This is a genomic window from Burkholderia mycopellens (assembly GCF_964265025.1).
Classification (GTDB): Bacteria; Pseudomonadota; Gammaproteobacteria; order Burkholderiales; family Burkholderiaceae; genus Burkholderia.
Map to the genome: position 1 here is coordinate 735,137 of NZ_OZ183802.1, position 55,218 is coordinate 790,354.

Sequence of the window (55,218 nt, forward strand, 5' to 3'; positions counted from 1 at the left end):
CGGCATTGTAGCCCGCTGCGCAACGGTCGGCTGATGCGCCGCACGACGCGCAATGCCGGCGCCTCGCGCGTGGCGCGCCGGACGGCCAATTCCCTCTCGCATTTAGGGGTTTTGCTCTAGAAAAGGGCGGTTGCTGAACCTGATGGGTTGGATCAAGCGATTGATTTTAAATAGGAAAACGCATTTTTCAAACGCGCCACGAGAAATTCCGCATTATGGTGTTTGATTTCGTAATGCAAATTTTCTTGTGAAGTCGGCGGCGCGTTCGTATAATGAGCCTCATTGGTTGTCGCGCTGCGGCAACCTCCGAATGTCTCCTCCACCCTCCTCCTATGGTGGATTAAGCCCGAACCAGCCGTTCGGGCTTTTTTTCGTCCCATGCAAGCATCGGCGCGCGGCTTGCGCGCCTCGGCATCGTTACACCGGCTGCTTTGCGGCCGGCTGAGATGTCGCGCCGCGCGGCGTGCCGGGCGAGCGTGCTTCAGGTGCCGGCGCGTGGACGGCCGACGCATGGCCCCCGCGTGCGCAGAAGTGGCGGACGCGTTCGCGCACTGCGCGCAGGCGGGCGACGCGATCCTCGGCATGGGCGGCGCGGGCTTCGGCAATGCGCGTATCGAGTGCGTCGAGCTTGGCTTCGCAGTCGGCGCGGGCGGCGACGGCAGGCGCCGCGGCGGCCAGCAGTGCGGCCGCAAGGAAGGGCGTAAATCGTTGATTCATCATGCTTGTTTGTTGTTTTCCGTATTCGGCCGGTCTGGCGCGGGAAGGTCATGTGCCGCGCGTCGATGGGTGCCTCCCCGGGCGCTCGGTTCGCCTGGCTTGTCGGGGCACGAACGGATTTTGGCCCATTTCGGCCGCCTTGGGCACGGGGAGCGGATTCCCTTTGACCGCGTTGCCGTATTTCCTTTATAATTCAGGGCTTTTCCGCATTCATGCCCACGGAAAAAGAACAGGGAGAGCCTGCACCGCGCCTCGAAGCGCACACAGACAAGCAGGAAGAACACATCGGGCAAAGCAATTTTTTTGGATCGATCATGAAGACGTTTTCCGCAAAAGCCCATGAGGTGACGCGCGAATGGTACGTGATTGACGCGACGGATAAGGTTCTCGGCCGTGTTGCCAGCGAAGTGGCACGCCGTCTGCGCGGCAAGCACAAGCCTGAGTTCACCCCGCACGTCGACACTGGTGATTTCATCATCATCATCAACGCAAGCAAGTTGAAGGTCACGGGCAACAAGACTCTGGACAAGAAGTACTACCGTCACTCGGGTTACCCGGGCGGTATCTATGAAACGACGTTCGGCAAGATGCAAGAACGCTTCCCGGGCCGCGCGCTCGAGAAAGCGGTCAAGGGCATGCTGCCGAAGGGTCCGCTCGGCTACGCAATGATCAAGAAGCTGAAGGTCTACGCTGAAGCGACGCATCCGCACTCGGCTCAACAGCCGAAAGCGCTCGAGATCTAAGGGGAGCCCACATGATCGGTAACTGGAACTACGGTACGGGCCGCCGCAAGAGCGCAGTCGCACGTGTCTTCATCAAGGCTGGCAAGGGCGACATCATCGTCAACGGCAAGCCCATCGCTGACTACTTCTCGCGCGAAACGTCGCTGATGATCGTGCGTCAACCGCTGGAACTCACGAACCACGGCCAGACGTTCGACATCAAGGTCAACGTCAACGGCGGCGGCGAAACGGGTCAGGCAGGTGCAGTGCGTCACGGCATCACCCGTGCACTGATCGACTACGATGCGACGCTGAAGCCGTCGCTGTCGAACGCAGGCTTCGTCACGCGCGATGCACGTGAAGTCGAGCGTAAGAAGGTCGGTCTGCGCAAGGCACGCCGCGCCAAGCAGTTCTCGAAGCGTTAATTCCGCTTCATGGCCTCGCCGCTCCCGGGCGGCGTCCGCCGGAAAAACCGCCAGCGTTCGCGCTGGCGGTTTTTTTATGTCCGTTTTCAGGCGCGTGCCGCCGCGGCTCGCGCGGGTGCGTTTGATGAAATCGACAAGAACCTATTGATTTCATGGACATCAGCACGATCTTCTGATCGGCCCTACAATAGCGGCTAAAGCTTTTTGGAGAGTTCGCAATGAACGCTGTTACCGAATCCGCAGCAACGACGGCCGAAATGCCGGTTCCGTTCGTCTTCACCGACGCCGCGGCCGACAAGGTCAAGCAACTGATCGACGAAGAGGGCAATCCCGACCTGAAGCTGCGCGTGTTCGTGCAGGGCGGCGGCTGCTCCGGCTTCCAGTATGGCTTCACGTTCGACGAGGAAGTCAACGAGGACGACACCGTGATGAACAAGAACGGCGTCCAGCTCCTGATCGACTCGATGAGCTACCAGTACCTGGTCGGCGCCGAGATCGACTACAAGGACGACCTCAACGGCGCCCAGTTCGTGATCAAGAACCCGAACGCGAGCACCACCTGCGGGTGCGGCTCGTCGTTCTCGGTCTGAGCGCACGGCAGATCCGCGCCGGTTCGCCGGAATGAAAAACGGGGCTTCATGCCCCGTTTTTTAATGCCCGCGCGCAATGGCGATGCGGCGCCCGCCGTGCGGCAGGCGTCGCGTCAGCGTGGATAGAGCGCGCCGAGCACGCGATTGCCGGCCGCCCCGGTGACCGTCGCGAGATTGCCGGGCTGGCGTGCGGTGAAGCGGTACGCGAGCCACGCGAATGCGAGCGCTTCGACCTGCTGCGGCGGCACGCCGAGTGCGGCCGTCGTATCGACCGTGGCCGGCACGCCGGCCGCGTCCAGCGCATGCCGGAGCGCGTCGAGCAGCACCGGATTGCGTGCGCCGCCGCCGCATACGAACACGGCCTTGCAGCCCGCCGCGTGCTGCGCGATCTCGCGTGCGACCGACACGGCGGTGAGCGCGGCGAGGGTCGCCTGCACGTCCTCTGGCGCGACCTGTGCGAACGCGGCGAGCTTCGCGTCGAGCCATGCGGGATTGAACAGGTCGCGCCCGGTGCTTTTCGGCGGTGGTGCAGCGAAATACGGCTCGTCGAGCAGCGCGTCGAGCAGCGGCGCATGGACGGTGCCGCGCGCGGCGAACTTGCCGCCGTCGTCGTATGGCTTGCCGAGATGGCGGGTCGCCCATTCGTCGAGCAGCGCATTCGCGGGGCCGCAGTCGAAGCCGCGCACGTCGCCGCCTTCGCCGGGCAGGATCGTGATGTTGCTGATCCCGCCGAGATTGCAGACGACGCGCGTCTCGCCCGGTGCGCCGAACACCGTGGCATGGAAGGCCGGCGCGAGCGGCGCGCCATGGCCGCCTGCCGCGACGTCGCGGCTGCGGAAATCGGCGATCACGTCCACCTGGGTCAGCTCGGCGAGCAGAGCCGGGTTGTTGATCTGGCGTGTATAGCCGCGCTCGGGGCGATGGCGCACGGTCTGGCCGTGCACGCCGATCGCGCGGATCTCGTCGCGCGACAGGCCGGCCGTGCGCTGCAATTCGTGGCAGCACACCGCATAGCGCGTGACCAGCGCGTTCGCCGCGAGCGACTCGCGGTCGATTTCGTCATCGCCGGGTTGCTGCAGTGCGAACAGCGCGTCGCGCAGCGATTGCGCGAAGCCGACGAACGCTTCCGCGAGCACGATCGGCGCCTTGCCGGCCTCGAAACGGACGGCGACGCCATCGACGCCGTCCATGCTGGTTCCCGACATCAGCCCGAAGTAGATGCCGTCGGCCGGATGGGCGTGTTGCGGCTGTCGTTGCGGCACGTTGGGTTCTCCTGGATCGTGCGGCGCGGGCCGGTGCCGCGCGCCTTGCGCCCGATTATCCGCGCAACGTGACGCGCCGTTAAGCGATGGGCGCGCAAGTTATGGGAAAATCCCTGTCTTTGCGACATTCTTCCTGGCACCGATGAGCACCGAACCCAGTTCCAAGCCCGTTTTCCCGATCACCGACGAAGTCCGGCATGCGCTCGCCGTCACGAAGCGCGGCGTCGACGAACTGCTGGTCGAGGAAGAGTTCGCGCAGAAGCTCGCGCGCAGCGCGGCGACGGGCACGCCGCTTCGCATCAAGCTCGGCCTCGACCCGACCGCGCCTGACATCCACATCGGCCATACGGTCGTGCTGAACAAGATGCGTCAGCTGCAGGACCTCGGCCACACGGTGATCTTCCTGATCGGCGATTTCACGTCGCTGATCGGCGACCCGTCGGGCCGCAACGCGACGCGCCCGCCGCTCACGCGCGAGCAGATCGAATCGAACGCGAAGACCTACTTCGAGCAGGCCGCGCTCGTGCTCGACCGCGACAAGACCGAAATCCGCTACAACAGCGAATGGTCGATGCCGCTCGGCGCGGACGGGATGATCAAGCTCGCGTCGCGCTACACGGTCGCGCGGATCCTCGAGCGCGAGGATTTCACGAAGCGCTTCCAGGGCGGCGTGCCGATCTCGATCCACGAATTCCTGTACCCGCTGATGCAGGGCTACGACTCGGTCGCGCTGAACGCCGATCTCGAGCTCGGCGGTACCGACCAGAAGTTCAACCTGCTGGTCGGCCGCGAGCTGCAGAAGCAGTACGGCCAGGAACAGCAGTGCATTCTCACGATGCCGCTGCTGGAAGGCCTCGACGGCGTCGAGAAGATGTCGAAGTCGAAGGGCAACTACGTCGGCATCAGCGAGCATCCGAACGACATGTTCGGCAAGCTGATGAGCATCTCGGACACGCTGATGTGGCGTTACTTCGAGCTGCTGTCGTTCCGCCCGATGGACGAGATCGCGGGCTTCAAGCGCGAGATCGAAGGCGGCCGCAACCCGCGCGACTTCAAGGTGCTGCTCGCGCAGGAAATCGTCGCACGCTTCCACTCGCAGGCCGACGCCGAGCGTGCGCTCGAGGACTTCAACCACCGCGCGAAGGGCGGCGTGCCGGACGACATTCCGTCGGTCACGCTCGCGGGCGCGCCGCTGGCGATCGGCCAGCTGTTGAAGCAGGCCGGCCTCGTGCCGTCGACGAGCGAGGCACTGCGCAACATCGAGCAGGGCGGCGTGAAGATCGATGGCGCGACCGTGTCGGACAAGGGTCTGAAGGTCGAAGCCGGCGAGTTCGTCGTACAGGTCGGCAAGCGCCGCTTCGCACGCGTCACGCTGACCGCATGATCGCGCTGATCCAGCGCGTGAAGCGCGCCGACGTGCGCGTCGGCGACCGCACGACCGGCGAGATCGGCGAGGGCCTGCTCGCGCTGGTCTGCGCGGAGCGCGGCGACACCGACGCAGCGGCCGACAAGCTGCTCGCGAAGATGCTCGGCTATCGCGTGTTCAGCGACGCCGCCGGCAAGATGAACCTGCCGGTGTCGAATATCGACGGTGAGGGCCGCGCAGGCGGCCTGCTGCTCGTGTCGCAGTTCACGCTGGCGGCCGATACCAACAGCGGGCTGCGTCCGAGCTTCACGCCGGCCGCGCCGCCCGACGAAGGCGCGCGGCTGTTCGACTATTTCGTCGCGGCCGCGCGTGCGCGCCATCCGGTCGTCGAGACGGGCGAGTTCGGCGCCGACATGCAGGTGTCGCTCGTCAACGATGGCCCCGTGACATTCTGGCTGCAAGTGCGGCCCTGATTCTTCCCCGGAGACGCACCGCGATGGCCACCACGCAGATTCTTTTCATCCGCCATGGCGAGACGGCCTGGAATCGCATCAAGCGCATCCAGGGTCATATCGACATCCCGCTGGCCGAAACGGGCCTCGAGCAGGCGCAGCGGCTTGCCGTGCGGCTCGCGCGTGAGGCGCGTGAAGGCGCACGGCTCGACGCGATCTATTCGAGCGACCTGATGCGCGCGCAGCAGACCGCGCAGCCGTTCGCCGACGCGCTCGGGCTTTCGCCGCGGCTGCGAGAAGGGCTGCGCGAACGTTCGTACGGCCAGTTTCAGGGGCACGACAGCGCCGAGATCGAGACGTTGTTCCCCGACGCCTACGCGGCCTGGCAGACGCGCGACCCCGGCTTCGCGCCGGAAGGCGGCGAGTCGCAGCGCGAGTTCTACCACCGCGTGCTGCATGCGCTCGAACCGATCGTGGCCGAGCATCCGGGCGGCCGGATCGCGTGCGTCGCACATGGCGGCGTGCTCGACAGTGTGTACCGGTTTGCGAACGGCATCGAGCTGTCGGCACCGCGCAACTATCCGCTGCTCAATACGAGCATCAACGTCGTCGATTACGTCGATGGCCGCGCGCAGATCGTGCGGTGGGCCGACGTGTCGCACCTGGACGCCGCAAGCGACGACGACGGGTATCGCAAGGTGCTCTGAGCCCGCAGCCCCGTCCGGCGTCGCCGGCCGGGGCTTTCTTCCTGCGCGGCGCTGGCGGCTTATTGCGGCAGTGCGTGGCGCGTCTTGTAGTCGAGCGCGTACGCGATCTTGCCGGGCTTGTCCGCCGTGATCGGCTGGCGCAGCTTGTCGAATTCTCCCTTGTTGTACTTCTTCCCGCCGTTGATCGCGTCCGCGCGCCCGAGGTCGGCGCCCGTCTTGCCGCCGATCACCGGGTCCGTGGCCGCGACCATGCGCGTCGACGCATTCCAGATCGCGTTCAGGTAGCCCGTGTCGGCCTTCGCCGGATCCGGGTCGGTCGTGCCGGCGCGCGTCAGGTCATAGCCGGCGAGCGCAAACGTGCCCGGTTGCGCGCGCAGCCAGTCGGCCCAGTAGAACTCGAGGTAGTCGGTGGCTTGTGCGGGCTTGCTGTAACCGATGTCGCGCGTGAAATAGACGAGCGAGCGGTAGCGGTCGTTCGTCATCCCGAGCTTCAGGCCGAGCCCGGTCGGCAGTTGCGCGGTCGTGATTGCGTTGCCTTCGCCGTTCTTGAGGCGCAGATAGCCTCGGCTCTGCATCTGCTGCCAGAACGCGTCGCCCGAGTAGTCGCTGAGGTTGTCCTTGACGACGACGTGCACGTGCAGCGTCGGGCCGCCGTCGGGCGTCTCGTAGTAGGTCGACAGGCCGTGGTGGCCGTCGGTCAAGTACAGCGCATCGCCGTTCGGGCCGATCACGACCGGGTTCAGCACCGAGCGGTCGCGGGCGTTCGCGTCGGTCGTCGCGCATGTGTAGCTCGCGGGCTCGCGCAGCGTCGACCTGGCTGTGTAGCCGCCCGAAGCGACGCCGCCGAGCCCTTCGTCCGCGCAGAAGTCGTCGAATTTCTTGTCGGGCTGCAGTTCGTAGCGGCCGAGCTTGTAGTAGATCTGGTCGTAACCGATTGCGCCCTGCGTCGGGTGGAGGTCGCCGAGCGTCACGTCGATCAGGTCGCCCGCGCGAGCGGCCTTCCACTTGCCCGGTTGCGGCGTGACGGTGGCGGGCGGCGTCGGGGCCGGCGTGGTCGGGGTGCCGCCGGAAGGCGTTTGTGCGTCCGAACGCGCGACGGCGGCGACATCGTCGCCTCCGCAGGCGGTGAGGGCGAAGACGGTGAACAGGCTGGCGGCAAGGGCGAAACGGATCGGCAGGCGTGGCATCGCTGGCATCGGGTGTCGGTCGGGTTGGCGGGACACCGCGCGGGTCACGGACAGGCGGGACGTACGGCACGTGCAACCGTGCGCGGGTGCAAGCCCGTCAGCTTGTCACAGGTATTTGACAGTAAATTGAAATGGTAGGAGGAAGCGGATCGTCAGGCGGGCGGGGTGCCGTCGGGCGGTGTCGCAGTGGCGCGGCGGCGCGCACGTTTTGACGCGCCGTTCACGAGCGCCCAGCGGAGCACGGGTGCGACGACCCGGATGCCGGGCCGGACCACCGCGCGTCGCAGCGGTGCGAACGCCGATACGCCGAGCATGCGCTGCGCCCACGGCGGCAGCAGGTCGATTCCCGCATGCATCACCAGCGACGCGGCCGGCCGCAGCGCGGGCTTCGCGACCGGCACGTTCAGCAGGATGGACATCACGTCGAACGTGCGCGGCCCGGCCTCGAGCGCGGGCTGCATGCGCGCGAGATAGGCGGCCACCTCGGCACGCGAACGGGGCACCTCATGTGCGCCGAGCAATTCGGCGATCAATGCCGTTTCGGCGTAGTAGCGGTCCTGCAACTCGCCCGGCAGCGCCGGATTCACGTAGCGCAGATGCGCGGCGAGGAAACTCGACACTTCCGCGACATGCACCCAGGTCAGCAGCGCCGGATCGTCCGCGCGGTATGGCCGACCGTCCGGCGCGGCGCCCGATATGTGCGCGTGGATCGATTTCACGCGCTCGATCAGCGCAAGTGCGTCCGCGCGACTGCCGAATGTCGTCCCCGTGATGAACGTGGCGGTGCGCCGCAGGCGGCCGAGGATGTCGGTGCGGAACGACGAGTGATCCCAGACGCCCGCGAGGGCCAGCGGGTGGAGCGCCTGCAACAGCAGCGCGGCGATGCCGCCCGTCATCATCGACGTGAAGTCGGCATGCACGCGCCAGCAGACGGCATCGGGGCCGAACAGCCCCGGGTCTCCCGGCGGCGAAGAGAGGTCGAGTGACGGGCCGCCGCCGCCCGCTGTCAGGTGCGTGACGCCGGCCACGAGCCGCTTGCGGATCGGCTCGGCCCAGCGCGGGCCCTTTGCGGGTGCGGCAGGGTGGGAGCTGGGCGGTGTCGTCATGGCGGGTGCGGCTCGGGCGACGGGTTACTTCCCGTCGGGGGTATCCCACTCGCCGCGTTCGGTGCGGCCGGTGTCGGGCACGGAAAGCCCGAAGTGGCGATACGTGAGCAGCGTCGCGACGCGACCGCGCGGCGTGCGCTGCAGGAAGCCCTGCTGGATCAGGTACGGTTCGAGGACGTCCTCGATCGTGTCGCGCTCTTCGCCGATCGCCGCGGCGAGGTTGTCGATACCGACCGGGCCGCCGTCGAACTTGTACAGGATCGCCTCGAGCAGCTTGCGGTCCATCAGGTCGAAGCCGACCGGATCGACGTCGAGCATCGCGAGCGCGGCATCGGCGACGGCCGCGGTGATCTGGCCGTCGGCTTTCACTTCCGCGAAATCGCGCACGCGGCGCAGCAGCCGGTTCGCGATCCGCGGCGTGCCGCGCGCGCGCTTCGCGATTTCGAGCGCACCGTTCGGATCGATCTGCGCGTTCAGCAGCGACGCCGAGCGCCGCACGATGCGCGACAGCTGGTCGGCGTCGTAGAACTCGAGGCGCGCGACGATCCCGAAACGATCGCGCAGCGGGTTGGTCAGCATCCCGGCGCGGGTGGTGGCGCCGACCAGCGTGAACGGCTGCAGGTCGAGCTTCACGCTGCGCGCGGCCGGGCCTTCGCCGATCATGATGTCGATCTGGTAATCCTCGAGTGCCGGATACAGGATTTCCTCGACGACCGGCGACAGCCGGTGGATCTCGTCGATGAACAGCACGTCGTTCGCTTCGAGGTTCGTCAGCAGCGCCGCGAGATCGCCCGCGCGCTCGAGCACGGGGCCCGACGTCTGGCGCAGGTTCACGCCCATCTCCCGCGCGATGATGTGCGCGAGCGTCGTCTTGCCGAGGCCCGGCGGCCCGAACAGCAGCACGTGGTCGAGCGGCTCGGAGCGGCGCTTGGCGGCTTCGATGAAGATCTCGAGCTGCCCGCGCACCTTTTCCTGGCCGACGTAGTCGTCGAGCTGGCGCGGCCGCAGCGCACGTTCGAACACCTCCTCGTGCGACGAGGCGGGTGAGGCGGCGATGATCCGCTGCTCGGTGGCGAGTTTGTCGGTTTCAATCATGCGGCCATTGTACCGCGCGCCGCTGTCCCGCCTACCTGGCCGAACGGCCGACTGGCGAGCGCCGCGCGGCCGCGCGACACTGGCTTCAACGCACCGGCTGGCGGCGCGTCATGCGGGCGTTACACCTTCGACAGCGCCTTCAAAGCGAGCTTGATGCCTTCTGATACGCCGGTGCCCGCCGGCACGTTCTTGATCGCGGCGAGGCCTTCTTTTTCGGAATAGCCGAGCGCAAGCAGCGCGTTGAGGATGTCGGTCGCATGGTCGGACTGCGATGCGGCGCCGGCGAGCGCGCCGAGATCGGCGCCGAGCTTGCCCTTCAGTTCGAGCAGCAGGCGCTCGGCCGTCTTCTTGCCGATGCCGGGCACGCGCGTGAGGCGCGCGGCGTCCTGCATCGTCACGGCCTGCGCGAGTTCCTGCACGCTCATGCCGGACAGCACGGCGAGCGCCATGCGCGCGCCGATGCCGGTGATCTTCAGCAGCTCGCGGAAGGTCGTGCGCTCCTGCGGCGTGAGGAAGCCGTACAGCAGATGCGCGTCCTCGCGGACGATCTGCTGCGTGAGCAGCACGACGCGCTCGCCTGTCTGCGGCAGGTTGTAGAAGGTGCTCATCGGCACGTCGATTTCGTAGCCGACGCCGTTGCAGTCGACGAGCAGGTGAGGCGGGTTCTTTTCGAGCAGGATGCCGGCGATGCGACCGATCATGGATGGCGGGATACGAGGAAGAAAGCGCGAGTGTAGCGCACGCGCGGCGCAATGCCGACGGGATCGGCCATCGGCCCGGGGCGATGCGCGTCGCATGTGCGTCGCGCGCGGGCGCGGCGGCCGGTCCGGCGTGCCGCGTGAGGGCGCGCCGGTGTCAGCCGACCAGCCGCCCGCGCCGCACGCGCAGCCCTTTCTTCGCGAGCGCGGGCGCGAGGCCGCCGAGCGCGCTGAGCGTGTTGCCGCCGTGCGCGTGGCAGATCGCCATGCCGAGCGCGTCGGCCGCGTCGGAGCCCGGTTGTCCGGAGAGGTTGAGCAGCCGCGTGACCATTTCCTGCATCTGCGTCTTGGTCGCGCGGCCGTAGCCGACCACCGCCTGCTTGAGCTGCAGCGCCGTGTATTCGGCCACGGGCAGGCCGCCCGCGACGAGGCCGCAGATCGCGGCGCCACGCGCCTGGCCGAGCAGCAGCGTCGACTGCGGGTTCACGTTGACGAACACTTTTTCGATCGCGGCCTGGTCGGGTGCGTGCTCGCGCACGATGGTCGATACGCCCTGGAAGATCGTACCGAGCCGGGTGGCCAGGTCGGCGGTCGGCGTGCGGATCACGCCGCTCGCAACATACGCGAGCCGGTGGCCGCTGACGTCGATGATGCCGAAGCCGGTGACGCGCAGGCCGGGGTCGATGCCGAGAATTCGCATGGGTAAGGAGAGAAGCCTGATGCAGCGATACTACAACGAATGGCGCGGTGCGCTGGCCGCACGGCCGCGTGCGAGGGCGCCGCGCAATAAAAAACCCGGCGGGTTCGATGCCGCCGGGTTGTCGTGCAGCGGCCGCGCGGGCCGCGTGCGATCAGTGACGGAAGTGGCGCACGCCCGTCAGGATCATCGCGATGTTGTGCTCGTCGGCTGCAGCGATCACTTCGTCATCGCGCATCGAGCCCCCCGGCTGGATCACGCAGGTCGCGCCGGCCGCCACGACGACGTCGAGGCCGTCGCGGAACGGGAAGAACGCATCCGATGCCACGGCCGAACCGGCCAGCGTCAGGCCCGCGTTCTGTGCCTTGATGCTCGCGATGCGCGCGGAATCGACACGGCTCATCTGGCCTGCGCCGACGCCGAGCGTCATGCCGTTGCCGCAGAACACGATCGCGTTCGACTTCACGTACTTCGCGACGCGCCAGGCGAACAGCAGGTCGTCCATTTCCTTCGGCGTCGGGTGGCGCTTCGTGACGACGCGCAGCTCGTGCGGCTGCACATTCTTCGAGTCGAGCGACTGCACGAGCAGGCCGCCGCCCACGCGCTTCAGGTCGAACGCGTTATGGCCGTCGCCTAGCGCGATTTCGAGCAGGCGCACGTTCTGCTTCGCGGCGAACACCTGCTTCGCGGCGTCGGAGAACGACGGAGCGATCAGCACTTCGACGAACTGCTTCGCAACCGCTTGCGCGGCCGCTTCGTCGACTTCGCGGTTGAACGCGATGATGCCGCCGAAGGCCGACGTCGGATCCGTCTGGAACGCCTTCGCGTACGCGTCGGCCGAATCGTTGCCGACCGCGACGCCGCACGGGTTCGCATGCTTGATGATCACGCAGGCCGGCGCGTCGAACGTCTTCACGCATTCCCACGCCGCGTCCGAATCGGCGATGTTGTTGTACGACAGTTCCTTGCCCTGCAGCTGGCGGTAGTTCGCCAGCGCGCCGGCCGGCGTCGCGAGGTCGCGGTAGAACGCGGCGCTCTGGTGCGGGTTCTCGCCGTAGCGCAGGTCCTGCACCTTGTCGAACGCCATGTTCAGCGTCGCCGGGTACGCGCTGCGCGATGCGTGCTTCAGCTCGTCGGTCAGGCTCGTCAGGTAGTTCGTGATCGCGCCGTCGTATTGCGCGGTGTGCGCGAACACCTTCGTCGCGAGGCGGAAGTTGGTCGCATAGCCGACCGCATTGCCGTTCGCCTTCATTTCATCGAGCACGACCGCGTAATCGGCCGGATCGACGACGACCGTCACGTCGCGGTGGTTCTTCGCGGCCGAGCGCAGCATCGTCGGGCCGCCGATGTCGATGTTCTCGATCGCGTCGGCGAGCGTGCAGTCGTCCTTCGCGATCGTCGCGACGAACGGGTACAGGTTCACGACGAGCAGGTCGATCGTCGGGATGCCGTGCTGTTCCAGCGCCTGCATGTGCTCGGGCAGGTCGCGGCGAGCCAGGATGCCGCCGTGCACCTTCGGGTGGAGCGTCTTCACGCGCCCATCGAGCATTTCCGGGAAGCCCGTGTAATCAGCCACTTCGGTAACGGGCAGGCCCGCGTCGGCGAGCAGTTTCGCGGTGCCGCCCGTCGACAGCAGCTTGACGCCGAGGTCGGACAGCGACTTCGCGAAGTCGACGATGCCGGTCTTGTCGGAAACGGAAATGAGCGCTTGCTTGATCATGATGGAACCACCAATAGCCAGGGAAATGGGGACGGGACGGCCGCCTACAGCAGGCCGTGCTGCTGCAGTTTCTTGCGCAGCGTATTGCGATTGATGCCGAGGTACTCGGCGGCGAGCGACTGGTTGCCGCCTGCCTGTACGAGCACGACCTCGAGCATCGGCTTTTCGACGCAGGACATCACCATTTCATAGACGTCGTGCGGATTGGAGCCGTCTAGATCCCGGAAATACACGTCCAGGCTCTCGCGGACACATTGTTCGATGTTGTGCTTGCTCATGCTGCTAACTGGTTATGGTCGTCCGACTCGCCCTGGCCGTTTTCCTCTTCGTCATCGACGTAGACGAGGTGGTCCGACAGCGCCTTTTGCGCCTCGAAGAATGCATTGACGGCGGCGAGCTGCTCGCGGGTGGAATCGAGCGTGTTCATCCTGTGCCGGAACCCGTTGGCACCGGAAAGGCCGCGAGTGTACCAGCCGATGTGCTTGCGCGCAGTACGGACTCCCGTGAATTCACCATAGAAAGCGTAGTGGTCTTCCAGGTGTTCGTTCATCACGTGCTGGATCTCGTCGATCCGCGGCGGGGGCAGCAGCTCGCCGGTTTGCAGGAAATGGTCGATTTCGCGGAACAGCCATGGTCGACCTTGCGCGGCACGACCGACCATCAGGGCGTCGGCGCCGGTTGCGTCGAGCACGGCCTTCGCCTTCGCGGGCGACGTGATGTCGCCGTTCGCGACCACCGGAATCCGCACCGCCGCCTTCACGGCCGCGATGGTTTCGTATTCGGCGTCGCCGCGGTACAGGTCGGCGCGCGTGCGGCCGTGCACGGTGAGCATCGAGATGCCGGCGGCTTCGGCCAGGCGCGCGACCGTGATCGCGTTCTTGTGCTCGCGATCCCAGCCCGTGCGGATCTTCAGCGTAACGGGCACCGCATCGGGCCCCGTGCCGACGGCCGCGACGACGGCCTCGACGATGCGCTGCACGAGCGGCTCGTTCTGCAGCAGCGCGGAGCCGGCCGCGACGTTGCAGACCTTCTTGGCCGGGCAGCCCATGTTGATGTCGATGATCTGCGCGCCGTTGTCGACGTTGTAGCGGGCCGCTTCGGCCATCATCGCCGGATCGGCGCCGGCGATCTGGACCGCAATCGGCTCGACCTCGCCTTCGTGGTTCGCGCGCCGCATCGTCTTCGCGCTTTTCCACAGCTGCGCGTTGGACGCGACCATCTCGGACACGGCGTAACCGGCTCCCAGCCGCTTGCAGAGCTGGCGGAACGGACGATCCGTGACGCCGGCCATCGGGGCGACGAACAGGTTGTTACGCAATACGTGAGGGCCGATAACGGGCATCGCAAGGGCACCGCCTGCGGCGGGCGCGGGCAGGGAAGGGGCAGACGGAAACGCGTATTTTACCGTATTCCCATGCCCCGCCGATTTGACCCGGTTTGAGTGGCGCGACTGTGTGCGCCGCGCGTCAGTTGCGCTGGCCGAACATCATCTGGCGCGCGATCACCTTCTTGAGCGGCGGCACGAACTCGAGCGCGGTGAGCGCGGCGCCGCGCAGCAGCGGGAGCGGGCCCGAGTCGATCGTGAACAGGCGAGCCAGCGTGTCGGTCGCGCCGATCGTGAGGCGCCGGTCGAGGGCGCGCCGCGCGTTGAAGGTGGCGAGCGCGGTGGCTTCGAAGCCTTGCGCGGACAGCGTATCGACGAGCGTATGCGCATCGCGCAGCCCGAGGTTGAGCCCCTGGCCTGCGACGGGGTGCAGGGTTTGGGCGGCATTGCCGACGATCGCGACGCGGCCGTTGACGAGCGTCTGCGCGGCGTTCAGGCCGAGCGGGAACGACGCGCGGCCCGCGATCGCGACGAACGCGCCCATGCGTTCGCCGAACGCGGCGTCGAGCTCGCGCAGGAACGCGTCGTCGGGCAACGCGGCACGGCGCGCGGCCTCGTCGGGCGCGCAGCACCAGACGAGCGCGTACTCGGCCTGGCGCGGCCCGCCGAGCGGCAGCAGCGCGAGCGGGCCTTCGTGCGTGAAGCGTTCCCACGCGACGTTCGGGCGCGGCGCCGATACGGTGACCGTGCCGACGAGCGCGGTCTGCCCGTAGTCGCGGCGATGCTTGGCCGTATCGGCCTGCTGTTCGTGGAACAGCCCGCCTTCGGCGTTGATGGCGATACGTGCGCGCAGCGTGCGCTCGCCTTGCGGGCCGTCGAGCGTCAGCGTGACGCCGTCGGCGTCCTGTTGCGGCGCGCGCGCGGTGGTCGACGTGAGCCAGTCGACACGCGTGCCGCGCACGGCGCCCGCGAGCGCCTGCATGAGCGAGCCGTAGCGCACGACATAGCCGAGCGCGGCGAGGTCGTGCTCGTCGCGGTCGATCAGCGTGCGGCCGAAATGGCCGCGCTGCGAGACGTGGATGTGTTCGATCGGCGTCGCGTCGGCGGGCCACGCGAGGGTGTCGAGCAGCACGCGGCTGCCGTGCGACACGGCGATCGCGCGCGGGTCGTTCGCGCTCGCGGCCGGTTCACGTGCATCGATCAGGGCGATCGATGCGTGCTGCGTCGCGCTGCGGCGCGCGAGCCAGCCGGCAAGCGCAAGCCCGACGGGGCCCGCGCCGACGATGGCGAGGTCATAGGCCGGCGTGGCCGGGGAGGAAGCGGTCGTCATCTTGATTCGTGAAACGGAGGTAACGGTCGGCGATAGCCGGTCATGCGCCCGCGCGCATCAGCGCTTCGATCTCGTCCGCCGCGACGGGCACGCCGCGCGTGATCAGCTCGCAGCCGTGCTCGCGAACGATCGCGTCGTCCTCGATGCGGATGCCGATGTTCCAGTACTCGGGCGGCACGTCGTCGGCGGCGCGCACGTACAGGCCCGGTTCGATCGTCAGCGTCATGCCGGTTTTCAGCGTGCGCCAAGGCAGCGCGCCGTTGGCGTCACGCTCGCCGAGCCGCTCGCGGTAGTCGCCGCAATCGTGCACGTCCATGCCGATCCAGTGGCCGGTGCGGTGCATGTAGAAGCGCGCGTACGCGCGCTCGGCGATCACGTCGTCGACGTTCGAGAAGCGCGTTTTCGGGATGATGCCGGTGTCGAGCAGCCCCTGCGCGAGCACGCGCACGGCGGCGTCGTGCGGCGCCTCGAACGGCACGCCGGCGCGGGTCGCGTCGATCGCGGCCTGCTGCGCGGCGAGCACGATGTCGTACAGCGTGCGCTGTGCAGGCGAGAAGCGCCCGTTGGCCGGGAACGTGCGCGTGATGTCCGACGCGTAGCCGTCGAGTTCGCACGCGGCGTCGATCAGGATCAGGTCGCCGTCTTTCGCGGCCGCGTTGCCGGCCGGGTAGTGCAGCACGCACGCGTTCGCGCCGGCCGCGACGATCGAGCCGTACGCGGGCGACTGCGCGCCATGCTTGCGGAATACATACAGCAGCTCGGCCTCGAGTTCGTATTCGCGGATACCGGGGCGGCACGCCTGCATCGCACGGCGGTGCGCGAGCGCGGAGATGTGCGCGGCGCGCATCATGATAGCGAGCTCGTGCTCGTCCTTCACGAGCCGCATGTCGTCGAGCAGCGGCGTGAGGTCGAGCATCGCGTCCGGCGCGGCGACGCCCGTGCGCGCCAGCGTGCGCACCGCGTCGATCCAGCCCGCGAGCTGCCGGTCGAAGTCGGCCGATGCGCCGAACCGGTAGTGCACGGTGCCCGCGTCGGCGAGCAGGCGCGGCATCTCGGTGTCGATCACGTCGACCGCGAACGCCGCGTCGAAGCCGAACGCGTCGCGCGCGGCTTCGGGCCCGTAATGGAAGCCTTCCCAGATTTCGCGGTCGGCATTCTTGCCGCGGCAGAACAGGATCGACTCTGGCGCGCCGTGCGGCGCGGCCGCGTTCAGCACGAGGACGGCATCCGGCTCGCTGAAGCCCGTCAGGTAGTGGAAGTAGCTGTCGAACCGGTACGGATAGTCCGTATCGCGGTTGCGCGGCATTTCGGGCGCGGTGGGGACGATGGCGACGCCGCCGCCGGCGGCACGCAGTGCGGCAAGCACGCGTTCACGGCGCTGGCGGTAGACGTCGACGGCGATGGCGGTATCGAGGGGCGCGTTCATTCGTGCGATTGTAGCGCCGCGGGACGCGGTACGTGAGAGAGGGGGCGGGAAGCGGCCCTGGAAGGGCCGCGCGGCGGTTGTTGCAAACCATCCACAGGCCGTTCGGGCGATTTTCTGTCGCGCGACGCTGGCCGGTTATGATCGGCGACAACGTATACTCTCGGCGGTTCCCTTAAAAAGGCAGATGATGAAATTAATCGGTTCGCTCAGCAGCCCGTACGTCCGCAAGGCGCGGATCGTGCTGGCTGAAAAGAAGATCGACTACAAGCTGGAGCTCGAGAACGTGTGGGCGCCGGAGACGGATATTCATGCGTCGAATCCGCTCGGCAAGGTCCCGTGCCTCGTGATGGAAGATGGTGCCGCGGTGTTCGATTCCCGCGTGATCTGCGAATACGTCGATACGCTGTCGCCGGTCGGCAAGCTGATTCCGCCGTCGGGCCGCGAGCGTCTCGAGGTGCGGTGCTGGGAAGCGCTGGGCGACGGCGTGCTCGACGCGGCGGTCGCGATTCGTCTCGAACACACGATGCGCGACGAGGCGCAGCGCAGCGCGAGCTGGATCGCGCGCCAGCAGCGCAAGATCGACGACGGTCTCGTCGCGATGTCGCAGGGTCTCGGCGGCAAGACGTGGTGCGTCGGTAATCATTACTCGCTCGCGGACATCGCACTCGGCTGCGCGCTCGGCTATCTCGACTTCCGGATGCCCGAGGTCAACTGGCGCGATCGCCATCCGAACCTTGACAAGCACTTCGCGAAGCTGCTGCAGCGGCCGTCGTTCGCCGACACGCTGCCGCAGAACTGAGCCGCACGCGACGCATTCGCGCGTTGACGGATTCGGCAGACGAAAGAAAAGCGCCCCGCGGGGCGCTTTTCTTTTTGCCGGGCCGCCTCGCGGCGGGGGAGCGCGCCCGCGTCATTCGATCGACGCGTACACGGCCTCGCCGAGCGTGAACGAATCGCTGCGCGCAATCGGCCACCACTTGTCGTACAGCGTAAAGCCGCACGTGTTGCCGTCGAGCAGCGCGCCCGGCTTCAGGTACTTCAGCAACTGCGACATCAGCCGGACCTCGTGCGGCGCGATGCGCTGCACGATGTGATGCGCACGCAGCTCCGACGGATGCGCGAGGCCGGCTGCCTGCACGAGCTCCTGCAGCGCGTGCAGCGTATTGCGGTGGAAGTTGTACACGCGGTCGGCCTTGTCGGGCACGACGAGCGCGCGCTGGCGCACCGGGTCCTGCGTCGCGACGCCGGTCGGGCAACGGCCCGTGTGGCAGGTCTGCGCCTGGATGCAGCCGACCGCGAACATGAAGCCGCGCGCCGAGTTCACCCAGTCCGCGCCGATCGCGAGCGTGCGGGCGACGTCGAACGCGCTGATGATCTTGCCGCTCGCGCCGATCTTCACGCGATCGCGCACGCCGATTCCCACGAGCGTGTTGTGCACGAGCAGCAGTCCTTCCTGCAGGGGCACGCCGACGTGGTCGGTGAATTCGAGCGGCGCCGCGCCCGTGCCGCCTTCCGCGCCGTCGACGACGATGAAGTCCGGCACGATGCCGGTCTCGAGCATCGCCTTCGCGATCCCGAAGAATTCCCACGGATGGCCGACGCACAGCTTGAAGCCGGTCGGCTTGCCGCCCGACAGCGTGCGTAGCCGTTCGACGAATTCGAGCAGCCCGCGCGGCGTCGAGAACTCCGAATGCGTCGCGGGCGAGATGCAGTCCTTGCCCATCGGCACGCCGCGCGTCTCGGCGATTTCCGGCGTGATCTTCGCGGCCGGCAGCACGCCGCCGTGGCCGGGCTTCGCGCCCTGCGACAGCTTCACCTCGATCATCTTGACCTGCGGATCGGCGGCCTGCTTCGCGAACCTGTCGGGGTTGAAGGTGCCGTCGTCGTTGCGGCAGCCGAAGTAGCCGGACGCGATTTCCCAGATGATGTCGCCACCGTTTTCGCGGTGGTACTTCGACAGCGAGCCTTCGCCCGTGTCGTGCGCGAACCCGCCTTTCTTCGCGCCGAGGTTCAGCGAGCGGATCGCGTTCGCGGACAGCGAGCCGAAGCTCATCGCCGAGATATTGAAGATCGAAATGTCGTACGGCTGCGCGCGATTCGCGCCGACGCGGACGCGGAAATCGTGGTTCGGCAGTTTCGTCGGCGCGAGCGAGTGGCTGATCCATTCGTGCGCGACGGCCTTCACGTTCAGCTCGGTGCCGTACGGGCGATTGTCGGCGACGTTCTTCGCGCGCTGGTAGACGAGGCTGCGCTGCGCGCGCGAGAACGGCTTCTCGTCGGTGTCGTCCTCGACGAAATACTGGCGGATTTCCGGTCGGATGAATTCGAACAGGAAGCGGAAGTGGCCCCAGAGCGGGTAGTTGCGCAGGATCGCGTGGCGGTCCTGCCTCAGGTCGTACAGGCCGAGCGCGACGAGGGCGAAGGGAATGATGACCCAGAACCAGGAAAGCGCGTGGATCGAGGCGAGCGCGGCCGCAGCGACGAGCAGCAGGACCGCAAACCACATCGCCAGATAGCGTCGTGAAAGCATGGGGACTCCGTAAGAATCTTGAAATACCGCCATGCGTGCGCTGCGCGGCGGCGTGCCGGCCGCGGCGGAATCGTGTTCTGCCGGGCGCGGCGTGCCGCAAGTCTAAACCGAATAGGTGTCAGCGTGCTTCGGCGAGCGCCCGCGCGGGGCCGTCCGCCGGGGCGGGCGGGCTGGCGGCCGCGGATTCGATGATCCCGCCGCCGAGGCAGATCTCGCCGTCGTACAGCACGGCGGACTGGCCGGGCGTGACGGCCCACTGCGCATCGTCGAACGCGAGCGAGAAGCGCGCTTCGCCTGCCGGGCCGGGCGTGGCGGCGCCGAATGCGCACGCCGCGTCGGCCTGCCGGTAGCGGGTCTTCGCGCCGCACGTGAAGCCTTCAGCCGGCGGTTCCCCGGCGACCCAGCTCACGTTGCCGGCCACCAGTTCGCGCGCCAGCAGCCACGGGTGATCGTGCCCCTGCACGACGTACAGCGTGTTCGACGCGATGTCCTTCGCGGCGACGAACCATGGATCGCCGTTGCCGCTCTTGCTGCCGCCGAGGCCGATGCCCTTGCGCTGGCCGAACGTGTAGAACGCGAGACCGATGTGCTCGCCGACGACCTTGCCGTCCGGCGTCTTCATCGGGCCGGGTTTCGTCGGCAGATAGCGGTTCAGGAAATCGCGGAACGGCCGTTCGCCGATGAAGCAGATGCCGGTCGAATCCTTCTTCTTCGCGTTCGGCAGCCCGATTTGCGCGGCGATCTCGCGCACCTTCGTCTTCGGGATCTCGCCGAGCGGGAACATCGACTTCGACAGTTGCGCCTGGTTCAGCCGGTGCAGGAAGTACGACTGGTCTTTCGTATGATCGAAGGCCTTCAGCAGTTCGAAACGCCCGTCGCGCTCGCGCACGCGCGCGTAGTGGCCGGTCGCGATCATTTCAGCGTCGAGCGACATCGCGTGATCGAGGAATGCCTTGAACTTGATTTCGGCGTTGCACAGCACGTCGGGGTTCGGCGTGCGGCCGGCCGAGTATTCGCGCAGGAATTCGGCGAACACGCGGTCCTTGTATTCGGCGGCGAAGTTGACCGCTTCCACGTCGATGCCGATCAGGTCGGCCACCGACACGACGTCGATCCAGTCCTGGCGCGTCGAGCAGTATTCGCCGTCGTCGTCGTCTTCCCAGTTCTTCATGAACAGGCCGACCACGTCGTAACCCTGTTCCTTCAGCAGCCATGCGGTCACCGACGAATCGACGCCGCCCGACATGCCCACCACTACACGGCGCTTGCTCATTTGTTGACCGCCTGACGTTCGAATGATTCGGGGCGCGGCGCGACCGAATGCGTGTGCACGAAATCGAGCGGAATGCGCCGCCCGGCGAGGTAATCGTCGACGCAGCGCATCACCGCGGGCGAGCGATGGCGCTCGCCGCACGCGCGCAGTTCGTCGGCGGTCATCCACAGCGTGCGGACGATGCCGTCGTCGAGCGCATGGCCCGCGATCGGCTCGCCGGCCGAGCCGCAGAACGTGAAGCGCAGGTAGGTCGCGCCGGCGGTGCCGGGGCGGTCGTAGTGCGCGAGATAGACGCCGACGAGCGCGTCGGGCATGAACGGGTGCGCGGTTTCCTCGAGCGTTTCTCGGATCACGGCGTCGGCCAGCGTTTCGCCGGCTTCGAGATGGCCTGCCGGCTGGTTGATGCGCAGGCCCGACGAGGTTTCTTCCTCGATCATGAGAAAGCGGCCGGCGTGCTCGACGAGCGCGGCGACCGTCACATGCGGGGTCCAGATTTCGGGTTTCATGGTTCGGCATTTTACCGGTTGCGCCCGAACGGTGCCGGTCGCTACGCTAAACGAATCAGACCCTTTCAATTCGTTCGTCTTGCCGCTACGCGGCGACACCGGACGGGCCTGCATCGCTATCTCGCACGACCGTGCGGTGCCTGCCGGTACGGCCCTCGCTTTCGCCTAAAGTGAGAGTGAGTGCCGTTGCTCGTGAGCCGGTAGTGAGCCTGCCCGGCCCGTTGTGCAGCAGACGTCGTCAGAAGCGAAAAACCGACAATGACTGGAGGGGCCGACGATGCATATTGGCGTGCCCGCTGAAACGCGGGCGAACGAGGCGCGTGTGGCTGCTACGCCGGAAACCGTGAAGAAATACGCGGCGGCCGGGCATCGGGTCAGTATCGCGAAAGGGGCTGGCATCGCAGCGAGTTATCCCGACGAGGCCTATGCGGCCGCCGGGGCCAACCTGACCGGCCAGTCGGCCGCTTTCGATGTCGACATCGTGTTGAAGGTCCAGGCGCCGACCGACGCGGAGCTGCCGTTGCTCAAGCGCGGCTCCGTGCTGGTCGGCATGCTCGAGCCGTTCAACGGCGAGCAGGCGGCGACGCTCGCCGCGGCCGGCGTGACGGGCTTCGCGCTCGAAGCCGCGCCGCGCACGACGCGTGCGCAGAGTCTCGACGTGCTGTCGTCGCAGGCGAACATCGCGGGCTACAAGGCCGTGCTGGTGGCCGCGGCGCTGTATCCGCGCTTCTTTCCGATGCTGATGACGGCCGCGGGCACCGTGAAGGCCGCGCGCGTGCTGATTCTCGGCGCGGGCGTCGCGGGCCTGCAGGCGATCGCGACCGCGAAGCGCCTCGGCGCGGTGATCGAGGCGTCCGACGTGCGGCCGGCCGTGAAGGAGCAGATCGAGTCGCTCGGCGCGAAATTCGTCGACGTCCCGTATGAAACCGACGATGAGCGCGAGGCGGCGCAGGGAGTGGGCGGCTACGCGCGCCCGATGCCGCCGTCGTGGCTCGGCCGCCAGGCCGCGCTCGTGCACGAACGCGCGAAGCAGGCCGACATCGTGATCACCACCGCACTGATTCCCGGACGCCCGGCGCCGACCTTGATTTCGGTCGAAACCGTGCAGTCGATGAAGCCGGGCTCGGTGCTCGTCGACCTGGCGGCCGGCCGCGGCCCGGAATTCGACGGGCGCAAGAGCGGCAACTGCCCGTTGACGGTTGCCGACCAGGTGATCGTGCACGGCGGCGTGACGATCGCGGGCTACACGAATCTCGCGTCGATGGTCGCAGCGGATGCGTCGGCGCTGTATGCACGCAACCTGCTCGACTTCATGAAGCTGATCGTCACGAAGGACGGCACGCTGAACATCGACCTGACCGACGACATCGTCGCCGCGACGCTCCTGTGCCGTGACGGCGAAGTCGTGCGCAAGTAACCGGGGGAGGAGGCGGCCATGGAAGTCATCAATCACACGGTAATCAACGTGATCATCTTCGTGCTGGCCGTGTACGTCGGCTATCACGTGGTATGGAACGTCACGCCGGCGCTGCATACGCCGCTGATGGCCGTGACCAACGCAATCTCGGCGATCGTGATCGTCGGCGCGATGCTGGCGGCGGCGCTGACCGTCGGCACGACCGGCAAGGTATTCGGCACGCTCGCGATCGCCCTGGCGGCCGTCAACGTGTTCGGCGGCTTCCTCGTGACGAGGCGCATGCTCGAGATGTTCCGCAAGAAGGCGCCCAGGCAGGCCGAGGGCGGCAAGGAGGGCGCGCGATGAGCATGGACGTCGTCACGCTGCTGTACCTCGTCGCGTCGGTGTGCTTCATCCAGGCGCTGAAGGGCCTGTCGAACCCGAAGAGCGCGCGGCGCGGCAACCTGTTCGGGATGGCCGGGATGGCCATCGCGATCCTCACGACGCTCGCGCTGATCGTCAGGCAGGCCGCCTGGCTCGGCGCAAACCTGCCGCTCGGCATCGCGCTGGTGCTCGGCGCGCTGGTTATCGGCGGCGGCGTGGGTGCGTTCGTCGCCGCGCGCGTCGAGATGACGAAGATGCCTGAACTCGTCGCGGCGATGCACTCGCTGATCGGTCTCGCGGCCGTGTGCATCGCGTATGCGGTGGTGTCGGAGCCGGAAGCGTTCGGGCTCGTGCCGCAGGACGCCGTGTCGTCGAATTTCATCCCGTACGGCAACCGCGTCGAGCTGTTCATCGGCACGGTCGTCGGCGCGATCACGTTCTCCGGCTCGGTGATCGCGTTCGGCAAGCTGTCGGGCAAGGTCCGGTTCCGGCTGTTCCAGGGCGCGCCGGTCGTGTATGCGGGCCAGCACCTGCTCAACCTGATGCTCGCGCTCGCGATGCTCGGCTTCGGCATCCTGTTCTTCATCACGCAGTCGTGGCTGCCGTTCATCATCATGACGGCGATCGCGTTCGCGCTCGGCGTGCTGATCATCATCCCGATCGGCGGCGCGGACATGCCGGTGGTCGTGTCGATGCTGAATTCGTACTCCGGGTGGGCGGCGGCCGGCATCGGCTTCTCGCTGAACAACGCGATGCTGATCATCGCCGGCTCCCTCGTCGGATCGTCGGGCGCGATCCTGTCGTACATCATGTGCCACGCGATGAACCGGTCGTTCTTCAACGTGATCCTCGGCGGCTTCGGCGGCGACGCGGCGGCGGGTGGCGCGGCCGGTGCGAAGGAGCAGCGGCCGGTGAAGTCGGGTTCGGCTGAAGACGCGTCGTTCATGCTCGGCAACGCGGAAACGGTCGTGATCGTGCCCGGCTACGGGCTGGCCGTGGCCCGTGCGCAGCACGCGCTGAAGGAGCTGACCGACAAGCTGATCGAGAAGGGCATCGACGTGAAGTACGCGATTCATCCGGTCGCGGGGCGGATGCCGGGGCACATGAACGTGCTGCTCGCGGAAGCGGAAGTGCCGTACGAGATCGTGCACGAGATGGAGGACATCAACGGCGAATTCGGCCAGGTCGACGTCGTGCTCGTGCTCGGCGCGAACGATGTCGTGAATCCGGCCGCGAAGAACGATCCGGCGTCGCCGATCGCGGGGATGCCGATCATCGAGGCGTACAAGGCGCGCACGGTGATCGTCAACAAGCGCTCGATGGCGGCCGGCTACGCGGGGCTCGACAACGATCTCTTCTACATGGACAAGACGATGATGGTGTTCGGCGATGCGAAGAAGGTCATCGAGGACATGGTGAAATCGGTCGAGTGACGTACGCGCCGGCCATGCGGCCGCCGGCTTCGATTCATGGTCGGCGTGACCGGTTTTTTTTCATGGCGCGACGAGATGTGCGACGCACGCGGCGATCGTGTCGCGTACGCGCACGATCGCCGGATCGCGCTGCGTGCTCGTGCGCCAGCCGATTTCGACCGGGTAGTGCGGCAAGTCGACCGGGCATGCGAGCGCGCGCAGCGGCGTGGATTGCGCGATCGCGCGCGCCGCGTGCGCGGGAATCGTCGCCACCGCATCGGAGCCGGCGAGCAGGTACGGCAGCGCGGCGAAATGCGTGGTCGATGCCGCGACGCGCCGCTTGTGGCCGAGCGTGGCCAGCGCCTCGTCGACGATCCCGATCACGCCGCCCGACGACACGAGCAGGTGGTCGCGCCGCAGGAATTCGGCGAGCGTCAGCGCGCGCGGTGCCCGCTCGCGGGCGGCCGGATCGATCAGGCACGCGTAGCCGCCCGTCGTGACCGCGCGCCGGCTGAGCCCGTTCGCCGAGAAGCCGCCCGACGCGATCGCGAGGTCCACACCGTGACGCAGCAGCGCGTCGCCGGCGATGCCGCTGTGCGTCTGCCGGAAGATCAGCCGGATGCCGGCGGCTTCCCGCGCGACGGCGTCGATCAGCGCGCGGCCGAGCGCGATCTCGAAGTCGTCCGACAGCCCGATCGAGATCGTGCGGCCGATGCGGTCGCCGCCGTCGGCCGCGATCGCGAGACTTTCGCGGCAACGGTCGAGGGCGTCGGACAGGATCGGCTTGAGTTCGTCCGCGCGTGGCGTCGGCGCGAGCCCGCGGCCGGTGCGCACGAACAGCGGATCGGCATAGATCACGCGCAGCCGCGCCAGCGCCGCGCTCACCGCCGACTGTGTGAGGCCGAGCCGCAGCGCCGCGCGGCTCGCGCCGCCTTCCTCGTACAGCGCCTCGAACACTTTCAGCAGGTTCAGGTCGAGGCTGGCGATATCATCCGCATTCATGACACTTATCGTTCTATCGATTTGATCGATGACATCATATCGATAAAGATGGCGTTACCCCATTCACCGGAGACGCCCCCATGCCCACGTCAGTTATCGCCGCGCTGCAGATCGGCGCATCGCCCGCCGGCACGCGCGCCACGCTCGACACGATCCTCGGCTACGAAACCGCGATCCGCGACAGCGGCGCGTCGCTCGTCGTGCTGCCCGAGGCCGTGCTCGGCGGCTATCCGAAAGGCGAGATCTTCGGCACGCGGCTCGGCTACCGGCTGCCCGAAGGCCGCGACGCGTATGCGCGCTACGTCGCGCAGGCGATCGACGTGCCAGGGCCGGAAACCGACGAGCTGGCCGCGCTGTCGCAGCGCACGGGGGCGAGCCTCGTGGTCGGCGTGATCGAGCGCGGCGGCAGCACGCTGTACTGCACGGCGCTGTTCTTCGATCCGCGCGACGGGCTCGTCGCGAAGCACCGCAAGCTGATGCCGACCGGCACCGAGCGCTTGATCTGGGGGCAGGGCGACGGCTCGACGCTGCCCGTCGTCGATACGGCTGCGGGCCGTGCAGGCGCCGCGATCTGCTGGGAGAACCACATGCCGCTGCTGCGCTGCGCGATGTACGCGAAGGGCGTGCAGATCTGGTGTGCGCCGACCGTCGACGAGCGCGACGTCTGGCAGAGCTCGATGCGGCATATCGCGCACGAAGGGCGCTGCTTCGTCGTCAGCGCGTGCCAGGTGCAGCCGTCGCCGCGCGCGCTCGGCATCGACGTGCCGGGCTGGGATCCGGAGCGGCCGCTGATCCGCGGCGGCAGCGTGATCGTCGGGCCGCTCGGCGACCTGCTGACGCAGCCGCTGATCGGCGAAGCCGGGCTCGTGGCCGCACGCATCGATACCGATGAACTCGTGCGGGCGCGCTACGACTTCGACGTCGTCGGGCATTACGCGCGCCCCGACGTGTTCTCGCTGCTCGTCGACGAGCGGGCGAAGCGGACCGTCGTGTTCGGCGGGTAGGGCGGGGTGGGCCGGGGCGCCGCACGGCGGCCCGCAACATGAACGGCGGCGGCGCGCGGCACGCACGCCGTCGTACCGCGTCAGCGCATCGGCGCTTCCGCGATCCGCATGTAGTCGGCGATCCGCCGCCCTTCCATGTCCGGAAATTGCTCGTGCACGACCACGTCGCCCATCCGCGCGATGTCGAAGGTGCGGAAATCGCCGCGCAGCTCGCACCACGCGCCGATCGTCCAGCGCCCGCCCCAGTAGACGAGCCCGAGCGGCCACACGCGGCGCTGCGAATGCGCGCCGAGCCGGTCGCGGTAGTCGAAGCTGACGACGTGGCGCGTGTCGATGGCCTGGTGGATCGCGTCGACCTTCGCGCAAAACGTCTCGTCGATGTGGAACGACGGCGCGAACACCGGCAGGCGGTCGAGCGCCGTGCGCTTGTCGGCCGGCATCGCCGACGCGATCTTCGCGAGCGCCGAACGTGCGCCGCTCGCGAAGCGCGCACCGCCCCAGGTTTCGAGCATGCGTGCGCCGGTGGCGAGCGCGGCGAGTTCCTCGGCCGTGAACGTGAGCGGCGGCAGGCTCGCGTTGCGGTTCAGCCGGTAGCCGATGCCGGCTTCGCCTTCGATCGGGACCCCTGACAGTTGCAGGTCGCGCACGTCGCGATAGACCGTGCGCGGCGACACCGACAACCAGTCGGCCAGCTGTTGCGCGGTCGTGAGACGACGCCCGCGCAACAGCTCGGCGATCTGGAACAGGCGGTCGGCACGGCGCGTCATGACGGCACCTCGCTTCCAACGGCAGTGGGGACTTCGCGATGATAGCGCCGCGCGGGCGCGACGGCCGCCGTGCTCAGTGGCATTTCGGCGCGTGCAGGCCGACGCGGTTGCCTTCGGTGTCGATCAGGTAGCCGACGTAGCCGTAGTTGTTCGGCAACTCGACGACCGAGCCCTGCACGACGCCGCCCGCGCGCTTCGCGCGTTCGAGCGCGGCGATGACCGATTCGCCGGCGTTCAGGTAGACGAGCACGCCGTTTGCGCTCGGCTTCATCTGCTGCGGATCGAACACGATGCTGCCGCCCGTGCTGGACGCCTCGTGATCGAACACGGCCATCGGCACGCCGCCGATGACTTCGCGCTGCAGCGTGGTTTGCAGCACGGTTTCATAAAAGCGGATCGCGCGGTCGAAATCGAGGGACGGAATGTCGAACCACGCGATTGCGCGTTCCAGCGTTGCGGTGGCAGTTGCGGACGTCATGACGAGCTCCTTGTTGCGTTGTTATTCGGATTCGGTGCGGAAACCGGCGTTGCATTGCGCCGGGATTGCAGTGTGATCGCGGCCTGCTGACACCGTATTGTCAGTAGAGTTGTCACCCTTGACATGCAACCATTTGGTTGCATAATAGGCTCATTGACCCGGGAGTGGCATGGATCTCGTTTTCAGGGCGCTGGCCGATGCCACGCGCCGCCAGTTGCTTGATTTGCTGTACGCGAAGAGCGGACAGACCCTGTCCGAGTTGTGCGACGGGCTCGCGATGAGCCGGCAGGCCGTGAGCAAGCATCTCGCGCTGCTCGAGGCCGCGAATCTCGTCGCGACGACGTGGCGCGGCAGGGAGAAGCTGCATTACCTGAATCCGGTGCCGATCCACGACATCGCGGAACGCTGGATCGGCAAGTTCGAGCGTCAGCGCCTGCAGGCGCTGGCGGACCTCAAGCGCGGGCTCGAAGCGGCCGGCGATTCTGGAGACAACGATGAGTAATCCCGCCTTTGTGTACGTGACGTTCATTGCATCGACGCCCGAACGTGTGTTCGATGCGCTCACCAACGCCGAGCTGACGAAGGACTACTGGGTGCGGCACCGCAACGCGTCGCCTGACTGGCGGCCGGGCTCGCGTTGGGAACATCAGGACTACGACGATCCGTCGCGGGTCGACATCGTCGGCGAAGTGGTCGAGAACGATCCGCCGCACCGGCTGGTCGTCACGTGGCGCACGCCGTCGGGGGAGAGCGGGGAATCGCGTGTGAGCTACGTCGTCGAGCCGCACGAGGGCGTCGTGAAGCTGACCGTCACGCACGACGGGCTGGTGCCGGGCTCGGAGATGGATCGCGGGATTCGCGGCGGGTGGCCGGTCGTGTTGTCAAGTCTCAAGACGCTGCTCGAGACAGGGCAGGCGCTGCCGTTCACGAAGGGGCGCTGGGAGTGTTCGAAGCACTGAAACGAAACGCCGCCGTTGCCGCGGGTGCGGTAACGGCGGCGTTCCGGTTGCCGCAGAGGGGCCGCGCAAGCGGCCCCGTCGCGATCATGAGGCGGACTACGCGTCGCCTTCCGGCGCGGCCGGGCGCGCCTTCACGCTGCCGGCGATCAGGTCGAAGCGGAACAGGCGGCATTCGAGCGCGCCGTTGAACAGCGGCGTCTTCGCGGATTCGCGCAGCCGCAGCTGGCCCGGCAGCGAACGGTCGGACGTCAGCAGGAACGCCTGCCAGCCCGTGAAGCGCTGCTTCAGCGCATCGCCGAGCGCGTTGAAGAACTCGCTGTCCGGTGCGTCGGTGTGGGTGCGGCGGAATGCGTCGTCGTTGCCGCGGTTGCGGCCCGTCTCGCGCACCTCGCCGCGCGCGCTGCGGCCGCGCACTTCGATCCGCTCGCCGTACGGCGGGTTCGCGAGGAGGATGCCCGGGCCGTCGCACGGCGGCGTCATTCCGCGCGCGTCGACCTGCTTGAGCCATACCGACGGCACGCCTGCGCGCTCGAGGTTCGCGCGTGCCTTCTCGAGCATGTCGCCCGAAATGTCGCTGCCGTACACGCCGAGCGTTTCGCCGCGCTTGCCGCGCGCCGCGCGCTTCGCGTCCAGCGCCGGGACCTTCAGCCCCTGCCACGCGGTGATGTCGTATTGCTTGAGTTTCTCGAAGCCGAACCGGCGCTCGACGCCGGGCGCCACGCCGAGCGCGATCTGCGCGGCTTCCGCGAGAAACGTGCCGCTGCCGCACATCGGGTCGTACAGCGCCGTGCCGGGCGTCCAGCCCGTCAGGCGCAGGATGCCGGCCGCGAGGTTTTCGCGCAGCGGCGCCGCGCCCTTGTCGAGACGCCAGCCGCGCTTGAACAGCGGCTCGCCCGACGTGTCGAGGTACAGCGTGCATTCGCCCGCCGTCAGGAACGCGAATACGCGCACGTCCGGCGCACCGGTGTCGATGCTCGGGCGCGCGCCGGTCTTGTCGCGCATCCGGTCGCAGATCGCGTCCTTCACGCGCAACGTCGCGAATTCGAGGCTCTTCAGCGGCGACTTGATCGCGGTGATGTCGACGCGCAGCGTCTGCGTCGCCGCGAACCAGCGCTCCCACGGCTGCTCGAGCGCGAGCGCGTAGACGTCCTGTTCGTTGCGGTACGCGCGGTGGGCGATCTTCAGCAGGACCCGGCTCGCGATCCGCGAATGGAGGTTCGCGGCCATGCCGGCGGCCCAGCCGCCGCTGAAGTGGACGCCGCCCGGCACCTGCGCGCCCGCGGTGAACGGCGCGCCGTTCAGGTGGCGGCCGGCGATTTCGGCCAGCTCGGCGGCAAGCGCCGCTTCGAGGCCGCGCGGGCAGGGGGCGAAGAATTCGTACAGGGTGGGCGAGGACATAAGGCGGGTGGGGACGTGCAAAAGTCCACTATTGTACGCGGCGCGGGCGGCCGGGGCCGGCGTTGCGTCGCGTTTCGATGCCGCGGCGCGGGCCCGGGCGTCGCGCGGGCGTGTCGGAAGGCCGCGCGGCGGCGCCCGGGCGGGCGCCGCCATGCCGCCGCAGGGTCAGTGCGAGCCCGGCTGGCTGGCGCGCGCGGCCTGGCCGCTGCCCGGCCAGAACAGCGCGAGCGGATTCGACAGCACCGTGCGGACGATCGCGGCGACGAGCGCGCGCACCTTGGTCGGGCGCAGGCTGCGCGAGCGCACGGCCATCGTGAACGCGAGCGCGAAGCTCACGAGCACGTTGAGAATCGCCATGCTGAGCACGCCGGCGCCGGCCCACCACAGCTCGGGCGTGCCGAGCGCATCCTTGCCCAGCACGCCGAGCGCGACGCCGATCGAACCGGCCGACAGCGTCACGTGCCGCACCTCGAACGGGAACATGAACACGGTGACGATCGCCGGAACAAGGCCGAGCATCAGGCCGAGGCCGACGTTCGCGACCACGCCGGCCACGTTCGACCGGCAGAAGTGCGCGAGCTTCGCCGCGCCGGCCGCGCCGAGCGTCAGGCGCAGCCGGCGGTTGTACGTGAGCGCGTCGCCGACCCGGTGCAGCACGAACCAGTTGTCGGCCCAGCCCGCGAGCAGGCTCGACGCCCACAGCAGCACGCCCGTCAGCGCCGCGTAGAGCGGCGTCGGGCCGAGCAGCGAGAACGAGTGCAGCGTCGCGTGCGCCTTCTCCGGCGAGATCAGGTTCGCGTGCAGCACGTTGCCCGCGAACAGTTGCACGAGCAGGCACACGGGCAGCACGACGAGCACGTTGCCGGAAATCGCGGCCGCCTGCGTGCGGATCAGCGCGATCACCGACGACACGAACGCCTTCACGCCTTCGTCGTGGCCGGTGTCGTCGAGTTCGCGCGCGAGCGTCGGCGCGGTCATCGCGGGCTGCTTGGTGGCGAGCGTGAAGTGCAGGAAGTGCATCAGCATGAAGCTGGCCGCGTAGTTGACGCCCGCGAGCAGCCCTTCGAGCATCGACTGCAGGTGCGCGCCCGTGATCGCGAACTTCACGCACACGGTCACGACCGTGACGAGGCCGCCGCCCGCGGCCATCCGCAGCATCTTCAGGTACTCGGCGCGGCCGCGCGAGATGTAGTGCTCGCCGGTGTCCGCGTTGGTTTCGACGAGCTTGCGCGCGAACAGCGAGAAGTTGCTGCGCACGAGGTGCGACACGCTCTGGCTGTTGTTGTTCGCGTCGATGAGCTCGGCCGTCAGGTGCGCCATTCCGTGCAGGTCGTCGCGCGCCATCCACGCGTTCAGCAGCATCTCGGCGCGCAGGATGCGCATGCGCATCCGCTCGACCTGGAACACGATGTCGACCGACACGCCGTTGCGGTACAGGTGCGAGAACACGTCGTCGACGGCGATCCGGCATTCGTCGAGCAGCACGCGCAGGTAGTTCACCTCGTGCAGCAGCTTGCTCGGGTCGCCGCCGTCCTCGACGGCCGCGTGCGCGGTTTCGACCGCGAGCATCGCGCGCGTGAGGCGATAGAACGGCTGCGTTTCGAGCGGCTTGCGCGCATCGTCGTCGGAGAGCCGGCTGCGCACCGTCTGCGACAGGCCGGTCGAGCTGATCTGGCAGGTCAGGTTGTGCAGGGCGGCCAGCAGGTCGCGCGAGAACGAGCCCGGCTTGTGGCGCTCCTCGTCGGTGACGTCGAACGAGAGCAGCTCGGCGAGGCGCGTGAGGAGATCGTCGGGCAACGCGTCGATCCATTGCGCGTCGTCCGGCGTCGGGAACATCAGCGTGAACAGCGCCGAGAGCTCGCGGCGGTTCGGCGCGGGCGGGATCAGCGACGAGTCGATCCGCTCGAACAGCGCGCCGAAGAAGCCCGAGTGCACGGGCATGCCGGCGTCGCACAGGAGCGAGATGCCATCGCACTCGCGCAGGATGCCGCGCAGGATGCGCGCGGCGTGGGTTTTCCACGCGGGATTGCGATCGAGCACGTGGAACAGGTAGCGCAACCGCGCATGGGCCGGATACGCGCGCGCATCGTCGTCGCGATCGGCGGGCGCGTCTTGCGCGGCCTGCATCGTGCCGGTGCGGCGCAGCCAGTGCGCGAGCTCGATCAGCCATTCGCTGCGCTCGGCGTACGACGCATCGGCGTCGGCGTGCGCGAGCAGCGCATCGAGCTGGTGACCGGCATTGCGCGACGCGCGCCACTTCTTGATCAGGGTCGTCAGGGAACGAAACATAAACGGGATAGCGAAAGCCCTCGGCGGGCGGGTTCGGGATGCCGGCCGGGGAAACGGCGCGGCGCCGGGGAGAACGGGTGAGACGCGGCCGGTTGCCGGACGATGCGCGGCGACCCGCGATGCGGCTGCCCCGCTGCGGTGCACGCCGATTGCGTGTGGGCGCCGGGAGGCACGGCGGTCCCAGCCCGGCGTCGCTGGCTGGCGCGCACGACGAGCGGCGCGGGCCTGAAAGTGCGTAGGATCGTCAATCGGGCCCGAAAATGCAAGCCGACCGCGTTACATGGCGCCGGTTCCGGCCGACTTTGACAAACAATGCAAATGGCCGTCCGGCCGATGCATCTCGATGCGAGCCCGGTTGCGGCAGGGCGACGCCGACGGCAGCCGGCGATCGCTCGCGGACGCGCCGGGCCGGACGAAGCCGCGCAGGCGAGCGTGCCGTCGAGCGCTCGCCCGCCCGCCGCACGTTTATGCGCCGGACTTGCCCGTCGCGCCGGCGTCGCCGCCCGGCATCGCGTTGGCCGGGCACGGCACGAACGGCGCGGCGGCCGTCTTGCTGCCGGCGGCGGGCGCCTTGGCAGCCGGTGTGCCGCGGTGCGCGGCCATCGCGCGCACGCCGGCCGCGGCTTGCGTGGCAATCACGTCGAGCGCGCGCCGGTGGCCGGCGACGAGCGCGTCGTAGCCATCGGCGACCGGTTCCGCGACGCTTGTGCGGCACGTCATCACGGCCTGCGTGGCGAGCGAGCGCACGCTCCACACGGCGTCGACCGCCGCGCGCTTGCCGGGCCACGACTCGAAGCGCTGCACGTTCACGCTGATGCGATACACGGGCACGCCGGGCGGGTACGCGGAATTCGCGACGTCGATCGTGCCGAGCTGCGTGGCGAGATCGTCCGACAGCGCGCGGCGGATCTCGTCGGCGGGCGGCGACGCCCAGCGTTCCTGCTCGAGCACGTCGACCTGCGCGGCGTTCTTCTGCACGACCAGCTGGCTCTTCGCCACCTGCTCGGGCACGCCGACGGACGGCACCTCGATCAGGAACGCCGGGTTGGCCGGCGCGGTGCGCAGCGGCGCTGCGGCATCGGCCGGGCTGAGCGTGTAGAACCGCGCGGGCGGCGAGCTGCACGCGGCGAGCGCGAGGGCGGCGACAGCCGCCGCCGCGCCGCTCGCAAAACCGTTCACGCGTGTGGTCATGGTTGATCTCCTGGCTTGCCCTTGAGCAGCGATTCGGGGTGACGCTCGAGGTAGTCGGCGAGCGCGTTCAGCGACTGCAGCGTGCGTGTGAGCTCCTTCAGCGCGCCGCGCACGTCGGACTGCAGCGGCGAATCCTGCTGCAGCGTCGCTTCGGCGGTCGAGAAGGTCTGCTTCGCGGCCGACAGCGTGTCGCGCGCTTCCGGCGCGACCTGCGTGTCGAGCTGCTTGAACAGCTTGTCGGCGTTCGACAGCGCGCTGTTCAGGTTCGCGCCGATCTGGTCGAACGGCACCTTGTCGAGCTTCTTCGCGATGTCGGCGACCTGCAGCTGCAACTCGTCGAGCGTGTTCGGCACGGTCGGCAGCTCGAGCGGCTGGCGCGCCGTGTCGATCTTCACGGCCGGTGCCTTCGGGAAGAAGTCGAGCGCGACGTACAGCTGGCTCGTCAGCAGGTTGCCGGTGCGCAGCTGGCCGCGCAGCCCGTGCTGGACGAGCCGCTCGACGATTTCGCGGCGGGCCGGTTCGCCCTTGCTCTCGATCGTTTCGCGGAAGCGGCGTCCGAGGCGTTCCGGATACACGTTCATCGTCACCGGCATCAGGAAGTTCTTCGTCTTCGGATCGAAGTCGATGCCGATGTTCGTCACTTCGCCGAGCACGATGCCGCGGAAGTCGACCGTCGCGCCGACGGCGAGCCCGCGCAGCGACTGGTTGAAGTTCATCACGACCTGCAGCGGCTGGCCGTCCGGGTCGCGCATCGCGTCGCCCTCGTCGGAGGCCAGGCGGAACGTCGTGTTGTTCGGCGCCGTCGTGCCGGAGCCCTGATTCGGCGGCGTCTGGAACGCGATGCCGCCGAGGATCACCGTCGCGAGCGACTGCGTGTTCAGCTTCAGGCCGCTCGAGTCGAGCCGCAGGTCGACGCCGCTTGCCTGCCACCAGCGCGAGTTCACGCCGACATACTGGTCGTACGGCGCATTGACGAACACGTTGAACGTGACGCCGGTGCCGTCCTTGTCGAGCGAGAAGCCGACCACCTGGCCGACCTGCACGCGGCGGTAGTAGACGGGCGAGCCGATGTCGACCGAGCCGAGCGAATCGCCGCGCAGCACGTATTGCGTGCCTTTCTGGTCGCCCGTGACGGCGGGCGGCGTCTCGAGTCCCGTGAAGTCGGTCAGCGTATCCTGTCCGTGGCCGGCGTCGACGCCGATGTACGCACCGGACAGCAGCGTGCCGAGCCCCGACACGCCGGTCGCGCCGACGCGCGGCCGCACGATCCAGAAGCGCGAGCCCTTCACCGCGAAGTCCTCGGCTTCCTTCTTGAGCTGCACCTGGACGAGCACGCGCGACAGGTCCTTCGACAGCTTGATCGTCTTGACCATGCCGATCTCGACGTCCTTGTACTTGACCTGGGTCTTGCCGGGCTCGAGCCCTTCGGCGCTGTGGAAGCTGATCGTGATTTCCGGGCCGCGCTCGCGCACGGACTTGATCACGAGGCCGATGCCGATCAGCGCGGCGATCAACGGCACGAGCCAGACGAGCGACGGCAGCCAGCCGGATTTCGTCGAGATCGTCGGATCGGGGGGCCGGGGCGCGTCGTGCTGCGGGCCTTGTGGACTATTCATGGTGATTCCCTGAGGTTTCGACTGGATCCCAGATCAGGCGGGGATCGAACTGCATCGACGCGAGCATCGTCAGGATCACGACCGAGCCGAACGCGAGCGCGCCGGGGCCGGCCGTGATGACGGCGAGCGAACGGAAATGGACGAGCGCGACGGTCAGCGTCACGACGAAGATGTCGAGCATCGACCAGCGGCCGATGCGCTCGACGATCCGGAACAGGCGCGTGCGCTGCAGCGGCCGCCAGGCGGTGCGGCGCTGCGCGCTGATCACGAGGATCAGCAGCACGCCGAGCTTGAGCATCGGCACGAGGATGCTCGCGACGAACACGACGACGGCGAGCGGCCAGTCGCCCGATACCCAGAAATAGATGACGCCGCTCATGATCGTGTCTTCCTGCGAGCCGACGATCGACGCGGTGCGCATGATCGGCAGCAGGTTCGCTGGAATGTAAAGAATCGCGGCCGCGAGCAGCAGCGCCCACGTGCGCATCAGGCTGTTCGGCGTGCGGAAATGGAGGGCGCTGCCGCAGCGCGCGCAATGTGCGTGCGGATGGTCGAGCGTCTGCACGAGGCCGCACGTGTGGCAACTGACATAGCCTTCGCGGGCGGCGGTCGGGATCGTCATCGGCGGGCGGCTTCCGGCAGCGGGGCGGCATCGTCGGGCTGCCCGGGAGCGCGTCCGGCGCGCAGGTCGTCGGCGATGTCCCACAGCGTGCGCGGATCGAACATCAGCACGACCGCGATCATCAGCGTGAGCGCGGCGAACGCGAACAGCGCGGCATCGGGTACGACACGCGCGAGGCTGACCATCTTCACGATGGTCACGAGGATGCCGAGCATGAACACCTCGATCATCCCCCAGGGCCGCACGAGTTCGATCGCACGCAGCACCAGGTTGAAACCGGGCGGCACGACACCGCGCCGGATCGGCAGCAGCAGGTACAGCAGCGCGGCCATCTCGACGAGCGGGAACAGCACGGTCGAGCAGAACACCATCACGCCGACGATCGCCATGTCCTGGTGCCACAATGAATCGATCGCACCGATCAGCGTGGTCTGCACGCGGTTGCCGTTCACGTCCATTTCGAGGATCGGGAACGCCTGCGCGATCGTGAACGTGATCAGCGCCGCGAGCGCGAGCGCGCAGATCCGCTCGATCTGCGCGGCGCTGTTGCGATAGAGCAGCGCGTCGCAGCGCGGGCAGCGCGCGGATTCACGTCCGCTCAGGCGCGGTTTGTGCAACAGTGCGTCGCATTCGTGACAGGCAATCAGGTCGTTTCGTTGCATGGAAAAGGCAGTTGTGCGACGGCTGGGGAGACGCGTCGACGGGGCCGGAACCCGCGCCAATCTTACCAAAAGGCCTTTTTCGGCGTGTCGACGATCGCGGGTTTGGTGACCGAGCGGTAACATGACAGGAAACCGTCAGCCGGCTGGCGTGCCTGTCTTCAGAGTCCGCGCGTGTCAAAAGGTTGCGGTAGCATGGCGCCCTTGACAAGCGTCGGACGAATTGCCGGCGCGGCCGTTCGCTGAACTGAGGAATCCAAGATGGCATCGAAATCGCTGCCGGCCAGGCCGGTACGCTATACGCAGACGGCGATCGCGCTGCACTGGCTGATCGCGCTGCTGATCGTCTGCGCGTTCGCGCTGGGCTGGGTGATGACCGACATCCCGGGCTTCACGCCGACCAAGCTGAAGTACTTTTCGTGGCACAAGTGGATGGGCGTGACCGTATTCGCACTGGCCGTCATCCGCGTGCTGTGGCGTGCGACCCACGTGCCGCCGGCGCTGCCGGGCGGTACGCCGGCGTGGCAGCGTGCGGCGTCGCATGGCGTGCACATCCTGCTGTACGTGCTGATGATCGTGATTCCGGTGACGGGCTACCTGTACAGCTCGGCGTCGAACATCCCGGTCGTCTATCTCGGCATCGTGCCGCTGCCGCGGCTGATCGACCCCGATCCGGTGCTGAAGGAAACCTTCAAGACGCTTCACGTGTCATTGAATTACATTCTGCTTGCGCTCGTCTCGCTGCACGTGCTCGCGGCGCTCAAGCACCAGCTGTTGGACCGCGACGGCCTGCTGTCGCGGATGCTCCCCTTTGCCAAATGAAGGATCCCATGAAGATGTCTTTCTCCCGCCCCATGCTGGCCGCGCTCGCCGCGGTGTCGTTTGTCGCGTCGGGCACGGCGCACGCCGATGTCGATCTCGCGAAGAGCAAGGTGTCCGCCGTGTCGAAGCAGATGAACGTGCCGACCGAAGGCGCGTTCAAGAAATTTTCCGCGCAGGTGAAGTTCGACCCGGCCAAAGCCGCGCAGGGCAGCGCCCAGATGACGATCGACGTCGCGAGCTATGACCTCGGCGACAAGATGTACAACGACCAGGTCGCCGGCAAGGACTGGTTCGACGCGAAGACGTATCCGCAGGCCACCTTCGTGTCGTCGGCGATCGCGCCGGCGGGCGGCAACAAGTACAACGTGACCGGCAAGCTGACGATCAAGGGCAAGTCCGAGAACGTCACGGTGCCCGTCACGGTCACGCAGAGCGGCGCGACGCAGACCTTCGACGGCGTGCTGCCGATCAAGCGTTCGACGTTCAACGTCGGCACCGGCGAGTGGAAGGACACGTCGGTCGTCGCGGACGAAGTGCAGATCAAGTTCCATCTCGTCGCCACCAAGTAAGCGGCGGGCTGTCGCCTCACCTGAATGCCGCGCGAGGGCGCGGCGCCGTTCCAAGGAGAAAGAGTTTGAAAAAGCAACTGATGATCGCCGCAGGCGCGCTGGCAGCGTCGCTGTCGTTCTCGGCCTTTGCCGAAAGCGTGACGTACCAGTTCGACCCGAGCCACACGTACCCGAGCTTCGAGGCTGACCACATGGGTGGCCTGTCGGTCTGGCGCGGCAAGTTCGACAAGTCGAGCGGCACCGTGACGCTCGACCGCGCGGCGAAGACGGGCACGGTCGACGTGACGACCGACATCGCGTCGATCCACACCGGCAGCGCGAAGCTCGACGAGCATCTGCAGACGGCCGAGTTCTTCGACGCGGCCAAGTTCCCGCAGGCGAACTACAAGGGCGCGATCAAGTTCGACGGCGACAAGCCGGTGTCGGTGGTCGGCAACCTGACGCTGCATGGCGTCACGAAGCCGGTGACGCTGAAGATCGATTCGTTCAAGTGCATGCCGCACCCGATGCTCAAGCGCGAAGTGTGCGGTGTCGACGCCGTCGGCGAATTCGACCGCAGCGATTTCGGCCTCGACTACGGCAAGCAGTACGGCTTCAAGATGAAGACGAAGCTGCTGATCACGGCCGAAGCGCTCAAGCAGCAGTAAGCCCGTCGGCCGGGCCAGCCTTCGCGCCGGCCCGCCGCGAGCCCGCCGCCGCGTTCCCGTCAGGGGGCGCGGCGGTTTTTTTGCGCGCCTATAATCGCCCGAGCGTCGTGCGCGGCGCCGGGCAGGCCGACGGCGCGTGCGGCCGCCTCGAACAGAACGTACAACGACAAGGAGATCGCCGATGCATGCCGTCACGCAGTCCCGTTCCATTGCTTCGTCGCCGCGCGTGTGGCGCGCGGTGGTCGCCGCGTCGATCGGCAATGCGCTCGAGTGGTTCGATCTCGTCGTCTACGGCTTCTTCGCGGTGACGATCTCCAAGCTGTTCTTTCCGGCGGGCAACGATACCGTGTCGCTGCTGCTCACGCTCGGCACGTTCGGCGTGTCGTTCTTCATGCGCCCGCTCGGCGCGATCGTGCTCGGTGCGTATGCCGACCGCGCGGGCCGCAAGGCCGCGCTCACGCTGTCGATCCTGCTGATGATGGCCGGCACGCTGATCATCGCGGTGCTGCCGACCTACGAGACGATCGGCGTCGCCGCGCCGGTGATCCTCGTCGCCGCGCGGCTGATGCAGGGCTTCTCGGCCGGCGGCGAGTTCGGCAGCGCGACCGCGTTCCTCGCCGAGCACGTGCCGGGCCGGCGCGGCTTCTTCGCGAGCTGGCAGGTCGCGAGCCAGGGGCTCACGACGCTGCTTGCGGCTGGCTTCGGCACCGTGCTGAACGCGCAGCTCACGGCCGCGCAGATGGCTGCCTGGGGCTGGCGCGTGCCGTTCTTCTTCGGCCTGCTGCTCGGGCCGGTCGCGTACTACATCCGCACGAAGGTCGACGAGACCCCCGAATTCCTCGCGGCGGAAGGCACCGCGAACCCGCTGCGCGATACGTTCGCGACGCACAAGGCGCGTCTCGTCGCCGCGATGGGCGTGGTCGTGCTCGGCACCGTCGCGACCTATCTCGTCCTGTTCATGCCGACCTACGGCGTGAAGCAGCTCGGCCTCGCGCCGTCGGCCGCGTTCGCGGCGATCCTCGTCGTCGGCGTGATCCAGATGGCGTTCGCGCCGCTCGTCGGCCACTGGTCGGACACCTACGGCCGCGTGCGCGTGATGACCGCGCCGGCCGTCGGCATTCTCGTGCTGATCTACCCGGCATTCGCTTACCTGGTCGCCCATCCGGGCTTCGGCACGCTGATCGCGCTGCAGGTGCTGCTCGCGTTCCTGATGACCGGCTACTTCGCGGCGCTGCCGGGTTTGTTGTCCGAAGTGTTTCCGGTGCAGACGCGCACGACCGGGATGTCGCTCGCGTATAACGTCGCGGTGACGATCTTCGGCGGCTTCGGGCCGTTCATCATCGCGTGGCTGATCAAGGCGACCGGCTTGAAGACCGCGCCGAGCTTCTACCTGATGTTCGCGGCCGTGCTGAGCCTCGCGGCGCTGGTCGTGCTGCGCAAGCGGTTCGGCTTCCGGTAACAGGGCGGGCGGCGCGCGTCAGTTGCCGGCGCGCTCGCATACGGGCTGCGCGGGCATCAGTTGCGGTCGGGCTTCGACCGTCTGCACGGGGCGCCCGGCGAGCGCGGCAAGCGCCTGCCTGAGCTGCCAGTCGGTTGCCGTGCCGAACACGCGCTGCGGCAGCGCCGCGCTCTTCGCCGTATCGATCTTCGCGAGCGCACGCTGCTCGCGCAGTTTCTGCCGTTCCTTGCGCACCTTCGCGAACGGATCGGGCGCCAGCCGGTCCGCATACGGCGCGCGGGCGAGATCGGCTTCCCGGTACCACAGCAGTACGCCGTCGACGTCCGAGTCGCGGCGCGGCGGCACGAGCCAGTCCGGCACGACGCCGTAGCCGTCCATCGGGCAGCCGTTCGGCCGCAGGTTGCGCGCGAACGTGAAATTCAGGCGCGTGCCGTCGATCAGGTCGACCCCCGTCTGCGCGAGCCCCTTCCCGTAGGTCGGCATGCCGAGCAGTTTCGCGCGGCCGAGATCCTTCAGTGCCGCCGCGGTCGCTTCGGCGGCCGACGCGCTCTGTCCGTCGACGAGCACGACGAGCGGCACGGTGCGCCACCAGTCGTCGGCCTGCAGTGGCGCGAGCGGATCCTGTCCATGCATGACCGGCAATTCGTAATCGGGCCAGTTGGTCGTGTAGCGGCGGCGGTTGGCGTCGCCGCGCTCGACCGTCACCATCGCGGTGCGGTCGCGGCCGGCGAACAGCGCGGTGATGCCGATCGCCGCATTGAGCGCGCCGCCGCCGTTGATGCGCAGGTCGAGAATCACGCCTTTCACCGGCGGCCCCGCGCGGCGCGCGGCCTGCACCGCGTCGATGTAGTCGCCGACCGCCGGTTCGGGGAAGCTCGACAGCCGCGTGTACAGGATGTCGCCGTCGAGCCGTTTCGCGGTAGCAGGATGCGGTTTGAGGATCGTCCGCACGGGCGCGAAGCTCAGCACCGCGTGCGACGGGCCGCGCTGGACCGTGAGCTTCAGCGGCACGCCCGCGTCGCCCTTGGCGAGCCGGGTCAGGTCGGCGGCGTCGATGCCGACGACGCTCGTATCGTTCATCGCGACGACGAGATCGTCGGGGCGCACGCCGGCCTTTTCCGCGGGCGCGTTGGGAATCACGTCGACGATGTGCAGCCCGTCGGGTCGCGTCTCGAACACGATGCCGATGCCGGGCGTGCCGTCGCGCACGCGCCGTTCGTCTTCGCGCCGCTCCTGCTCCTCCTTCGCGTCGAAGAAGCGCGCGTACGGTAGCGTCTTGATGCCCGCGTGGGTCGTTGCGTCGAGCAGCGCGCCGATGTCGACGTCGGTCAGGTGCTGACGCTTCAGGACTTCAACCGCGGCCTTGAGTTCGCAGATCTGCGGCTCCCAGTCGGGCGGGCAGGGCGAGGGCGGCCGGGCGGTGGCGGGTGAGGAAGCGGGTGCGGAAGCGGGCGCAGAAGCGGGCGGGGCGGACGCCGGCTGTTGGGCACCGGCGGACGACGCACACGGCAGGAGCGCGGCCGCGACGGTTGCGCAAGCGGCAAGGCGAAGAACGACACGCGTGGGAGGCATCATCGGGACCGCACGTTTGAACGGAGGGCGAAGGTGCTTTAGCCGGCAGGCGGCGCGGCGGGACGGTCACGATTGTAGCCGACGCGCGTGACGGGGCAGGGCGAGCGGGCTGTGCGATGTCGGTCGAGTGGCGCAGGCATGAAAAAAGCCGGCCCAGGCGGGCCGGCTTTTCGTCTGTGCCGAAGCAGCGTGGCGCTTAAACCTGCGCGCCTGCGTTCGGATCGTCCGGATCGTGCGCGGTCTTCTTTTCCTTGATCAGGTCTTCGCGCTTGATGCCGAGCCACATCGCGAGCGAGCCCGCGACGAACACCGACGAGTAGATGCCGAACATGATGCCGACCGTCAGCGCGAGTGCGAAGTAGTGCAGCGTCGGGCCGCCGAAGAAGAACATCGACAGCACCATCATTTCGGTCGACGTGTGCGTGATGATCGTACGCGACATCGTGGTCGTGATCGCGTGGTTGATCACTTCCTGCACGCTCATCTTGCGTTCGCGGCGGAACGTTTCGCGGATCCGGTCGAAGATGACGACCGACTCGTTGACCGAGTAGCCGAGCACCGCGAGGATCGCCGCGAGCACCGCCAGCGAGAACTCCCACTGGAAGAACGCGAAGAAGCCGAGAATGATCACGACGTCGTGCAGGTTGGCGATGATGCCGGCCACTGCGTACTTCCACTCGAAGCGGAACGACAGGTAGATCACGATGCCGATCACGACGCACGCGAGCGCGAGCAGGCCGTCGGTCGCGAGCTCCCGGCCGACCTGCGGGCCGACGAACTCGACGCGCTGCAGCGTGACGTCCGGGCTCTGCGCCTTCAGCGCGCCCATCACCTGGTCGCTCTGCTGCGCGGACGTGAGGCCTTCCTTCAACTGCAGGCGGATCAGCACGTTGCGCGACGTGCCGAAGTTCTGCACCTGCGCGTCGGCGTAGCCGAGCTTGCCGAGCGTCGCGCGCACGGGTTCGAGTTCAGCGGCCTGCTGGTACTGCACCTCGATCACCGTCCCGCCGGTGAATTCGACGGACAGGTGCAGCCCGCGGTGGAACAGGAAGAACACGGCGGCGAGGAACGTGACCAGCGAGATCACGTTGAACACCAGCGCGTGCCGCATGAACGGAATGTCTTTACGGATGCGGAAAAATTCCATGGTTTCGTCTCCGGGGCCTTATTGGGTCGAGCCCGGTTTCTTCGGCGACACGCCTTGCTGCGCGCGGTTGCGCAGCTGCGGCTTGCCGGTGCGCGGCGCGTTGCCCTTCGCGGGGGCGGCGAGCTTCGCGGCACGCGCGGTGTCGGTCGATTCGTCGGCGTCGGAGAACGATGCGCCGGCAGCGGCGCCTTCCGGCTTCCACACCTGGCCGATCGCGAGCGACTTCAGCTTCTTGCGGCCGCCGTACCAGAGGTTGACGATCCCGCGCGAGAAGAACACCGCGGAGAACATCGACGTCAGGATACCGAGGCAGTGCACGATCGCGAACGCGCGAACCGGGCCCGAGCCGAACGCGAGCAGCGCGAGGCCGGCGATCAGCGTCGTGACGTTCGAGTCGAGAATCGTCGCCCATGCGTGCGCGTAGCCGGACTGGATCGCGAGCTGCGGCGGCTGGCCGGCGCGCAGTTCTTCACGCACCCGCTCGTTGATCAGCACGTTCGAGTCGATCGCCATACCGAGCGCGAGCGCGATTGCGGCGATACCGGGCAGCGTCAGCGTCGCCTGCATCAGCGACAGCACGGCGACGAGCAGCAGCAGGTTGACCGACAGGCCGATCACCGAGACCACGCCGAACAGCATGTAGTACGCGATCATGAACACGGCGATCGCGCAGAAGCCCCAGATCACCGAGTGGACGCCCATCTTGATGTTGTCGGCGCCGAGGCTCGGGCCGATCGTGCGTTCCTCGATGATGTCCATCGGCGCGGCGAGCGAACCGGCGCGCAGCAGCAGCGCGAGGTCGGCCGCGGCCTGCGGCGTCGGCTGGCCCGTGATCTGGAAGCGGTCGCCGAGTTCCGACTGGATCGTCGCGACCGTCAGCACTTCGCCCTTGCCCTTCTCGAACAGCACCATCGCCATCGGCTTGCCGATGTTCTCGCGCGAGACCGCGCGCACCGAGCGGCCACCGGCCGAATCGAGGCGGATGTTGACCGACGGACGCTGGTGTTCGTCGAAGCCGGCCGACGCATCGATGATGCGGTCGCCGGTGAAGATCACGTCCTTCTTCAGCAGCACCGGCGCCTGGTTGCCCTGCGTGAACAGCTCTTCACCCGGCGGCACCGGGTCGTTCGGGTTCGGGTGCGTGTTGATCGGGTCGGCGAGGCGCGCCTCGAGCGTCGCGGTGCGGCCGATGATGTCCTTCGCCTTCGCGGTGTCCTGCACGCCCGGCAGCTCGACGACGATGCGGTCGCTGCCCTGCTGCTGCAGGATCGGCTCCGACACGCCGAGTTCGTTCACGCGGTTGTGGAGCGTCGTCAGGTTCTGCTTGAGCGCGGCGTCCTCGACGGACTTCTGCACGGCCGGCGTGAACGTGCCGACGACCTGCGTGCCGCCGCCGCCGGGCTGGGTCGCCCATTGCAGTTCGGTGATCGACAGCGCGAGCACCTTGCGGGCGTCTTCCGCCGTCTGCGCATCGCTGAAGTTGACGACCACGGACTGGTCGACGCGGCTCACGCCGCCGTCACGGATGTTCTTGTCGCGCAGCAGCGTGCGCGCGTCGGACGCGTCGGAATCGAGCTTCTTCGTCAGCGCGCCCGTCATGTCGACCTGGAGCAGGAAGTGGACGCCGCCACGCAGGTCGAGGCCGAGATACATCGGCAGCGCGTGCAGGGCGGTGAGCCAGCGCGGCGACGCGCTCTGCAGGTTCAGGGCGACGACGTACTGCGGATCGTTCGGGTCGGCGTTCAGCGACTTCTGCAGCAGGTCCTTGACGCGCAGCTGCGTATCGGTGTCCTTCAGGCGCACGCGGATGTTCGCGTTGGTCGCCGTGTTCTCGAAGGTAACGTCGTCCGGCGTGATCTGCGCGGAGGCGAGCGCCGATTCGACCTGGGTCAGCGTGGTCGAGTCGAGCTTGACCGTGGCCTTGCCGCTCGACACCTGCACCGCCGGCGCTTCGCCGAAGAAGTTGGGCAATGTGTACAGAAGGCCGATGGCGAGCGCCACGACCATCACGACATATTTCCAGAGTGGATAACGATTCATGAGGGAGCCGAACGGGTGGTTGGCGTGAAAGCGTCGCGTCCGGCGCCGCGGCGGCCCGCTCTCTCAGGCGGGCACGGCGCGGGGAGCCGGACGCTCGGTGAAGGGCTTACAGCGACTTGATCGTGCCCTTCGGCAGAATGGTCGTGACCGCAGCCTTCTGCACGGTGATTTCGGTGCCTTCGGCGATCTCGACGCCGATGTAGCCTTCGGTGACCTTCGTCACCTTGCCCACGAGGCCGCCGCTCGTGACGACTTCGTCGCCCTTGGCCATGGCCGCGAGCATGTTGCGGTGCTCCTTCTGACGCTTCATCTGCGGACGGATCATGATGAAGTAGAGCACGGCAAACATCAGGATGAGCGGCAGGAAGCTCATCAGGCTCGATTCGGCGCCACCGGCACCTTGGGCGAACGCGTTGGAAATGAACGGCACGTTGGTCTCTCCGTAGAGGAAGATCGAAAAATAAGCCGGTTATTCTACCACCGGCCCCATGCGCTAACGGCGCTGCAAATGCGCTTTCGGATCAAGCCGTTAAAGCGCGAACCGGCACCGTTGCGACTCGTTTGGAAAGGCAATTGTAATGTTTGGCGGTCGAGTTCGGCAGTTGGCGCGCGTTATTTAGTACATGTCCTATGTGGCGAACCGCCGCGCGGCCCGCCGGCCGTCAGTCGACGCCTCTTGCACGATCCTCCGCGAAGCGCTGGCGGAACGCGTCGAACGTGTGGGTCTCGATCGCTTCGCGGATCTCGCTCATCAGTTGCAGGTAGTAGTGCAGGTTGTGGATCGTGTTGAGCTGCGCGCCGAGGATCTCGCCGACGCGGTGCAGGTGATGCAGGTAGCCGCGCGAGAAGTTCTGGCACGTGTAGCACGTGCAGCTCGCGTCGAGCGGCTTCAGCGAATTCTTGTGCGTCGCGTTGCGGATCTTCACGTCGCCGAAGCGCGTGAACAGCCAGCCGTTGCGCGCGTTGCGGGTCGGCATCACGCAGTCGAACATGTCGACGCCGTTCGCGACGCCTTCGACCAGGTCCTCCGGCGTGCCGACGCCCATCAGGTAGTGCGGCTTGTTGGCCGGCAGCTTCGGGCCCACGTGGCGCAGCACGCGCATCATGTCTTCCTTCGGCTCGCCGACCGACAGCCCGCCGATCGCGAGGCCGTGGAAGCCGAGTTCCGCGAGGCCCGCGAGCGATTCGTCGCGCAGGTCCTCGAACATCCCGCCCTGGACGATCCCGAACAGCGCGTTCGGGTTGCCGAGCCGGTTGAACTCGTCGAGCGAGCGCTTCGCCCAGCGCAGCGACATGCGCATCGAGTCGGCCGCTTCCTTGTGCGTGGTCGGCACGCCGTTGGTCGCATACGGCGTGCACTCGTCGAACTGCATGACGACGTCGGAGTTCAGCACCTTCTGGATCTGCATCGACACTTCCGGCGACAGGAACAGCTTGTCGCCGTTGATCGGCGATGCGAACGTGACGCCGTCCTCGGTGATCTTGCGCAGGTCGCCGAGCGAGAACACCTGGAAGCCGCCCGAGTCGGTCAGGATCGGCTTGTTCCAGCCCATGAAGCCGTGCAGGCCGCCGTGCGCGTCGATCGTGTCGAGGCCCGGGCGCAGCCACAGGTGGAACGTGTTGCCGAGGATGATCTGAGCCTTGATCTCGTGCAGCTCGCGCGGCTGGATCGCCTTCACGGTGCCGTACGTGCCGACCGGCATGAAGATCGGCGTCTCGACCACGCCGTGATTGAGCTTCACGCGGCCGCGGCGCGCGTGGCCGTCGGTCGCCAGCAGTTCGAATTCGAGCCCGTTCGCCGGGCGCTCCTGCACGGGGGCGTGCGTATCTTGGGATGAACCTTCGGTCATCGCGTCATTCTCCTTGCCACCGGAGAAAGCTTTGCATGGGACCGGAGTATGCGCTGAAGCGCTGACTCCGGATCGCAAGTCCGGCGCGTGTTGGAAACGCCGCCGGCAAGCCGGCAGCGGGGAAAAACGGGGTGTGCGCCATCGTAGCGCGCGGCGGGCGAACGGCGGCTGAGCGGCGTGCGGGCCGTCGCGCCTGCTTCGCTCAAACGCGCGGCGCCTCCGGCGTGTCGCGCCGCGTGAGCAGCATCGCATCGCCGTAGCTGAAGAAGCGGTAGCGTTGCTCGATCGCATGCCGGTACGCGGCGCGGATCGTCTCGACGCCCGCGAACGCGGACACGAGCATCAGCAGCGTCGACTTCGGCAGGTGGAAGTTCGTGACGAGCCGGTCGACCACGCGAAAACGATAGCCGGGCGTGATGAAGATGTCGGTCTCGGCCTGCGTGGCCGCGAGCGGGCGGCCCGCTTCGTCGGCAGCGCGCGCGGCGGCTTCGAGCGCGCGCATCGACGTCGTGCCCACCGCGATCACGTTGCCGCCGCGCGCGCGGGTCGCGGCGATCTTGTCGACGAGCGACTGCGGCAGGTCGTACCACTCGCTGTGCATCTTGTGCTCGGCGACGTTGTCGACGCGCACCGGCTGGAACGTGCCGGCGCCGACGTGCAGCGTCAGCGTCGCGCGCTCGACACCCATCGCGTCGAGCCGGTCGAGCATCGGCTGGTCGAAGTGCAGCCCGGCCGTCGGTGCGGCGACCGCCCCCGGATTGCTCGCGTAGACGGTCTGGTAGCGCGTCTCGTCGGTCGCGTCCGGATCGTGCTCGATATAGGGCGGCAGCGGCAGGCGGCCATACTGTTCGATCAGGTCGAGGCACGGCTCGGGGAAGTTCAGCGTGAAGAACGGCTCGACGCGCTCGCCGACCGTCACGTCGAACGCATCGGCGAGGCGCAGCGTCGTGCCGGCGCCCGGCGACTTGCTCGCGCGGATCTGCGCGAGCGCCGTGTGCGTACCGGTCACGCGCTCGATCAGCACCTCGATCTTGCCGCCGCTGGCCTTCTGGCCGAAGAAGCGCGCCTTCAGCACCTTGGTATCGTTGAAGACGAGCAGGTCGCCGGCCGAGATGCACGACGGCAGCCCGGTGAAATGGCGGTCGACCAGGCGCGCGGGCGCGACGGTGCCGTCGACCTCGAGCAGGCGGCTCGCGGTGCGATCGGGCAGCGCGGTTTGTGCAATCAGCTCGGGCGGCAGATTGAAATCGAAATCGGAAAGCGTGAACATGCGGGCTGGTTCGAAGCGGCCGGCGGGCGTCGCCGGCAGGGCGGAAACGCGTAAATGGGGCGCGCGAGCCGCTATGATGGCGGGATGCGCGGCCTGGCCGGCGTCGTTCGTTCGGACGACGTGAAAGCCGCTATTGTACTTGCCTTGCGAAGCACCCAGACGATCCGATGCCAGTGTCACCACGCCGTTCCCCCGCTGCCGTTGCCGATTCCGCCGATCCGTTCGACGCGGAGGATGTCGCGCCGCCCGCGCCAGACGCGGCGGAGCGCACTGTGCCGCGCCGTGCCGGCCCGAAGCGCGGTGCCGACGGCAGGCTCGCGCAGCCGGCCGCCGCCGCGCCCGATGCCGATAGCGCTGCTGCAAGCGACGCGGCGGGCGCGAAGCGCAAGAAGAAGCCGGCCGCCGACAAGCCCGTGAAGACTGTCGACAAGCTCGCGAAGCTCGGCCTGACGCGCTCGATCGATCTGGTGCTGCATCTGCCGATGCGCTATGAGGACGAAACCACGCTCACGCCGATCGGCGAGCTGCTGCCGGGCGGGATCGCGCAAACGGAAGGCGTCGTGTTCGACAACGAGGTCGCCTACCGGCCGCGTCGCCAGCTGGTCGTGAAGATCCAGGACGACGACGGCGAGCACCTCGTGCTGCGCTTCCTGAATTTCTACGGCTCGCAGGTCAAGCAGATGGCCGTCGGCCAGCGCCTGCGCGTGCGCGGCGACGTGCGCGGCGGTTTCTTCGGGATGGAGATGGTGCATCCGGCGGTGCGCGTCGTCGAAGCGGATGCGCCGCTGCCGCAGGTGCTCACGCCCGTCTATCCGAGCACGGCCGGCGTGTCGCAGGCCTATCTGCGCAAGGCGATCGAGAACGCGGTCGAGCGTACGCCGCTGCCCGAGCTGTTGCCGCCCGAGATCCAGCGCGACTACCTGAAGCCGCTCGACGTGCCGACGCTCGAGCAGGCGGTGCGGATCCTGCACCACCCGCGTGTCGATTCCGACGAAGCCGCGCTGATGGATGGCTCGCATCCGGCCTGGACGCGCATCAAGTTCGAGGAACTGCTCGCGCAGCAGCTGTCGCTCAAGCGCGCTCACGAGGAGCGCCGCACGCGCGCGGCACCCGCGATGCCGCGCCGCACCGCGAGCGATGCCGATGCGCTCACCACCCGGCTCTACGCGGCGCTGCCGTTCACGCTGACGGGCGCGCAGGCGCGCGTCGTCGACGAGATCGCGCACGATCTCACGCTCGCGCACCCGATGCAGCGCCTGCTGCAGGGCGACGTCGGCAGCGGCAAGACCGTCGTCGCGGCACTGGCCGCCACGCAGGCGATCGACGCCGGCTACCAGGCCGCGCTGATGGCGCCCACCGAAATCCTCGCGGAACAGCACGCGCGCAAGCTGCGTGCGTGGCTCGAGCCGCTCGGCGTCACGGTGGCGTGGCTCGCGGGCAGCCTGAAGGCGAAGGAAAAGCGCGCGGCGATCGAGGCGGCCGCGCTCGGCACCGCGCAGCTCGTGATCGGCACGCACGCGATCATCCAGGACACGGTCGAATTCGCCCGGCTCGGCCTCGTGATCGTCGACGAACAGCACCGTTTCGGCGTCGAGCAGCGGCTCGCGCTGCGTGCCAAGGCCGCGAACGCGGCCAACGGCGCGCGCGACTTCCAGCCGCACCAGCTGATGATGTCGGCCACGCCGATTCCGCGCACGCTCGCGATGACGTACTACGCGGATCTCGAGGTCTCGACGATCGACGAGCTGCCGCCGGGCCGCACGCCCGTGCTGACGCGCCTCGTCGGCGATGCGCGGCGCGAGGAAGTGATTGCCCGCGTGCGCGAGGCCGCGCTGACCGGGCGTCAGGTGTACTGGGTGTGCCCGTTGATCGAGGAGAGCGAGACGCTGCAACTGCAGACGGCCGTCGAGACCTACGAGACGCTCGCCGCCGCGCTTCCGGAGCTGAAGGTCGGGCTCGTGCACGGCCGGCTGTCGCCGGCCGACAAGGCGGCCGTGATGGAAGCGTTCACGCGCAACGACGTGCAGCTGCTGGTCGCGACGACCGTGATCGAGGTCGGCGTCGACGTGCCGAACGCGTCGCTGATGGTGATCGAGCACGCGGAGCGCTTCGGCCTCGCGCAGCTGCACCAGTTGCGCGGCCGGGTGGGGCGCGGCACCGCGGCGTCGGTGTGCGTGCTGCTGTACACGGGGCCGCTGTCGCCGACCGGCCGCGAGCGGCTGAAGACGATGCGCGAGACGACCGACGGCTTCGAGATCGCCCGGCGCGACCTCGAGATCCGCGGCCCCGGCGAATTCCTCGGCGCACGCCAGTCGGGCGCGGCGATGCTGCGCTTTGCGAACCTCGAGACCGACGGCTGGCTGATCGAACCGGCCCGCGAAGCCGCGACGCGGCTGATTGCCGCGTATCCCGAGATCGTCACGCAGCATCTCGCGCGCTGGCTCGGCGCACGGGAGCAGTATCTGAAGGCCTGATCCCCTGGGCGAGGCCGGATTTAAAACCGCCGTTTGAAGCATTTCGATGCCGAGAAACTTGGCGAACCGGCGTCACAGGGTGTATAAATTAAACCTATCGCCTGTATATCCCTGATTGACCCACAATGACGCTGACTGAATTGAAATACATCGTCGCGGTCGCGCGCGAACGGCATTTCGGCCGTGCGGCCGAAGCATGCTTCGTGAGCCAGCCGACGCTGTCGGTGGCGATCAAGAAGCTCGAAGACGAGCTCAACGTGCAGATTTTCGAACGCGGCGCGAGCGAAGTGAGCGTGACGCCGATCGGTGACCAGATCGTCACGCAGGCGCAGCGGGTGCTCGAGCAGACCTTCGCGATCAAGGAGATTGCGAAGCAGGGCAAGGATCCGCTGGTCGGCCCGTTCCGCCTTGGCGTGATCTACACGATCGGGCCCTACCTGCTGCCGACGCTCGTCAAGCAGATGATCCAGCGTGTCCCGCAGATGCCGTTGATGCTGCAGGAAAACTACACGCTCAAGCTGCTCGAACTGCTGAAGCAGGGCGAGATCGACGCCGCGATCATGGCGCTGCCGTTTCCGGAAACCGGCCTGATGGTGCGTCCGCTGTACGACGAACCGTTCGTCGTCGCGCTGCCCGCCGGCCATCCGTGGGAAAAGCGCGAGGAAATCGACGCCGAGGACTTGAAGCAGGAAACCATGCTGCTGCTCGGCAACGGCCACTGCTTCCGCGATCACGTGCTCGGCGTGTGCCCGGAGCTGATGCGCTTCTCGCAAACGGCCGACGGCATCCAGAAAACCTTCGAGGGCTCGTCGCTCGAGACGATCCGCCACATGGTCGCAAGCGGCGTCGGCATCACCGTGCTGCCGCGCATGTCGGTCGCCGAGGTCGGCCCGCGCGCGAACGGCCCCGACGCCGAACTGCTGTCGTATGTGCCGTTCAACGAGCCGGTGCCCGACCGCCGCGTGGTGCTCGTGTGGCGCAAGAGTTTCACGCGGATGCCCGCGATCGACGCGATCAGCGACGCGATTTCCGCGTGTGAGCTGCCGGGCGTCGCGAAGCTCGACATGCCGGCGACGATGAACTGAGCACGCCGCGCATGCGCGTGTGGCAGCACGATGAACGGGGTCTTGCGGCCCCGTTTATTTTTCTCTATCGCATAGATGAAATTTATTAAATTCACTTAATTAATAGATGTTAATAGAATCATCTACATGGATCGGCTTGACGTCGACGACTGATCCGCACGTTGAATGCAAGCGTCAAAGGAGGATGTCATGATGCGGTCGGTATTGCAGCACGCGCAGCGGAACATCCCGTCGCGCGACGCGGTCGTACATCGCGCCAGGGCGGCGGTTCGCAGCCTTCGTCCGATTGCGTTCGCGTACCTGGCGGACCGTGTGTATGGTGGCTGACCGCCGCCACGCGCCGGTTCAGTGTTCCCCCGATTCACCGCCGTCAAGCCATGAGGGAGCATCGCATGTCCGAAAGATGGAATACCGCCCGCAGCGCCGGCACGACGCCTGCCGGCAGCCGGTTCCCCGAGCGTCCCGCCTGCGGCCCATCGCGGCAGGAGCGCGCGCCACGGGCCGCGCACGACATCCCGTAGTACGACAGGAGGACCAACCTGTTCCGTTTCCCATCCCCGCAATGACACTCCATCAACCGCGTCCGGCATGCCGCCGGAGCAAACCGGTGGAGTCATACGAGCAAGCCAAGGAGAAATCGCATGTCGAACGAAACGAAGTGCCCGTTCAACCACACCGCTGGTGGCGGCACGACGAACAAGGACTGGTGGCCGAATCAGCTGAACCTGAACATCCTGCATCGGCACTCCGCGCTGTCCGATCCGATGGACAAGGATTTCGACTACGCCGAGGCGTTCAAGAAGCTGGACCTTGCGGCGGTGAAGCAGGACCTGCACGCGCTGATGACGACGTCGCAGGACTGGTGGCCGGCCGACTTCGGCCACTACGGCGGCCTGTTCATCCGCATGGCCTGGCATAGCGCCGGCACGTATCGCACGGCCGACGGCCGCGGTGGCGCGGGCGGCGGGCAGCAGCGCTTCGCGCCGCTCAACAGCTGGCCGGACAACGTGAGCCTCGACAAGGCGCGCCGGCTGCTGTGGCCGATCAAGCAGAAGTACGGCCGCAACATCTCGTGGGCCGACCTGCTGATCCTGACCGGCAACGTCGCACTCGAATCGATGGGCTTCAAGACCTTCGGCTTCGCCGGCGGCCGCGTCGACACGTGGGAACCGGACGACGTGTACTGGGGCTCGGAAAAGATCTGGCTGGAACTGAGCGGCGGCCCGAACAGCCGCTACTCGGGCAAGCGCGAGCTCGAAAGCCCGCTCGCGGCCGTGCAGATGGGCCTCATCTACGTGAACCCGGAAGGCCCGGACGGCAACCCCGACCCGGTCGCCGCCGCGCACGACATCCGCGAGACGTTTGCGCGGATGGCGATGAATGACGAAGAGACGGTCGCGCTGATCGCGGGCGGCCACACGTTCGGCAAGACGCACGGCGCGGGCCCTGCCTCGCACGTCGGCGCCGAGCCGGAAGCCGCGGGCCTCGAGCAGCAGGGTCTCGGCTGGAAGAGCACGTTCGGTACGGGCAAGGGCAAGGACGCGATCACCAGCGGCCTCGAAGTCACGTGGACGACGACGCCGACGCAGTGGAACCACGACTTCTTCAAGCACCTGTTCGACTACGAGTGGGAGCTCACGAAGAGCCCGGCCGGCGCGCACCAGTGGGTCGCGAAGAATGCCGGCGAAGTGATTCCGGACGCATTCGACCCATCGAAGAAGCACCGTCCGACGATGCTGACGACCGACCTGTCGCTGCGTTTCGACCCGGCCTACGAAAAGATCTCGCGCCGCTTCTACGAGAACCCGGACCAGCTCGCCGACGCGTTCGCACGCGCCTGGTTCAAGCTCACGCACCGCGACATGGGCCCGCGCGCCCGCTATCTCGGCCCGGAAGTGCCGGCCGAGGAATTGCTGTGGCAGGACCCGATCCCGGCCGTCGACCACAAGCTGATCGACGACGCGGATGTCGCCGCGCTGAAGGCGAAGGTGATCGCGTCGGGCCTCACGGTGTCGCAATTGGTGTCGACCGCATGGGCGTCGGCGGCGACGTTCCGCGGCTCGGACAAACGCGGCGGCGCGAACGGTGCGCGCATCCGCCTCGCGCCGCAGAAGGACTGGGAAGTGAACCAGCCCGCGCAACTCGCGAAGGTGCTCGACACGCTCGAAGGCATCCGCAAGGCGTTCAACGACGCGCAGACGGGCGGCAAGCAGGTGTCGCTGGCCGACCTGATCGTGCTGGCCGGTGCGGCCGGCGTCGAGCAGGCCGCGAAGCAGGCGGGCGTGGCGGTGACGGTGCCGTTTGCACCGGGCCGGATGGATGCATCGCAGGAGCAGACCGACGTTGACGCGATGGCCGTGCTCGAGCCGCTGGCGGACGGTTTCCGCAACTACCTGAAGAGCGCGTACAAGACGCCGGCCGAAGCGCTGCTGGTCGACAAGGCCCAACTGCTGACGCTGAGCGCGCCGGAGATGACGGTGCTCGTGGGCGGCCTGCGGGTGCTCGGCGCGAACGTCGGCGGTGCGAAGCACGGCGTGTTCACCGACCGTCCGGAAACGCTGACGAACGACTTCTTCGTGAACCTGCTCGACATGGGCACCGAGTGGAAGCCGGTGTCCGACGCGAACGACGTGTTCGAAGGGCGCGATCGTGCGACGGGCCAGGTCAAGTGGACGGGCACGCGCGTCGACCTGATCTTCGGTTCGCACGCGCAACTGCGCGCGCTGGCCGAGGTGTACGGCAGCGCGGATGCGAAGGAGAAGTTCGCGCGCGATTTCGTCGCGGCCTGGAACAAGGTGATGAACCTCGATCGCTTCGATCTCGCGTAAGCGTCGCCGGGCAGTCGTGCGGTGATGCAGTAACGGGAAACGGCCGGTCGCTTGACCGGCCGTTTCTTCCAGACCCTGGATTTCGTTGAAGGAGTGACGATCATGTCGCAAATGAAGCTGAACATGCGCGCCGTACTGGCGTCGCCGGCCGAGATCGCGCGGTACGTAGTCGGATCCGCGATCGTCATCGGCGGTGCGGCCGAACTGGTGTCGCAGGCGCTGCACGCGATCACGGCCGCCTGAGCGCGGCGTTTCACGCGCCACGCGCAGGGGTGAGCCGTGCGCGCGGGTGGTGCGGTGTCGACAGGCAGGTAGCCCGATTCGCTTTCATTGCTCTGGTTCATTGAATAAGGAGTCCGGAGCATGGTCAGGAAGGCTCACGCTGTCCGGATCAACATCGGCATCAGCGACAAGGACCGCAAGAAGATCGCGGAAGGGCTGTCGCGCCTGCTCGCCGATACGTTCGCGCTGTACCTGAAGACCCGCAACTTCCACTGGAACGTCACGGGCCCGATGTTCAACACGCTGCACCTGATGTTCGAGGCGCAGTACAACGCGCTGTGGCTCGCGGTCGATTCGGTCGCCGAACGCATTCGTACGCTCGGCGTCGCCGCGCCAGGCACCTTCGGCGACTTCGCGAAACTGTCGTCGGTGCCGGAAGCGAACGGTGTGCCGGCGGCCGAAGACATGATCCGCCAGCTCGTCGAAGGGCACGAGGCCGTCGTGCGCACCGCGCGCGCGATCTTCCCGCTTGCCGATGCGGCCAGCGACGAGCCGACCGCCGACCTGCTGACGCAGCGTCTGCAGATTCATGAGAAAACCGCGTGGATGCTGCGGTCGCTGCTCGCATAGGCGTACGACGCGCGGCAGGCCGGCTGAAGCCTGCGCATACCGGCTCCGGCCCTGATTGATCCATCCGCATCGGGCCGAGCCCGGGCCCGTGCTACGAACGGATCCGCACGTGCGCTGGCTCTGTCCCTTGATTGATGCACGGTGTAGCTCGGCCAGGTGCGGCGGGCGCCGGCAGAGCGCTGACGTCCGGCCGCTTCCGCCCGCGGGCCGCGCCGACATGACGCGAAGCACCGCTCGGCTCTAAAATGCCGGGGTTATCTTCCCGGTGCTTCGCCATGCTTGCCCGCTTTCCC

54 protein-coding genes (2 of these 54 only partly in view) are annotated in these 55,218 nt (G+C 67.6%); 23 read left to right on the forward strand and 31 right to left on the reverse strand.

Annotation, left to right across the window (positions count from 1 at the left end; genetic code table 11):
- Both ACPTTC_RS03510 and ACPTTC_RS03515 read right to left on the reverse strand, forming a co-directional pair.
- Positions 1-6 carry the 5' end (the start) of an OsmC family protein gene (locus ACPTTC_RS03510; RefSeq protein ID WP_175955716.1) on the reverse strand. 459 nt of this gene lie to the left of the window's left edge, so 6 of the gene's 465 nt are visible here — the first part of the coding sequence; the start codon lies at positions 4-6; its stop codon lies beyond the left edge, outside the window.
- Positions 7-417: 411 nt separating this feature from the next.
- A complete protein-coding gene (locus tag ACPTTC_RS03515; protein ID WP_423391559.1) occupies positions 418-720 on the reverse strand; it encodes a hypothetical protein in 303 nt (100 codons plus the stop codon).
- A 311-nt stretch (positions 721-1,031) separates the two neighbouring features.
- Here ACPTTC_RS03515 and rplM point away from each other — a divergent pair, with 311 nt between their 5' ends.
- The 3 genes from rplM to erpA all read left to right on the forward strand — a co-directional run bounded on the left by rplM (position 1,032) and on the right by erpA (position 2,454).
- Positions 1,032-1,460: a 50S ribosomal protein L13 gene (rplM, locus tag ACPTTC_RS03520; RefSeq protein ID WP_009687896.1), complete on the forward strand. Its 429-nt coding sequence runs from the start codon at positions 1,032-1,034 to the stop codon at positions 1,458-1,460.
- Between the two features lie 11 nt (positions 1,461-1,471).
- Positions 1,472-1,864, forward strand: coding sequence for a 30S ribosomal protein S9 (gene rpsI / locus ACPTTC_RS03525; RefSeq protein WP_011883283.1), 393 nt, complete (start codon positions 1,472-1,474; stop codon positions 1,862-1,864).
- Positions 1,865-2,082: 218 nt separating this feature from the next.
- Positions 2,083-2,454, forward strand: a complete 372-nt coding sequence (gene erpA / locus ACPTTC_RS03530; protein WP_011350956.1) for an iron-sulfur cluster insertion protein ErpA — start codon at positions 2,083-2,085, stop codon at positions 2,452-2,454.
- A gap of 113 nt (positions 2,455-2,567) precedes the next feature.
- Here the strand turns inward: erpA and ACPTTC_RS03535 are convergent, their stop codons facing one another.
- Positions 2,568-3,716 (reverse strand): anhydro-N-acetylmuramic acid kinase, encoded by a 1,149-nt coding sequence (locus ACPTTC_RS03535; RefSeq protein ID WP_423391560.1) that lies wholly within the window; start codon positions 3,714-3,716, stop codon positions 2,568-2,570.
- Positions 3,717-3,858: 142 nt separating this feature from the next.
- Here ACPTTC_RS03535 and tyrS point away from each other — a divergent pair, with 142 nt between their 5' ends.
- Genes tyrS through ACPTTC_RS03550 form a run of 3 tightly spaced genes read left to right on the forward strand, consistent with a single transcriptional unit; the run spans position 3,859 to position 6,241 of the window.
- Complete coding sequence (tyrS, locus tag ACPTTC_RS03540) at positions 3,859-5,100, forward strand: tyrosine--tRNA ligase (RefSeq protein WP_039361454.1); 1,242 nt, start codon at positions 3,859-3,861, stop codon at positions 5,098-5,100.
- Positions 5,097-5,555 carry a D-aminoacyl-tRNA deacylase gene (dtd, locus tag ACPTTC_RS03545; RefSeq protein WP_423391561.1) on the forward strand — a complete coding sequence of 153 codons (459 nt, stop codon included), beginning with the start codon at positions 5,097-5,099 and terminating at the stop codon, positions 5,553-5,555. Before tyrS ends, dtd begins: the two co-directional genes overlap by 4 nt.
- Before the next feature lie 23 nt (positions 5,556-5,578).
- Complete coding sequence (locus tag ACPTTC_RS03550) at positions 5,579-6,241, forward strand: histidine phosphatase family protein (RefSeq protein ID WP_423391562.1); 663 nt, start codon at positions 5,579-5,581, stop codon at positions 6,239-6,241.
- A 59-nt stretch (positions 6,242-6,300) separates the two neighbouring features.
- On the opposite strand, the gene ACPTTC_RS03555 is transcribed toward ACPTTC_RS03550, so the two are convergent.
- The 10 genes from ACPTTC_RS03555 to ACPTTC_RS03600 form a co-directional block, all read right to left on the reverse strand.
- Positions 6,301-7,428 (reverse strand): ParB/Srx family N-terminal domain-containing protein, encoded by a 1,128-nt coding sequence (locus tag ACPTTC_RS03555; RefSeq protein ID WP_423393310.1) that lies wholly within the window; start codon positions 7,426-7,428, stop codon positions 6,301-6,303.
- A gap of 152 nt (positions 7,429-7,580) precedes the next feature.
- A complete protein-coding gene (locus tag ACPTTC_RS03560) occupies positions 7,581-8,534 on the reverse strand; it encodes an oxygenase MpaB family protein (protein WP_423391563.1) in 954 nt (317 codons plus the stop codon).
- Positions 8,535-8,558: 24 nt separating this feature from the next.
- Entirely contained in the window at positions 8,559-9,629 is a 1,071-nt protein-coding gene (gene ruvB, locus ACPTTC_RS03565) for a Holliday junction branch migration DNA helicase RuvB (protein WP_175971332.1), read from the reverse strand.
- Between the two features lie 119 nt (positions 9,630-9,748).
- Positions 9,749-10,330 (reverse strand): Holliday junction branch migration protein RuvA, encoded by a 582-nt coding sequence (ruvA, locus tag ACPTTC_RS03570; RefSeq protein WP_175955727.1) that lies wholly within the window; start codon positions 10,328-10,330, stop codon positions 9,749-9,751.
- Between the two features lie 154 nt (positions 10,331-10,484).
- Positions 10,485-11,027, reverse strand: a complete 543-nt coding sequence (gene ruvC, locus ACPTTC_RS03575) for a crossover junction endodeoxyribonuclease RuvC (RefSeq protein ID WP_175971331.1) — start codon at positions 11,025-11,027, stop codon at positions 10,485-10,487.
- 151 nt (positions 11,028-11,178) lie between these two features.
- Positions 11,179-12,744: a bifunctional phosphoribosylaminoimidazolecarboxamide formyltransferase/IMP cyclohydrolase gene (gene purH / locus ACPTTC_RS03580; protein WP_175955731.1), complete on the reverse strand. Its 1,566-nt coding sequence runs from the start codon at positions 12,742-12,744 to the stop codon at positions 11,179-11,181.
- Between the two features lie 44 nt (positions 12,745-12,788).
- A complete protein-coding gene (locus ACPTTC_RS03585) occupies positions 12,789-13,022 on the reverse strand; it encodes a Fis family transcriptional regulator (protein WP_006476892.1) in 234 nt (77 codons plus the stop codon).
- Positions 13,019-14,086: a tRNA dihydrouridine synthase DusB gene (dusB, locus tag ACPTTC_RS03590; RefSeq protein WP_423391564.1), complete on the reverse strand. Its 1,068-nt coding sequence runs from the start codon at positions 14,084-14,086 to the stop codon at positions 13,019-13,021. The genes ACPTTC_RS03585 and dusB overlap by 4 nt, the downstream gene beginning before the upstream one ends.
- Before the next feature lie 124 nt (positions 14,087-14,210).
- The gene (locus ACPTTC_RS03595; RefSeq protein ID WP_423391565.1) at positions 14,211-15,398 is read right to left on the reverse strand and encodes a UbiH/UbiF/VisC/COQ6 family ubiquinone biosynthesis hydroxylase; all 1,188 of its coding nucleotides are present in this window, start codon (positions 15,396-15,398) and stop codon (positions 14,211-14,213) included.
- Positions 15,399-15,438: 40 nt separating this feature from the next.
- Positions 15,439-16,824, reverse strand: coding sequence for an aminopeptidase P N-terminal domain-containing protein (locus ACPTTC_RS03600; RefSeq protein ID WP_423391566.1), 1,386 nt, complete (start codon positions 16,822-16,824; stop codon positions 15,439-15,441).
- Positions 16,825-17,008: 184 nt separating this feature from the next.
- Between ACPTTC_RS03600 and ACPTTC_RS03605 the strand changes: the two genes are divergently transcribed.
- Complete coding sequence (locus ACPTTC_RS03605; protein ID WP_226195368.1) at positions 17,009-17,623, forward strand: glutathione S-transferase family protein; 615 nt, start codon at positions 17,009-17,011, stop codon at positions 17,621-17,623.
- 111 nt (positions 17,624-17,734) lie between these two features.
- On the opposite strand, the gene ACPTTC_RS03610 is transcribed toward ACPTTC_RS03605, so the two are convergent.
- The 3 genes from ACPTTC_RS03610 to ACPTTC_RS03620 form a co-directional block, all read right to left on the reverse strand.
- A complete protein-coding gene (locus ACPTTC_RS03610) occupies positions 17,735-19,354 on the reverse strand; it encodes an FMN-binding glutamate synthase family protein (protein ID WP_175971327.1) in 1,620 nt (539 codons plus the stop codon).
- A 118-nt stretch (positions 19,355-19,472) separates the two neighbouring features.
- A complete protein-coding gene (gene mnmA / locus ACPTTC_RS03615) occupies positions 19,473-20,627 on the reverse strand; it encodes a tRNA 2-thiouridine(34) synthase MnmA (protein ID WP_175971326.1) in 1,155 nt (384 codons plus the stop codon).
- Positions 20,624-21,133 carry an NUDIX hydrolase gene (locus ACPTTC_RS03620; protein WP_175971325.1) on the reverse strand — a complete coding sequence of 170 codons (510 nt, stop codon included), beginning with the start codon at positions 21,131-21,133 and terminating at the stop codon, positions 20,624-20,626. Before ACPTTC_RS03620 ends, mnmA begins: the two co-directional genes overlap by 4 nt.
- A gap of 277 nt (positions 21,134-21,410) precedes the next feature.
- On the opposite strand from ACPTTC_RS03620, the gene ACPTTC_RS03625 reads away from it, so the two are divergent.
- From ACPTTC_RS03625 to ACPTTC_RS03635, 3 genes are read left to right on the forward strand one after another with little or no spacing between them, the layout of a single operon-like run.
- Entirely contained in the window at positions 21,411-22,550 is a 1,140-nt protein-coding gene (locus ACPTTC_RS03625) for a Re/Si-specific NAD(P)(+) transhydrogenase subunit alpha (RefSeq protein WP_423391567.1), read from the forward strand.
- A gap of 18 nt (positions 22,551-22,568) precedes the next feature.
- Complete coding sequence (locus ACPTTC_RS03630; protein WP_423391568.1) at positions 22,569-22,895, forward strand: NAD(P) transhydrogenase subunit alpha; 327 nt, start codon at positions 22,569-22,571, stop codon at positions 22,893-22,895.
- Positions 22,892-24,346 carry an NAD(P)(+) transhydrogenase (Re/Si-specific) subunit beta gene (locus tag ACPTTC_RS03635; RefSeq protein ID WP_423391569.1) on the forward strand — a complete coding sequence of 485 codons (1,455 nt, stop codon included), beginning with the start codon at positions 22,892-22,894 and terminating at the stop codon, positions 24,344-24,346. Before ACPTTC_RS03630 ends, ACPTTC_RS03635 begins: the two co-directional genes overlap by 4 nt.
- Before the next feature lie 60 nt (positions 24,347-24,406).
- Here ACPTTC_RS03635 and ACPTTC_RS03640 read toward each other — a convergent pair whose 3' ends face one another.
- Positions 24,407-25,327, reverse strand: coding sequence for a LysR family transcriptional regulator (locus ACPTTC_RS03640; RefSeq protein WP_423391570.1), 921 nt, complete (start codon positions 25,325-25,327; stop codon positions 24,407-24,409).
- Between the two features lie 80 nt (positions 25,328-25,407).
- On the opposite strand from ACPTTC_RS03640, the gene ACPTTC_RS03645 reads away from it, so the two are divergent.
- Positions 25,408-26,331 carry a carbon-nitrogen hydrolase family protein gene (locus ACPTTC_RS03645; RefSeq protein WP_423391571.1) on the forward strand — a complete coding sequence of 308 codons (924 nt, stop codon included), beginning with the start codon at positions 25,408-25,410 and terminating at the stop codon, positions 26,329-26,331.
- An 80-nt stretch (positions 26,332-26,411) separates the two neighbouring features.
- Here ACPTTC_RS03645 and ACPTTC_RS03650 read toward each other — a convergent pair whose 3' ends face one another.
- Positions 26,412-27,098 (reverse strand): helix-turn-helix transcriptional regulator, encoded by a 687-nt coding sequence (locus tag ACPTTC_RS03650; protein WP_423391572.1) that lies wholly within the window; start codon positions 27,096-27,098, stop codon positions 26,412-26,414.
- Positions 27,099-27,171: 73 nt separating this feature from the next.
- Positions 27,172-27,576 carry a VOC family protein gene (locus ACPTTC_RS03655; RefSeq protein WP_423391573.1) on the reverse strand — a complete coding sequence of 135 codons (405 nt, stop codon included), beginning with the start codon at positions 27,574-27,576 and terminating at the stop codon, positions 27,172-27,174.
- A gap of 169 nt (positions 27,577-27,745) precedes the next feature.
- Here ACPTTC_RS03655 and ACPTTC_RS03660 point away from each other — a divergent pair, with 169 nt between their 5' ends.
- Positions 27,746-28,078, forward strand: a complete 333-nt coding sequence (locus ACPTTC_RS03660) for an ArsR/SmtB family transcription factor (RefSeq protein WP_175971320.1) — start codon at positions 27,746-27,748, stop codon at positions 28,076-28,078.
- On the forward strand, positions 28,071-28,535 hold the full coding sequence (locus tag ACPTTC_RS03665; RefSeq protein ID WP_423391574.1) for an SRPBCC family protein: 465 nt from the start codon (positions 28,071-28,073) through the stop codon (positions 28,533-28,535). The genes ACPTTC_RS03660 and ACPTTC_RS03665 overlap by 8 nt, the downstream gene beginning before the upstream one ends.
- Positions 28,536-28,631: 96 nt before the next feature.
- Here the strand turns inward: ACPTTC_RS03665 and ACPTTC_RS03670 are convergent, their stop codons facing one another.
- The 6 genes from ACPTTC_RS03670 to ACPTTC_RS03695 all read right to left on the reverse strand — a co-directional run bounded on the left by ACPTTC_RS03670 (position 28,632) and on the right by ACPTTC_RS03695 (position 36,313).
- Positions 28,632-29,933, reverse strand: a complete 1,302-nt coding sequence (locus ACPTTC_RS03670; protein ID WP_175955771.1) for a THUMP domain-containing class I SAM-dependent RNA methyltransferase — start codon at positions 29,931-29,933, stop codon at positions 28,632-28,634.
- Positions 29,934-30,098: 165 nt separating this feature from the next.
- The gene (locus ACPTTC_RS03675) at positions 30,099-32,222 is read right to left on the reverse strand and encodes a site-specific recombinase (RefSeq protein WP_423391575.1); all 2,124 of its coding nucleotides are present in this window, start codon (positions 32,220-32,222) and stop codon (positions 30,099-30,101) included.
- A gap of 465 nt (positions 32,223-32,687) precedes the next feature.
- Positions 32,688-33,413, reverse strand: coding sequence for a PqiC family protein (locus tag ACPTTC_RS03680; RefSeq protein ID WP_423391576.1), 726 nt, complete (start codon positions 33,411-33,413; stop codon positions 32,688-32,690).
- Positions 33,410-35,029 carry an intermembrane transport protein PqiB gene (locus ACPTTC_RS03685; protein ID WP_423391577.1) on the reverse strand — a complete coding sequence of 540 codons (1,620 nt, stop codon included), beginning with the start codon at positions 35,027-35,029 and terminating at the stop codon, positions 33,410-33,412. The genes ACPTTC_RS03680 and ACPTTC_RS03685 overlap by 4 nt, the downstream gene beginning before the upstream one ends.
- Positions 35,022-35,651: a paraquat-inducible protein A gene (locus ACPTTC_RS03690; protein WP_175955779.1), complete on the reverse strand. Its 630-nt coding sequence runs from the start codon at positions 35,649-35,651 to the stop codon at positions 35,022-35,024. Before ACPTTC_RS03690 ends, ACPTTC_RS03685 begins: the two co-directional genes overlap by 8 nt.
- On the reverse strand, positions 35,648-36,313 hold the full coding sequence (locus ACPTTC_RS03695) for a paraquat-inducible protein A (protein WP_175955781.1): 666 nt from the start codon (positions 36,311-36,313) through the stop codon (positions 35,648-35,650). The genes ACPTTC_RS03690 and ACPTTC_RS03695 overlap by 4 nt, the downstream gene beginning before the upstream one ends.
- Positions 36,314-36,571: 258 nt before the next feature.
- Between ACPTTC_RS03695 and ACPTTC_RS03700 the strand changes: the two genes are divergently transcribed.
- The 4 genes from ACPTTC_RS03700 (at position 36,572) to ACPTTC_RS03715 (ending at position 39,807) form a co-directional block, all read left to right on the forward strand.
- The gene (locus ACPTTC_RS03700) at positions 36,572-37,132 is read left to right on the forward strand and encodes a cytochrome b (protein WP_175955783.1); all 561 of its coding nucleotides are present in this window, start codon (positions 36,572-36,574) and stop codon (positions 37,130-37,132) included.
- A gap of 8 nt (positions 37,133-37,140) precedes the next feature.
- A complete protein-coding gene (locus ACPTTC_RS03705) occupies positions 37,141-37,701 on the forward strand; it encodes a YceI family protein (protein WP_175955785.1) in 561 nt (186 codons plus the stop codon).
- A gap of 65 nt (positions 37,702-37,766) precedes the next feature.
- A complete protein-coding gene (locus ACPTTC_RS03710; RefSeq protein WP_175966544.1) occupies positions 37,767-38,348 on the forward strand; it encodes a YceI family protein in 582 nt (193 codons plus the stop codon).
- A gap of 181 nt (positions 38,349-38,529) precedes the next feature.
- Positions 38,530-39,807 carry an MFS transporter gene (locus ACPTTC_RS03715; protein WP_423391578.1) on the forward strand — a complete coding sequence of 426 codons (1,278 nt, stop codon included), beginning with the start codon at positions 38,530-38,532 and terminating at the stop codon, positions 39,805-39,807.
- A gap of 18 nt (positions 39,808-39,825) precedes the next feature.
- Here ACPTTC_RS03715 and ACPTTC_RS03720 read toward each other — a convergent pair whose 3' ends face one another.
- The 6 genes from ACPTTC_RS03720 to queA all read right to left on the reverse strand — a co-directional run bounded on the left by ACPTTC_RS03720 (position 39,826) and on the right by queA (position 47,686).
- Entirely contained in the window at positions 39,826-41,382 is a 1,557-nt protein-coding gene (locus tag ACPTTC_RS03720; RefSeq protein WP_423391579.1) for a S41 family peptidase, read from the reverse strand.
- A gap of 193 nt (positions 41,383-41,575) precedes the next feature.
- Positions 41,576-42,526: a protein translocase subunit SecF gene (gene secF / locus ACPTTC_RS03725; protein WP_006482457.1), complete on the reverse strand. Its 951-nt coding sequence runs from the start codon at positions 42,524-42,526 to the stop codon at positions 41,576-41,578.
- Between the two features lie 18 nt (positions 42,527-42,544).
- A complete protein-coding gene (gene secD, locus ACPTTC_RS03730; protein WP_226195389.1) occupies positions 42,545-44,566 on the reverse strand; it encodes a protein translocase subunit SecD in 2,022 nt (673 codons plus the stop codon).
- A 106-nt stretch (positions 44,567-44,672) separates the two neighbouring features.
- Positions 44,673-44,996, reverse strand: coding sequence for a preprotein translocase subunit YajC (yajC, locus tag ACPTTC_RS03735; RefSeq protein WP_006476868.1), 324 nt, complete (start codon positions 44,994-44,996; stop codon positions 44,673-44,675).
- Between the two features lie 232 nt (positions 44,997-45,228).
- Positions 45,229-46,416, reverse strand: coding sequence for a tRNA guanosine(34) transglycosylase Tgt (tgt, locus tag ACPTTC_RS03740; protein ID WP_175955797.1), 1,188 nt, complete (start codon positions 46,414-46,416; stop codon positions 45,229-45,231).
- A 202-nt stretch (positions 46,417-46,618) separates the two neighbouring features.
- The gene (queA, locus tag ACPTTC_RS03745) at positions 46,619-47,686 is read right to left on the reverse strand and encodes a tRNA preQ1(34) S-adenosylmethionine ribosyltransferase-isomerase QueA (RefSeq protein WP_423391580.1); all 1,068 of its coding nucleotides are present in this window, start codon (positions 47,684-47,686) and stop codon (positions 46,619-46,621) included.
- Positions 47,687-47,853: 167 nt separating this feature from the next.
- Here queA and recG point away from each other — a divergent pair, with 167 nt between their 5' ends.
- The 6 genes from recG to ubiA form a co-directional block, all read left to right on the forward strand.
- Complete coding sequence (recG, locus tag ACPTTC_RS03750) at positions 47,854-50,160, forward strand: ATP-dependent DNA helicase RecG (protein WP_423391581.1); 2,307 nt, start codon at positions 47,854-47,856, stop codon at positions 50,158-50,160.
- Positions 50,161-50,285: 125 nt separating this feature from the next.
- Complete coding sequence (locus tag ACPTTC_RS03755; RefSeq protein ID WP_043189592.1) at positions 50,286-51,245, forward strand: hydrogen peroxide-inducible genes activator; 960 nt, start codon at positions 50,286-50,288, stop codon at positions 51,243-51,245.
- 641 nt (positions 51,246-51,886) lie between these two features.
- On the forward strand, positions 51,887-54,073 hold the full coding sequence (katG, locus tag ACPTTC_RS03760; protein WP_423391582.1) for a catalase/peroxidase HPI: 2,187 nt from the start codon (positions 51,887-51,889) through the stop codon (positions 54,071-54,073).
- 51 nt (positions 54,074-54,124) lie between these two features.
- The gene (locus ACPTTC_RS03765) at positions 54,125-54,316 is read left to right on the forward strand and encodes a hypothetical protein (RefSeq protein ID WP_423393378.1); all 192 of its coding nucleotides are present in this window, start codon (positions 54,125-54,127) and stop codon (positions 54,314-54,316) included.
- Positions 54,317-54,436: 120 nt separating this feature from the next.
- The gene (locus tag ACPTTC_RS03770; RefSeq protein WP_423391583.1) at positions 54,437-54,925 is read left to right on the forward strand and encodes a Dps family protein; all 489 of its coding nucleotides are present in this window, start codon (positions 54,437-54,439) and stop codon (positions 54,923-54,925) included.
- 275 nt (positions 54,926-55,200) lie between these two features.
- On the forward strand, positions 55,201-55,218 hold the 5' end (the start) of the coding sequence (gene ubiA / locus ACPTTC_RS03775; RefSeq protein WP_175958206.1) for a 4-hydroxybenzoate octaprenyltransferase. Its footprint extends 846 nt past the window's final position; only the first 18 of its 864 coding nucleotides appear in the window; it begins with the start codon at positions 55,201-55,203; its stop codon lies beyond the right edge, outside the window.

Excerpts from the sequence above, each read along its gene's own strand:
- ACPTTC_RS03630 (WP_423391568.1), top strand. The coding sequence starts at position 22,569 with ATGGAAGTCATCAATCACACGGTAATCAACGTGATCATCTTCGTGCTG.
- ACPTTC_RS03560 (WP_423391563.1), bottom strand. The coding sequence starts at position 8,534 with ATGACGACACCGCCCAGCTCCCACCCTGCCGCACCCGCAAAGGGCCCG.
- ACPTTC_RS03705 (WP_175955785.1), top strand. The coding sequence starts at position 37,141 with ATGAAGATGTCTTTCTCCCGCCCCATGCTGGCCGCGCTCGCCGCGGTG.
- ACPTTC_RS03585 (WP_006476892.1), bottom strand. The coding sequence starts at position 13,022 with ATGAGCAAGCACAACATCGAACAATGTGTCCGCGAGAGCCTGGACGTG.
- ACPTTC_RS03700 (WP_175955783.1), top strand. The coding sequence starts at position 36,572 with ATGGCATCGAAATCGCTGCCGGCCAGGCCGGTACGCTATACGCAGACG.
- ACPTTC_RS03755 (WP_043189592.1), top strand. The coding sequence starts at position 50,286 with ATGACGCTGACTGAATTGAAATACATCGTCGCGGTCGCGCGCGAACGG.
- ACPTTC_RS03595 (WP_423391565.1), bottom strand. The coding sequence starts at position 15,398 with ATGACGACCGCTTCCTCCCCGGCCACGCCGGCCTATGACCTCGCCATC.
- katG (WP_423391582.1), top strand. The coding sequence starts at position 51,887 with ATGTCGAACGAAACGAAGTGCCCGTTCAACCACACCGCTGGTGGCGGC.
- erpA (WP_011350956.1), top strand. The coding sequence starts at position 2,083 with ATGAACGCTGTTACCGAATCCGCAGCAACGACGGCCGAAATGCCGGTT.
- ACPTTC_RS03670 (WP_175955771.1), bottom strand. The coding sequence starts at position 29,933 with ATGTCCTCGCCCACCCTGTACGAATTCTTCGCCCCCTGCCCGCGCGGC.
- ACPTTC_RS03660 (WP_175971320.1), top strand. The coding sequence starts at position 27,746 with ATGGATCTCGTTTTCAGGGCGCTGGCCGATGCCACGCGCCGCCAGTTG.
- ACPTTC_RS03715 (WP_423391578.1), top strand. The coding sequence starts at position 38,530 with ATGCATGCCGTCACGCAGTCCCGTTCCATTGCTTCGTCGCCGCGCGTG.
- ACPTTC_RS03555 (WP_423393310.1), bottom strand. The coding sequence starts at position 7,428 with ATGCCACGCCTGCCGATCCGTTTCGCCCTTGCCGCCAGCCTGTTCACC.
- ACPTTC_RS03675 (WP_423391575.1), bottom strand. The coding sequence starts at position 32,222 with ATGTTTCGTTCCCTGACGACCCTGATCAAGAAGTGGCGCGCGTCGCGC.
- ACPTTC_RS03620 (WP_175971325.1), bottom strand. The coding sequence starts at position 21,133 with ATGAAACCCGAAATCTGGACCCCGCATGTGACGGTCGCCGCGCTCGTC.
- ACPTTC_RS03720 (WP_423391579.1), bottom strand. The coding sequence starts at position 41,382 with ATGATGCCTCCCACGCGTGTCGTTCTTCGCCTTGCCGCTTGCGCAACC.
- secD (WP_226195389.1), bottom strand. The coding sequence starts at position 44,566 with ATGAATCGTTATCCACTCTGGAAATATGTCGTGATGGTCGTGGCGCTC.
- purH (WP_175955731.1), bottom strand. The coding sequence starts at position 12,744 with ATGATCAAGCAAGCGCTCATTTCCGTTTCCGACAAGACCGGCATCGTC.
- ACPTTC_RS03605 (WP_226195368.1), top strand. The coding sequence starts at position 17,009 with ATGATGAAATTAATCGGTTCGCTCAGCAGCCCGTACGTCCGCAAGGCG.
- queA (WP_423391580.1), bottom strand. The coding sequence starts at position 47,686 with ATGTTCACGCTTTCCGATTTCGATTTCAATCTGCCGCCCGAGCTGATT.
- rpsI (WP_011883283.1), top strand. The coding sequence starts at position 1,472 with ATGATCGGTAACTGGAACTACGGTACGGGCCGCCGCAAGAGCGCAGTC.
- ACPTTC_RS03645 (WP_423391571.1), top strand. The coding sequence starts at position 25,408 with ATGCCCACGTCAGTTATCGCCGCGCTGCAGATCGGCGCATCGCCCGCC.
- ACPTTC_RS03655 (WP_423391573.1), bottom strand. The coding sequence starts at position 27,576 with ATGACGTCCGCAACTGCCACCGCAACGCTGGAACGCGCAATCGCGTGG.
- ACPTTC_RS03650 (WP_423391572.1), bottom strand. The coding sequence starts at position 27,098 with ATGACGCGCCGTGCCGACCGCCTGTTCCAGATCGCCGAGCTGTTGCGC.
- ACPTTC_RS03685 (WP_423391577.1), bottom strand. The coding sequence starts at position 35,029 with ATGAATAGTCCACAAGGCCCGCAGCACGACGCGCCCCGGCCCCCCGAT.
- ACPTTC_RS03600 (WP_423391566.1), bottom strand. The coding sequence starts at position 16,824 with ATGAACGCGCCCCTCGATACCGCCATCGCCGTCGACGTCTACCGCCAG.
- ACPTTC_RS03625 (WP_423391567.1), top strand. The coding sequence starts at position 21,411 with ATGCATATTGGCGTGCCCGCTGAAACGCGGGCGAACGAGGCGCGTGTG.
- ACPTTC_RS03515 (WP_423391559.1), bottom strand. The coding sequence starts at position 720 with ATGATGAATCAACGATTTACGCCCTTCCTTGCGGCCGCACTGCTGGCC.
- tgt (WP_175955797.1), bottom strand. The coding sequence starts at position 46,416 with ATGACCGAAGGTTCATCCCAAGATACGCACGCCCCCGTGCAGGAGCGC.
- ACPTTC_RS03690 (WP_175955779.1), bottom strand. The coding sequence starts at position 35,651 with ATGACGATCCCGACCGCCGCCCGCGAAGGCTATGTCAGTTGCCACACG.
- secF (WP_006482457.1), bottom strand. The coding sequence starts at position 42,526 with ATGGAATTTTTCCGCATCCGTAAAGACATTCCGTTCATGCGGCACGCG.
- ACPTTC_RS03635 (WP_423391569.1), top strand. The coding sequence starts at position 22,892 with ATGAGCATGGACGTCGTCACGCTGCTGTACCTCGTCGCGTCGGTGTGC.
- ruvC (WP_175971331.1), bottom strand. The coding sequence starts at position 11,027 with ATGCGAATTCTCGGCATCGACCCCGGCCTGCGCGTCACCGGCTTCGGC.
- dtd (WP_423391561.1), top strand. The coding sequence starts at position 5,097 with ATGATCGCGCTGATCCAGCGCGTGAAGCGCGCCGACGTGCGCGTCGGC.
- ACPTTC_RS03695 (WP_175955781.1), bottom strand. The coding sequence starts at position 36,313 with ATGCAACGAAACGACCTGATTGCCTGTCACGAATGCGACGCACTGTTG.
- dusB (WP_423391564.1), bottom strand. The coding sequence starts at position 14,086 with ATGCCCGTTATCGGCCCTCACGTATTGCGTAACAACCTGTTCGTCGCC.
- rplM (WP_009687896.1), top strand. The coding sequence starts at position 1,032 with ATGAAGACGTTTTCCGCAAAAGCCCATGAGGTGACGCGCGAATGGTAC.
- ruvA (WP_175955727.1), bottom strand. The coding sequence starts at position 10,330 with ATGATCGGTCGCATCGCCGGCATCCTGCTCGAAAAGAACCCGCCTCAC.
- ruvB (WP_175971332.1), bottom strand. The coding sequence starts at position 9,629 with ATGATTGAAACCGACAAACTCGCCACCGAGCAGCGGATCATCGCCGCC.
- ACPTTC_RS03665 (WP_423391574.1), top strand. The coding sequence starts at position 28,071 with ATGAGTAATCCCGCCTTTGTGTACGTGACGTTCATTGCATCGACGCCC.
- ACPTTC_RS03610 (WP_175971327.1), bottom strand. The coding sequence starts at position 19,354 with ATGCTTTCACGACGCTATCTGGCGATGTGGTTTGCGGTCCTGCTGCTC.
- ACPTTC_RS03550 (WP_423391562.1), top strand. The coding sequence starts at position 5,579 with ATGGCCACCACGCAGATTCTTTTCATCCGCCATGGCGAGACGGCCTGG.
- mnmA (WP_175971326.1), bottom strand. The coding sequence starts at position 20,627 with ATGAGCAAGCGCCGTGTAGTGGTGGGCATGTCGGGCGGCGTCGATTCG.
- tyrS (WP_039361454.1), top strand. The coding sequence starts at position 3,859 with ATGAGCACCGAACCCAGTTCCAAGCCCGTTTTCCCGATCACCGACGAA.
- recG (WP_423391581.1), top strand. The coding sequence starts at position 47,854 with ATGCCAGTGTCACCACGCCGTTCCCCCGCTGCCGTTGCCGATTCCGCC.
- ACPTTC_RS03640 (WP_423391570.1), bottom strand. The coding sequence starts at position 25,327 with ATGAATGCGGATGATATCGCCAGCCTCGACCTGAACCTGCTGAAAGTG.
- ACPTTC_RS03770 (WP_423391583.1), top strand. The coding sequence starts at position 54,437 with ATGGTCAGGAAGGCTCACGCTGTCCGGATCAACATCGGCATCAGCGAC.
- ACPTTC_RS03680 (WP_423391576.1), bottom strand. The coding sequence starts at position 33,413 with ATGACCACACGCGTGAACGGTTTTGCGAGCGGCGCGGCGGCGGCTGTC.